Source organism: Citrobacter sp. NCU1 (assembly GCF_010231475.1).
Taxonomy (GTDB): Bacteria; Pseudomonadota; Gammaproteobacteria; order Enterobacterales; family Enterobacteriaceae; genus Citrobacter_D.
The window spans coordinates 1-57671 of record NZ_NRDO01000041.1; the positions used below are offsets into that span (position 1 = coordinate 1).

At 55.1% G+C, this 57671-nt stretch carries 53 protein-coding genes (1 of these 53 running past the window's edge); 18 read left to right on the plus strand and 35 right to left on the minus strand.

The features are described 5' to 3' along the window. Window positions 1-133: 133 nt before the first annotated feature. From alaS to pncC, 4 genes are all read right to left on the minus strand, one after another. Window positions 134-2761 carry an alanine--tRNA ligase gene (gene alaS, locus CJP72_RS13545; protein WP_162381888.1) on the minus strand — a complete coding sequence of 876 codons (2628 nt, stop codon included), beginning with the start codon at window positions 2759-2761 and terminating at the stop codon, window positions 134-136. 255 nt (window positions 2762-3016) lie between these two features. Further along, window positions 3017-3517 (minus strand): recombination regulator RecX, encoded by a 501-nt coding sequence (recX, locus tag CJP72_RS13550; RefSeq protein WP_162381889.1) that lies wholly within the window; start codon window positions 3515-3517, stop codon window positions 3017-3019. A 105-nt stretch (window positions 3518-3622) separates the two neighbouring features. Next, entirely contained in the window at window positions 3623-4684 is a 1062-nt protein-coding gene (gene recA / locus CJP72_RS13555; RefSeq protein ID WP_162381890.1) for a recombinase RecA, read from the minus strand. Between the two features lie 80 nt (window positions 4685-4764). Beyond that, window positions 4765-5262 carry a nicotinamide-nucleotide amidase gene (pncC, locus tag CJP72_RS13560; protein ID WP_162381891.1) on the minus strand — a complete coding sequence of 166 codons (498 nt, stop codon included), beginning with the start codon at window positions 5260-5262 and terminating at the stop codon, window positions 4765-4767. Window positions 5263-5457: 195 nt separating this feature from the next. Here pncC and CJP72_RS25545 point away from each other — a divergent pair, with 195 nt between their 5' ends. Continuing rightward, the gene (locus tag CJP72_RS25545; RefSeq protein WP_238340072.1) at window positions 5458-5706 is read left to right on the plus strand and encodes a hypothetical protein; all 249 of its coding nucleotides are present in this window, start codon (window positions 5458-5460) and stop codon (window positions 5704-5706) included. A 45-nt stretch (window positions 5707-5751) separates the two neighbouring features. Here CJP72_RS25545 and mltB read toward each other — a convergent pair whose 3' ends face one another. After that, complete coding sequence (gene mltB / locus CJP72_RS13565) at window positions 5752-6831, minus strand: lytic murein transglycosylase B (protein ID WP_193568721.1); 1080 nt, start codon at window positions 6829-6831, stop codon at window positions 5752-5754. A 290-nt stretch (window positions 6832-7121) separates the two neighbouring features. Between mltB and gutQ the strand changes: the two genes are divergently transcribed. After that, window positions 7122-8087: an arabinose-5-phosphate isomerase GutQ gene (gene gutQ, locus CJP72_RS13570; protein WP_162381893.1), complete on the plus strand. Its 966-nt coding sequence runs from the start codon at window positions 7122-7124 to the stop codon at window positions 8085-8087. Here the strand turns inward: gutQ and norR are convergent. Next, complete coding sequence (norR, locus tag CJP72_RS13575; protein ID WP_193568722.1) at window positions 8084-9601, minus strand: nitric oxide reductase transcriptional regulator NorR; 1518 nt, start codon at window positions 9599-9601, stop codon at window positions 8084-8086. The genes gutQ and norR overlap by 4 nt on opposite strands. 188 nt (window positions 9602-9789) lie before the next feature. Between norR and norV the strand changes: the two genes are divergently transcribed. Continuing rightward, window positions 9790-11229 (plus strand): anaerobic nitric oxide reductase flavorubredoxin, encoded by a 1440-nt coding sequence (norV, locus tag CJP72_RS13580; protein WP_162381895.1) that lies wholly within the window; start codon window positions 9790-9792, stop codon window positions 11227-11229. Beyond that, window positions 11226-12359, plus strand: coding sequence for an NADH:flavorubredoxin reductase NorW (gene norW / locus CJP72_RS13585; RefSeq protein ID WP_162381896.1), 1134 nt, complete (start codon window positions 11226-11228; stop codon window positions 12357-12359). The genes norV and norW overlap by 4 nt, the downstream gene beginning before the upstream one ends. A 74-nt stretch (window positions 12360-12433) precedes the next feature. On the opposite strand, the gene hypF is transcribed toward norW, so the two are convergent. The 3 genes from hypF to CJP72_RS13600 form a co-directional block, all read right to left on the minus strand. Then, window positions 12434-14695, minus strand: a complete 2262-nt coding sequence (hypF, locus tag CJP72_RS13590; protein ID WP_162381897.1) for a carbamoyltransferase HypF — start codon at window positions 14693-14695, stop codon at window positions 12434-12436. A gap of 142 nt (window positions 14696-14837) precedes the next feature. Next, a complete protein-coding gene (hydN, locus tag CJP72_RS13595; RefSeq protein WP_162381898.1) occupies window positions 14838-15383 on the minus strand; it encodes an electron transport protein HydN in 546 nt (181 codons plus the stop codon). A 145-nt stretch (window positions 15384-15528) separates the two neighbouring features. After that, complete coding sequence (locus tag CJP72_RS13600) at window positions 15529-16566, minus strand: LacI family DNA-binding transcriptional regulator (RefSeq protein ID WP_342212312.1); 1038 nt, start codon at window positions 16564-16566, stop codon at window positions 15529-15531. Window positions 16567-16804: 238 nt separating this feature from the next. On the opposite strand from CJP72_RS13600, the gene ascF reads away from it, so the two are divergent. The 3 genes from ascF to CJP72_RS13615 all read left to right on the plus strand — a co-directional run bounded on the left by ascF (window position 16805) and on the right by CJP72_RS13615 (window position 20277). Continuing rightward, entirely contained in the window at window positions 16805-18259 is a 1455-nt protein-coding gene (ascF, locus tag CJP72_RS13605) for a PTS cellobiose/arbutin/salicin transporter subunit IIBC (protein WP_162381900.1), read from the plus strand. 22 nt (window positions 18260-18281) lie between these two features. Then, window positions 18282-19706 (plus strand): 6-phospho-beta-glucosidase, encoded by a 1425-nt coding sequence (locus CJP72_RS13610; protein ID WP_162381901.1) that lies wholly within the window; start codon window positions 18282-18284, stop codon window positions 19704-19706. Between the two features lie 130 nt (window positions 19707-19836). Beyond that, on the plus strand, window positions 19837-20277 hold the full coding sequence (locus CJP72_RS13615; protein ID WP_162381902.1) for a hypothetical protein: 441 nt from the start codon (window positions 19837-19839) through the stop codon (window positions 20275-20277). A 148-nt stretch (window positions 20278-20425) separates the two neighbouring features. Here the strand turns inward: CJP72_RS13615 and hycI are convergent, their stop codons facing one another. The 9 genes from hycI to hycA all read right to left on the minus strand — a co-directional run bounded on the left by hycI (window position 20426) and on the right by hycA (window position 28305). Further along, entirely contained in the window at window positions 20426-20893 is a 468-nt protein-coding gene (gene hycI / locus CJP72_RS13620) for a hydrogenase maturation peptidase HycI (RefSeq protein WP_162381903.1), read from the minus strand. Next, window positions 20886-21296, minus strand: coding sequence for a formate hydrogenlyase maturation HycH family protein (locus CJP72_RS13625; RefSeq protein ID WP_162381904.1), 411 nt, complete (start codon window positions 21294-21296; stop codon window positions 20886-20888). The genes hycI and CJP72_RS13625 overlap by 8 nt, the downstream gene beginning before the upstream one ends. Further along, entirely contained in the window at window positions 21293-22060 is a 768-nt protein-coding gene (gene hycG / locus CJP72_RS13630; RefSeq protein WP_162381905.1) for a formate hydrogenlyase subunit HycG, read from the minus strand. The genes CJP72_RS13625 and hycG overlap by 4 nt, the downstream gene beginning before the upstream one ends. Beyond that, window positions 22060-22602: a formate hydrogenlyase subunit HycF gene (hycF, locus tag CJP72_RS13635; RefSeq protein ID WP_162381906.1), complete on the minus strand. Its 543-nt coding sequence runs from the start codon at window positions 22600-22602 to the stop codon at window positions 22060-22062. The genes hycG and hycF overlap by 1 nt, the downstream gene beginning before the upstream one ends. Window positions 22603-22611: 9 nt before the next feature. Then, the gene (gene hycE / locus CJP72_RS13640) at window positions 22612-24321 is read right to left on the minus strand and encodes a formate hydrogenlyase subunit HycE (protein WP_162381907.1); all 1710 of its coding nucleotides are present in this window, start codon (window positions 24319-24321) and stop codon (window positions 22612-22614) included. A gap of 17 nt (window positions 24322-24338) precedes the next feature. After that, window positions 24339-25262: a respiratory chain complex I subunit 1 family protein gene (locus CJP72_RS13645; protein WP_162381908.1), complete on the minus strand. Its 924-nt coding sequence runs from the start codon at window positions 25260-25262 to the stop codon at window positions 24339-24341. A gap of 2 nt (window positions 25263-25264) precedes the next feature. After that, window positions 25265-27091: a formate hydrogenlyase subunit 3 gene (hycC, locus tag CJP72_RS13650; protein WP_162381909.1), complete on the minus strand. Its 1827-nt coding sequence runs from the start codon at window positions 27089-27091 to the stop codon at window positions 25265-25267. Then, window positions 27088-27699 carry a formate hydrogenlyase subunit HycB gene (gene hycB / locus CJP72_RS13655; protein WP_162381910.1) on the minus strand — a complete coding sequence of 204 codons (612 nt, stop codon included), beginning with the start codon at window positions 27697-27699 and terminating at the stop codon, window positions 27088-27090. Before hycB ends, hycC begins: the two co-directional genes overlap by 4 nt. Window positions 27700-27843: 144 nt before the next feature. Next, a complete protein-coding gene (gene hycA, locus CJP72_RS13660) occupies window positions 27844-28305 on the minus strand; it encodes a formate hydrogenlyase regulator HycA (RefSeq protein ID WP_162381911.1) in 462 nt (153 codons plus the stop codon). Window positions 28306-28505: 200 nt separating this feature from the next. Between hycA and hypA the strand changes: the two genes are divergently transcribed. The 7 genes from hypA (at window position 28506) to CJP72_RS13695 (ending at window position 34837) form a co-directional block, all read left to right on the plus strand. Beyond that, the gene (gene hypA, locus CJP72_RS13665) at window positions 28506-28856 is read left to right on the plus strand and encodes a hydrogenase maturation nickel metallochaperone HypA (protein ID WP_162381912.1); all 351 of its coding nucleotides are present in this window, start codon (window positions 28506-28508) and stop codon (window positions 28854-28856) included. A gap of 3 nt (window positions 28857-28859) precedes the next feature. Then, window positions 28860-29732, plus strand: coding sequence for a hydrogenase nickel incorporation protein HypB (gene hypB / locus CJP72_RS13670; protein WP_162381913.1), 873 nt, complete (start codon window positions 28860-28862; stop codon window positions 29730-29732). Further along, window positions 29723-29995, plus strand: coding sequence for a hydrogenase 3 maturation protein HypC (gene hypC / locus CJP72_RS13675; RefSeq protein ID WP_162381914.1), 273 nt, complete (start codon window positions 29723-29725; stop codon window positions 29993-29995). Before hypB ends, hypC begins: the two co-directional genes overlap by 10 nt. Beyond that, window positions 29995-31116: a hydrogenase formation protein HypD gene (gene hypD / locus CJP72_RS13680; protein ID WP_162381915.1), complete on the plus strand. Its 1122-nt coding sequence runs from the start codon at window positions 29995-29997 to the stop codon at window positions 31114-31116. Before hypC ends, hypD begins: the two co-directional genes overlap by 1 nt. Next, the gene (gene hypE, locus CJP72_RS13685) at window positions 31113-32123 is read left to right on the plus strand and encodes a hydrogenase maturation carbamoyl dehydratase HypE (protein WP_162381916.1); all 1011 of its coding nucleotides are present in this window, start codon (window positions 31113-31115) and stop codon (window positions 32121-32123) included. Before hypD ends, hypE begins: the two co-directional genes overlap by 4 nt. 159 nt (window positions 32124-32282) lie before the next feature. Beyond that, window positions 32283-34364: a formate hydrogenlyase transcriptional activator FlhA gene (gene flhA, locus CJP72_RS13690; RefSeq protein WP_162381917.1), complete on the plus strand. Its 2082-nt coding sequence runs from the start codon at window positions 32283-32285 to the stop codon at window positions 34362-34364. Between the two features lie 44 nt (window positions 34365-34408). After that, window positions 34409-34837, plus strand: coding sequence for a TOBE domain-containing protein (locus tag CJP72_RS13695; protein ID WP_162381918.1), 429 nt, complete (start codon window positions 34409-34411; stop codon window positions 34835-34837). A 91-nt stretch (window positions 34838-34928) separates the two neighbouring features. On the opposite strand, the gene CJP72_RS13700 is transcribed toward CJP72_RS13695, so the two are convergent. After that, window positions 34929-35273, minus strand: a complete 345-nt coding sequence (locus tag CJP72_RS13700) for a nitrous oxide-stimulated promoter family protein (RefSeq protein WP_162381919.1) — start codon at window positions 35271-35273, stop codon at window positions 34929-34931. A gap of 189 nt (window positions 35274-35462) precedes the next feature. Here CJP72_RS13700 and sitA point away from each other — a divergent pair, with 189 nt between their 5' ends. Genes sitA through sitD form a run of 4 tightly spaced genes read left to right on the plus strand, consistent with a single transcriptional unit; the run spans window position 35463 to window position 38882 of the window. Further along, window positions 35463-36380 (plus strand): iron/manganese ABC transporter substrate-binding protein SitA, encoded by a 918-nt coding sequence (gene sitA / locus CJP72_RS13705; RefSeq protein WP_162381920.1) that lies wholly within the window; start codon window positions 35463-35465, stop codon window positions 36378-36380. Then, window positions 36377-37192, plus strand: coding sequence for an iron/manganese ABC transporter ATP-binding protein SitB (gene sitB, locus CJP72_RS13710; RefSeq protein WP_162381921.1), 816 nt, complete (start codon window positions 36377-36379; stop codon window positions 37190-37192). The genes sitA and sitB overlap by 4 nt, the downstream gene beginning before the upstream one ends. 2 nt (window positions 37193-37194) lie before the next feature. Continuing rightward, window positions 37195-38055, plus strand: a complete 861-nt coding sequence (sitC, locus tag CJP72_RS13715; protein WP_162381922.1) for an iron/manganese ABC transporter permease subunit SitC — start codon at window positions 37195-37197, stop codon at window positions 38053-38055. Next, window positions 38046-38882: an iron/manganese ABC transporter permease subunit SitD gene (gene sitD / locus CJP72_RS13720; protein ID WP_162381923.1), complete on the plus strand. Its 837-nt coding sequence runs from the start codon at window positions 38046-38048 to the stop codon at window positions 38880-38882. Before sitC ends, sitD begins: the two co-directional genes overlap by 10 nt. A gap of 245 nt (window positions 38883-39127) precedes the next feature. Here sitD and CJP72_RS13725 read toward each other — a convergent pair whose 3' ends face one another. The 16 genes from CJP72_RS13725 to CJP72_RS13800 all read right to left on the minus strand — a co-directional run. Beyond that, entirely contained in the window at window positions 39128-39574 is a 447-nt protein-coding gene (locus CJP72_RS13725) for a hypothetical protein (protein ID WP_162381924.1), read from the minus strand. Between the two features lie 319 nt (window positions 39575-39893). Further along, window positions 39894-40343, minus strand: a complete 450-nt coding sequence (locus CJP72_RS13730; protein WP_162381925.1) for a YfhO family protein — start codon at window positions 40341-40343, stop codon at window positions 39894-39896. 93 nt (window positions 40344-40436) lie between these two features. Further along, a complete protein-coding gene (locus tag CJP72_RS13735; RefSeq protein WP_162381926.1) occupies window positions 40437-42365 on the minus strand; it encodes a type VI secretion system Vgr family protein in 1929 nt (642 codons plus the stop codon). A gap of 128 nt (window positions 42366-42493) precedes the next feature. Beyond that, the gene (locus tag CJP72_RS13740; RefSeq protein ID WP_238340073.1) at window positions 42494-42964 is read right to left on the minus strand and encodes a hypothetical protein; all 471 of its coding nucleotides are present in this window, start codon (window positions 42962-42964) and stop codon (window positions 42494-42496) included. Window positions 42965-43011: 47 nt separating this feature from the next. Continuing rightward, on the minus strand, window positions 43012-43767 hold the full coding sequence (locus CJP72_RS13745) for an ankyrin repeat domain-containing protein (protein WP_162381992.1): 756 nt from the start codon (window positions 43765-43767) through the stop codon (window positions 43012-43014). A gap of 2 nt (window positions 43768-43769) precedes the next feature. Next, window positions 43770-45236, minus strand: a complete 1467-nt coding sequence (locus CJP72_RS13750) for a phospholipase (protein ID WP_162381927.1) — start codon at window positions 45234-45236, stop codon at window positions 43770-43772. Between the two features lie 37 nt (window positions 45237-45273). Continuing rightward, window positions 45274-46683 carry a serine/threonine protein kinase gene (locus CJP72_RS13755; protein WP_162381928.1) on the minus strand — a complete coding sequence of 470 codons (1410 nt, stop codon included), beginning with the start codon at window positions 46681-46683 and terminating at the stop codon, window positions 45274-45276. Window positions 46684-46709: 26 nt separating this feature from the next. Then, entirely contained in the window at window positions 46710-49325 is a 2616-nt protein-coding gene (gene tssH, locus CJP72_RS13760; protein WP_162381929.1) for a type VI secretion system ATPase TssH, read from the minus strand. 35 nt (window positions 49326-49360) lie between these two features. Next, on the minus strand, window positions 49361-50404 hold the full coding sequence (gene tssG / locus CJP72_RS13765) for a type VI secretion system baseplate subunit TssG (RefSeq protein WP_162381930.1): 1044 nt from the start codon (window positions 50402-50404) through the stop codon (window positions 49361-49363). Further along, the gene (gene tssF, locus CJP72_RS13770; RefSeq protein ID WP_162381931.1) at window positions 50401-52272 is read right to left on the minus strand and encodes a type VI secretion system baseplate subunit TssF; all 1872 of its coding nucleotides are present in this window, start codon (window positions 52270-52272) and stop codon (window positions 50401-50403) included. The genes tssG and tssF overlap by 4 nt, the downstream gene beginning before the upstream one ends. 2 nt (window positions 52273-52274) lie before the next feature. Then, entirely contained in the window at window positions 52275-52838 is a 564-nt protein-coding gene (gene tssE / locus CJP72_RS13775) for a type VI secretion system baseplate subunit TssE (protein WP_162381932.1), read from the minus strand. Beyond that, entirely contained in the window at window positions 52831-53643 is an 813-nt protein-coding gene (locus CJP72_RS13780) for a type VI secretion system accessory protein TagJ (protein ID WP_162381933.1), read from the minus strand. Before CJP72_RS13780 ends, tssE begins: the two co-directional genes overlap by 8 nt. A gap of 9 nt (window positions 53644-53652) precedes the next feature. Continuing rightward, the gene (locus CJP72_RS13785) at window positions 53653-54627 is read right to left on the minus strand and encodes a hypothetical protein (RefSeq protein WP_162381934.1); all 975 of its coding nucleotides are present in this window, start codon (window positions 54625-54627) and stop codon (window positions 53653-53655) included. A 16-nt stretch (window positions 54628-54643) separates the two neighbouring features. Further along, window positions 54644-55441, minus strand: a complete 798-nt coding sequence (locus tag CJP72_RS13790; RefSeq protein WP_162381935.1) for a PP2C family protein-serine/threonine phosphatase — start codon at window positions 55439-55441, stop codon at window positions 54644-54646. Next, window positions 55438-57192 carry a type VI secretion system-associated FHA domain protein TagH gene (gene tagH, locus CJP72_RS13795; RefSeq protein ID WP_162381936.1) on the minus strand — a complete coding sequence of 585 codons (1755 nt, stop codon included), beginning with the start codon at window positions 57190-57192 and terminating at the stop codon, window positions 55438-55440. Before tagH ends, CJP72_RS13790 begins: the two co-directional genes overlap by 4 nt. Window positions 57193-57340: 148 nt before the next feature. Beyond that, window positions 57341-57671, minus strand: the 3' portion of a protein-coding gene (locus CJP72_RS13800; RefSeq protein WP_162381937.1) for a hypothetical protein. The gene runs 92 nt beyond the window's last position; 331 of the gene's 423 nt are visible here — the last part of the coding sequence; its start codon lies beyond the right edge, outside the window; it ends in the stop codon at window positions 57341-57343.

A 57671-nucleotide genomic window follows, 5' to 3' on the forward strand; every position in this document is an offset into this window, starting at 1 on the left:
GTCACGGCATCACATTCTGTTAAACCTAAGTTTAGCCGATATACACAACTTCAACCTGACTTTATCGTTGTCGATAGCGTTGATGCGAGCGCCATAAACCGAGGTCTATGGCGCTCGCTAACGCTTATTGTTATTACAGTTTTGCGCTGACCCAGCCTTTCACACTGGCTAACGCTGCAGGCAGAGCTGCAGCATCCGTACCACCGGCTTGCGCCATGTCCGGACGACCGCCACCTTTACCGCCCACCTGCTGAGCGACCATACCTACCAATTCTCCGGCTTTCACACGGTCGGTCACATCCTTAGACACGCCCGCAATCAGAGAAACCTTACCTTCAACTACCGTTGCCAGAACGATAACCGTCGACCCCAGTTGATTTTTCAGATCATCAACCATGGTACGCAGCATTTTCGGTTCAACACCCTCAAGCTCGCTGACCAGCAGCTTGACGCCGTTGATATCAACCGCGTTGCTGGAAAGATTCGCACTCTCCTGCGCCGCAGCCTGTTCCTTCAACTGCTGTAACTCTTTTTCAAGCTGACGCGTACGTTCCAGCACAGAACGAACCTTATCACCCAGATTCTGACTATCGCCTTTCAGCAACTGTGCGATATCGTTTAAGCGATCGCTTTCCGCATGCAGAGTCGCGATGGCGCCTTCACCGGTGACCGCTTCAATACGGCGAACACCTGCCGCCGTCCCGGACTCGGAAACAATACGGAACAGACCGATATCCCCTGTACGGCTTGCGTGCGTACCGCCGCACAACTCGGTAGAGAAATCGCCCATGCTCAGTACGCGAACACGATCGTCATACTTCTCGCCAAACAGCGCCATTGCCCCTTTCGCTTTCGCCGCGTCCAGATCCATGACATCCGTTTCGACCGGCAGGTTGCGACGAATCTGCGCGTTTACCAGGTCTTCTACGGCACGGATTTCTGACGGTTTCATGGCTTCATTATGGGAGAAATCGAAACGCAGAATTTTATCGTTAACCAGAGAACCTTTCTGCGCCACATGCGTGCCCAGGATCTGACGCAAGGCCGCATGCATCAGGTGCGTTGCGGAGTGATTCAGACGAATACGCGCGCGACGAACATCATCCACATCGGCCTGCACGCCGTCGCCCACTTTCAGAGAACCCGCAGAGAGCTTACCGAGATGACCAATCGCCTGGCCATATTTCTGCGTGTCGCTCACCGCAAATGCAAAGCCTGCGCCTTTCAGTTCGCCTTTATCGCCAACCTGACCACCGGATTCAGCGTAGAACGGAGTCTGATCCAGAACGACAACCGCTTCCTGCCCTGCGTTAATCACATCTACCGCTTTACCATCAACGAACAGCGCGGTGACTTTAGCGCTCAGTTCCAGATGGTCGTAGCCTTTAAACTCTGATGCGCCATCAACGCGAATCATCGCATTGTAGTCTGCGCCAAAACCGCTGGCTTCACGCGCACGACGACGCTGTTCTTCCATGGCGGCTTCAAAACCTGCTTCATCCACTTTGATATTGCGCTCACGGCAAACGTCCGCCGTCAGGTCAACCGGGAAGCCGTAGGTGTCATACAGACGGAATGCGGTTTCGCCGTCCAGCGTGTCGCCGGTCAGCTTCGCCAGTTCGTCGTCCAGCAGCGCCAGACCACGCTCCAGTGTGCGGGCAAACTGCTCTTCTTCGGTTTTCAGTACTTGTTCAACCTGAGCCTGTTGACGCTTCAGCTCTTCGCCTGCAGATCCCATCACCTCTACCAGCGGGCCAACCAGCTTGTAGAAGAAGGTCTCTTTCGCACCCAGCATGTTGCCGTGACGGACCGCACGACGAATGATTCGACGCAGCACATAGCCACGGTTTTCGTTCGACGGAACAACGCCATCTGCAATCAGGAATGCGCAGGAACGGATATGGTCAGCGATAACGCGCAGCGACTTGTTGTTGAGATCTGTCGCGCCGGTAACCTTCGCAACCGCCTTAATCAGCGTGCTAAACAGGTCAATTTCATAGTTGGAGTTAACGTGTTGCAGCACCGCCGCAATACGTTCCAGCCCCATACCGGTATCAACAGAAGGCTTCGGCAGGGGTTCCATAGTGCCGTCAGCCTGACGGTTGAACTGCATGAAGACGATGTTCCAGATCTCAATGTAGCGATCGCCATCTTCTTCTGCGCTTCCCGGAGGACCGCCCCAGATATGGTCGCCGTGGTCATAGAAAATTTCGGTGCACGGGCCGCACGGACCGGTGTCGCCCATCTGCCAGAAGTTGTCAGACGCATAGGCCGCACCTTTGTTATCACCAATGCGGATGATACGTTCGCGCGGAATGCCGACTTCTTTTTCCCAGATTTCAAAGGCTTCATCGTCGGTTTCGTAGACAGTTACCCACAGACGATCTTTTGGCAGGGCAAACCAGTTTTCACCGGTCAGAAGCTCCCACGCATATTGAATCGCGTCGTGTTTGAAGTAGTCGCCGAAGCTGAAGTTGCCCAGCATTTCGAAGAAAGTATGGTGACGTGCAGTGTAACCGACGTTTTCCAGATCGTTGTGTTTACCGCCCGCGCGCACACAGCGCTGCGAGGTGGTTGCGCGGGAATAATTACGCTTATCGAGCCCAAGGAAAACATCCTTGAACTGGTTCATCCCGGCGTTGGTAAACAACAAAGTTGGGTCATTGTTTGGAACCAGGGAGCTGCTGGCAACTACCTGATGTCCTTTACTATGGAAAAAGTCGAGAAACGCCTGACGGATCTCAGCGGTGCTCTTGCTCATAATTATCCTGAAATCAATCTACACTTCATCCTTCAAACCGCCTCTGTGTTGGCTGCGCTTGTTCACCCCAGTCACTTACTCCAGTAAGCCCCTGAGGATTCACTCACTTGCCGCCTTGATGCGACTTGAATGATTTTGTGTATTTAAGGAATATTCGTCGCAGACGGCGGTCATCCTGAAACAACCATCGCCTGAACGGAAAAAAGTGGGAATAAGATAAGTTTTCTTTACGGGGAAGTAAAATCCCGTATGTGCTCAATCATCAAAATTTCGCCATATATCCTGAATATCTTCCATCAGGTAGCCACGATAGAGCAAGAAACGCTGAATCTTCACCTTTTCTGAAAAGTCTGTCGGCAGGGGATCGCCGTATTTCCGAAAGGCCTGGTCGCGCGCACGCTCGCACCAGTCAATCTCGCATTCACGCATAGCCTTTTCCGTTGCTTCCCGTGCGATTCCCTTCTGATTCAGTTCCTGGCGTATCCGTGCCGGCCCATAACCTTTGCGGCTACGACTGGCGATAAAGCGTGTGACAAACCGATTGTCATCAAGATAATGGTGCTCATAACACCAGGCGATAACCCGTTCATAGTCCTCTGCAGTCGCGTCGATTTCTTCCGGCCCATTTTTGCCCATCACCGGCGCAGAGAGCTTACGGCGCAACTCTTGTTCACTGTGGTCACGTACCGCCAGAATACGAACTGCACGATCCAACAGACGGGAATAAGCGGGTCGGCGCGGTGTAGATTCGCTCATAACAACCTTCGAAAAATAAAATGCAAAAAGGGCCGCATAAATGCAGCCCTCTGATTATAAGCCGGATAAAAACGTCAGAGCGTCACTATCAGGCACGGTTAACGATTAAAAATCTTCGTTGGTTTCCGCAACGTCTGCACCATCATCAACGGAGAAATCTGGCGTTGAATCCTGGTTGTTCAGCAGCATTTCGCGTACTTTCTTCTCGATTTCTTTCGCCGTCGCCGGATTCTCTTTCAGCCAGTTTGTTGCATTCGCTTTGCCCTGACCGATCTTCTCGCCGTTATAGCTGTACCAGGCACCGGCTTTCTCGATCAGCTTCTCTTTCACGCCCAGGTCAACCAGTTCGCCATAGAAGTTGATGCCTTCACCGTAGAGGATCTGGAACTCAGCTTGTTTAAACGGTGCCGCGATTTTGTTCTTCACGACTTTAACGCGGGTCTCGCTACCGACTACGTTGTCGCCCTCTTTCACCGCGCCAATACGACGGATGTCCAGACGAACAGAAGCGTAGAATTTCAGCGCGTTACCACCGGTGGTGGTTTCCGGGTTACCGAACATCACGCCAATTTTCATACGGATCTGGTTGATGAAGATCAGCAGTGTGTTGGACTGTTTCAGGTTACCCGCCAGCTTACGCATCGCCTGGCTCATCATACGTGCCGCGAGGCCCATGTGAGAGTCGCCAATTTCGCCTTCGATTTCCGCTTTCGGCGTCAGCGCCGCAACGGAGTCGACCACGATAACGTCAACAGCACCCGAACGCGCCAGCGCGTCACAGATTTCCAGTGCCTGCTCACCGGTATCCGGCTGAGAACACAGCAGATTGTCAATATCGACACCCAACTTACGGGCATAGATCGGGTCCAGCGCGTGTTCTGCATCGATAAACGCACAAGTTTTACCTTCGCGCTGCGCTGCGGCGATAACCTGCAGCGTCAGGGTTGTCTTACCGGAAGATTCCGGTCCGTAGATTTCGACGATACGCCCCATCGGCAGACCGCCCGCACCCAGCGCGATATCCAGTGAAAGCGAACCGGTGGAGATCGTTTCCACATCCATGGAACGGTCTTCACCCAGGCGCATGATGGAGCCTTTACCGAATTGCTTTTCGATCTGGCCCAGTGCTGCCGCCAACGCTTTCTGTTTGTTTTCGTCGATAGCCATTATTACTCCTGTCATGCCGGATGAAACCGGATAATGAATTCTGTTCTGTTGACGCAATTATACTGTATGGTCATACAGTATCAAGTGTTTTGTAGAAATTGTTGCCAGAGGGTTTGCAGCGCGTAAGCCGTCGCCTGACGACGCACAGCCTCGCGGTCGCCGCTGAAACATTCCCGACGCGTAATCCCTTCGCCGCTGGCGCTGGCAAAGGCAAACCAGACCGTACCAACGGGTTTTTCTTCGCTGCCGCCTTCTGGCCCGGCAATTCCGCTTATCGAGACCGCGAAGTGCGCTCTGGCGGCTTTTAGCGCGCCAATCGCCATTTCCACCACCACGGGTTCACTGACCGCGCCATGCTGGGTCAGCGTCTCTTCGCGAACGCCAATCATCTGCGCTTTTGCTTCATTGCTGTAGGTGACAAATCCGCGTTCAAACCAGGCGGAACTCCCGGCAATATCGGTAATGGCTTTCGCCACCCAACCGCCCGTACAGGATTCCGCTGTCGTTACGGTGGCGCCGCGTGCTTTTAACGCCTGCCCCACCCGTTCACTTAACTGCATCAGTTCACTGTCAGTCATTCCGACCTCTGTCAGTTAAAAAATATGCCGGACAAGATACCACTTCCCTCAATGAGATGGGGATGAGGTGACGATTTTACGAGCCGTATTCCGAAAAAATGCCAGCCGCCCACTTATGCAGGGCGAGAGAGGTAACGCCGCGCTTAAAAACGATATAGTGTGGTTCAATGTTGCACGGATGAAGAGAGCTCGCGAATGGCATTAGACAAAACGGAAGTCCCTACCCACCAGAAATTAAAGCAACACCATCAAATGCGGCTATGGCTAATCATTGGCGGCGTATGTTCTTTAGGAATGGGCGTGCTGAACATTATATCGTCCGGATATCTTGAACCTTATGATGGCGGCCAAATTATCTTAGGCTTGGGGTGTCTTGGATATAGTCTGGCAATATCAAAGAAAATATCCCAGTTGCGTGTAGAGAGTCGGTCAGAAAAACAGTGATAAAACCAGCATAGGGAAGTTCGCGCTTCCCTATGCAAAAACAGATTACTGCACGCGTGCCAGCGCGACGGCCTGACCAAGTTGCCAGACCGCCATGGCATAATGGGTGCTGTGGTTATAGCGGGTAATGGCGTAGAAGTTCGGTAAACCGTACCAGTACTGGTAGCCAGTACCGATATCAAGACGCAACAAGCTGGCCTTTTGATGATGCCCCAGCGACTGCTGCGGCGTTAACCCGGCAGCGGCAAGTTGGGAGATGCTGTACTGGGTTTTAAAACCATTCGCAAGGCCTGGCGCCTGGCCGTTGGCCATTACCGCCACCGTATCGCCTTTCTCCCAACCGTGTCCTTTAAAGTAGTTTGCAACGCTACCGATGGCATCGACCGGATCCCACAGGTTGGTATGACCGTCGCCGTTGAAGTCGACCGCATACTCTTTGTAGGAGGAGGGCATAAACTGTCCGTAACCCATCGCGCCCGCAAAAGAACCTTTCAGATCCAGCGGATCATCTTGTTCGTTACGCGCCATCAGTAAGAAGGTTTCCAGCTCGCTGGAGAAGTACTCCGCCCGGCGTGGATAGTTGAACGACAGCGTTGCCAGCGCATCCAGAATGCGCGTTTTGCCCATCACACGCCCCCAGCGCGTTTCAACCCCGATAATCCCAACGATGATCTCCGGCGGTACGCCATAAACCTGCCATGCGCGATTCAACGCATCTTCGTACTGATTCCAGAACACCACACCATTTTGCACATTATCCGGGGTGATGAACTGCTTGCGATAGCGCAGCCATGCGCCGTTAGGTCCGGTAGGCGCTTGAGCCGTCGGGGCTTGTCTATCCATCAGACGCAGCACGTAATCCAGACGTTTGGCCTGTGACAGGATCTCCTGCAACTGTTGGCGGTCGAAGCCGTGTTTGCTCACCATTTTGTCGATGAATTGCTGCGCATTGGGGTTATTGGCGAAATCGCCGCCCATCTGCATCACGTTGTGCTGGGGCTCAAGCAGGAAACCGCCGGACGGCGTCCCCGTTGTCGTTTGAGTCTCTGAAGGTTTCGGTTTGCTGCTACAGGCAGCCAACAACACACAAAGGGGAAGTAATGCTACATAACGACGCTTGAACATGAGACATCCATTAAACAAATTCAGCCAGAGTGAAGTATGGTAAAGCATCCTCCATCGCACAAGAAAGCGGTAGTCGCTATCGCTCCCTATTTTTAGCAGCAAAAATCGCGATTTCTTTTATCATGCCAGTGAGGAATCCCCCTTCAACATGATCTTTTCCCATGATTCGCACCCCCTGAATGCACTATCATCGCGCACTGCTATTGCATGAATAAGCGGGAACAGCGGCCGTTTTCGTTGTCCCTGACCATCGGTAAAAGGGATTGAAGTGATCATAACCGGAGAAACCAATGAGTGATGCACTACTGAACGCGGGTCGTCAGACATTAATGCTGGAGCTACAGGAAGCAAGCCGTCTGCCGGAGCGTCTGGGCGATGATTTTGTCCGCGCCGCCAATACCATTATCCACTGCGAAGGCAAGGTGATTGTCTCCGGTATCGGCAAGTCCGGTCATATTGGCAAAAAAATTGCCGCAACCCTCGCCAGCACCGGCACTCCAGCCTTTTTCGTTCACCCGGCAGAAGCGCTGCATGGCGATTTGGGGATGATTGAAAGCCGTGACGTGATGCTGTTTATCTCCTATTCCGGCGGCGCGAAAGAGCTGGATCTCATCATTCCCCGCCTCGAAGACAAATCGGTCGCCCTGCTGGCGATGACCGGGAAACCCACCTCCCCGCTGGGTCTGGCGGCGAAAGCCGTGCTGGATATCTCCGTCGAACGTGAAGCCTGCCCAATGCACCTGGCGCCGACCTCCAGCACGGTGAATACCCTGATGATGGGCGATGCGCTGGCGATGGCCGTGATGCAGGCGCGCGGTTTTAACGAGGACGATTTTGCCCGCTCCCACCCGGCTGGCGCGCTGGGTGCTCGTTTGTTGAATAACGTGCATCATCTGATGCGTCGTGACGATGCGGTGCCTCAGGTTCAGCTTGCCACAAGCGTAATGGACGCGATGCTGGAATTGAGCCGTACCGGGCTGGGTCTGGTGGCGGTCTGTGACGAAGAAGCCTATGTGAAGGGCGTATTTACCGACGGCGACCTGCGTCGCTGGTTAGTCGGCGGCGGCGCGCTCACCACGCCGGTCAGTGACGCAATGACCCACAATGGCGTCACGCTACAGGCACAAAGCCGCGCCATTGACGCCAAAGAGATCCTGATGAAGCGCAAAATTACCGCCGCCCCGGTGGTGGATGAAAACGGTAAACTCACCGGCGCCATTAACCTGCAGGATTTTTATCAGGCAGGCATTCTCTAATCTTTGAGTCCCAGACGCTTCGCCAGTCGATGCAGATTGGCGACGTCTGTTTCAAGTGCCCGCGCGCTGGCCGCCCAGTTATGATTATTTTGCGCCAGCGCCCGGCGGATCATCTCCCGCTGAAAACGCTCCGTCGCGTCACGCAGATTGTGATTGAGCGGCAATTCTGCCGTCGGTTCCAGCGGCGGTACAACCGACGCGTCCTGTAACGCAAAATGTGTGGCTTCCAGTACCACTTCATCCCCTGCTTTCGTTGCCCTCGCCAGTACCACGGCACGATGGATCGCATGTTCCAGTTCGCGCACGTTTCCTGGCCAGCCATAATTCAGCAGATGGCTGCGCGCGGCAGGACTCAGCACCACGCGTGAAAGCCCCAATCGCAGCCGACACTGCTCGCAAAAATAGCCCGCCAGCAACACCACATCCTCACCGCGCTCGCGCAGAGGCGGTACTGAAAGCGGGAAGACGCTCAAACGATGGAACAAATCGGCTCTGAAACGCCCGGCCAGAACTTCTTCGCGCAAATCACGGTTGGTCGCCGCCAGTACGCGCACATCCACGCGCAGGCTACGATCATCGCCGACGCGCTGAATATCGCCGTACTGCAATACTCGCAACAGTTTGGCCTGCAATGCCAGCGACAGCTCACCAATTTCATCAAGAAACAGCGTACCGTTATCGGCCATTTCGAACTTACCGCTGCGGTTGCTGATAGCCCCGGTAAACGCCCCTTTCACATGACCAAACAGTTCGCTCTCCGCCACGCTTTCCGGTAATGCCGCGCAATTGAGATAGACCAGTGGATTGTTCGCCCGCGTTGAGCCTTCATGAATGGCTTTCGCCACCAGCTCTTTGCCGGTCCCCGTTTCGCCGCTAATCAGCACGTTGAGATCGGAGGCCGCCACAATCTCGATCTCTTTTTTTAGCTGCATCATGCTGGGCGAAAGGCCAATCATCTGCGTCGCTTTCACCTGTTCAAACGCGGAGGATGACCCCGGCAGCATATTCTGGCTTTCCAGTTGTTCAATCAGCAACGCGTTACTCAGCGCGCCTGCCGCCAGCGCGGCAATCAGACGCAGTTCTTCATCACTGAAAATATCAAACTGGTCTGGCGCCATGCCGTCGAGCGTCAGCGCGCCAATCAGATTTTGCCCGGCAAACAGCGGCAGGCCAATGCAGGCATGCACCTTCAGGCTCTCTTGTCCGGGAATCAATCCGTCATACGGGTCGGGCAAATCACTGTCGGCGGGGAAGCGCACCACATCCCCGGCGCGAGCGATAGCTTCCAGACGCGGATGCCCTTCCAGCGTAAAACGTCTGCCGAGAACATCGCGCGCCAGACCATCAATCGCCAGCGGGATAAACTGGCGCGCCTCGTAGCGCAGCAATGCAGAGGCATCACATTCCAGTACCTGGCGCAGTGTGGTTACCAGGCGTTGAAAGCGGTCCTGATGACCGATACCGCGTTGTAATTCAATGGCGATGTTCGCCAGCACATCAACGGAAAAACGCATGACCACCTCATTGTCATTTTGACAATACATAGTGTCATATTGACCGTTTAAGGAATAGTCATTTTGACTACCAACTTAGGAGTATAATTTAAAAAAACATTGAAAATCATAGCATTAAAAAGTTGGCACGCGACCTGCTATCAGAAAGACAACTTATTTGGGAACACACTGAATTTATTGAGGTTGCTATGTCTATTCTGGTTAAAAATAACATCCATTGGGTTGGTCAACGTGACTGGGAAGTGAGAGATTTCCACGGAACTGAATATAAAACGCTGCGCGGCAGCAGCTACAACAGCTATCTCATCCGTGAAGAAAAAAATGTGCTGATTGATACTGTTGACCATAAATTCAGCCGTGAATTTGTCCAAAATCTGCGTAGCGAAATTGACCTCGCAGACATTGATTACATCATCATCAATCACGCAGAAGAGGACCATGCCGGCGCGCTGACCGAGTTGATGATGCAAATTCCGGATACGCCAATCTACTGCACCGCGAATGCCATTGATTCTATTACCGGCCACCACCACCATCCGGAGTGGAATTTCAACGTGGTGAAAACCGGTGATTCACTGGATATCGGCAACGGCAAACAGCTGATCTTCGTTGAAACCCCGATGCTGCACTGGCCGGACAGCATGATGACCTACATGACCGGCGATGCGGTTCTGTTCAGTAACGACGCCTTTGGTCAGCACTACTGCGATGAACGTCTGTTTAATGACGAAGTGGATCAGACCGAGCTGTTCGAACAGTGCCAGCGTTACTACGCCAACATCCTGACGCCGTTCAGCCGTCTGGTGACGCCCAAAATCACTGAAATCCTCGGTTTTAATCTGCCGGTGGAGATGATTGCCACCTCCCACGGCGTAGTCTGGCGCGACAACCCAACGCAGATTGTTGAGCTTTATTTGAAGTGGGCTGCGGATTACCAGGAAGACAGAATCACGCTCTTCTACGACACCATGTCCAACAACACCCGCATGATGGCGGATGCCATCGCTCAGGGCATTAACGACGTTGACCCGAACGTGGCGGTGAAAATCTTTAACGTCGCCCGCAGCGATAAAAACGAAATTCTGACCAACGTCTTTCGCTCAAAAGGGGTGCTGGTCGGCACCTCTACGATGAACAACGTGATGATGCCGAAAATCGCCGGTCTGGTCGAAGAGATGACCGGTCTGCGTTTTCGCAACAAACGCGCCAGCGCCTTTGGCTCCCACGGCTGGAGCGGCGGTGCGGTTGACCGCCTCTCTACTCGCTTGCAGGATGCCGGTTTCGAAATGTCGCTGAGCCTGAAAGCCAAATGGCGCCCGGACATGGATGCGCTGGAACTGTGTCGCCAGCATGGCCGCGAAATTGCGCGTCAGTGGGCGCTCGCTCCTCTGCCAAAAACCAGCACCACGGCGACCGACGCGTGCGCCTGTGCAGCAGCAGCGACTGCCGACCTCGGCCCCTGCATGCAATGCAGCGTTTGTCAGTGGATTTACGATCCCGCCAAAGGTGAACCCCTGCAGGATGTCGTTCCGGGTACAGCGTGGCGTGACGTGCCGGACAGCTTCCTGTGTCCGGAATGTTCATTGGGTAAAGAGGTCTTCGATGTGCTGGCAACGGAGGCAAAATGAAGCGGGGAATTGTCATTATTGGGTCGGGTTTTGCCGCCCGCCAGTTAGTCAAAAACATCCGTAAACAAGATGCTGTTATCCCGTTAACCCTGATTGCGGCTGACAGCATGGATGAGTATAACAAGCCCGACCTCAGTCACGTTATCAGCCAGGCACAGCGCGCTGACGACCTCACCCGCCAGTCGGCGGGGGAGTTTGCCGAACAGTTTACTTTGCGCCTGTTCCCGCACACCTGGGTCACCGACATTGATGCCGACGCCCACATGGTGAAAAGTCAGGACACGCAGTGGTCGTACGACAAGCTGGTGCTGGCGACCGGCGCTTCGGCCTTTGTCCCTCCCGTTACCGGGCGTGAGTTAATGCTCACTCTGAACAGTCAGCAGGAGTACCGTGCTTGTGAAACGCAACTGCGCGACGCACACCGGGTGCTGATTGTCGGCGGTGGATTGATCGGCTGTGAGCTGGCGATGGATTTCTGTCGGGCAGGCAAAGCCGTGACGTTGATTGATAATGCCGCCAGCATTCTCGCCTCGCTGATGCCGCCAGAAGTGAGCAGTCGCTTACAGCATCGCCTTACCGAGATGGGCGTGCATTTGTTGCTGAAATCACAGCTTCAGGGGGTGGAGAAAACGGCCTCCGGCCTCCGTGCCACACTGGATCGTCAACGCAGTGTCGAGGTCGATGCGGTGATCGCCGCCACCGGTTTACGTCCGGAAACGGCGCTGGGGCGTCGTGCCGGGCTCACTCTCAATCGCGGCGTTTGCGTGAACAGCTATCTGCAAACCAGCCATCCGGATATTTATGCCCTCGGTGACTGTGCGGAAATCAACGGTCAGGTACTGCCCTTCCTGCAGCCGATTCAGCTCAGCGCGATGTATCTGGCGAAAAATCTGCTCGGCGGCAATGTTTCGCTGAAGCTGCCCGCGATGTTAGTCAAAATCAAAACGCCGGAATTACCGTTACATCTGGCCGGGGAAACCCAGCGTCAGGATCTGAACTGGCACATCGTCGCAGAAGCTGACGGGATGGTTGCTAAAGGCATAAACCACGAAGGCCAGTTATGCGCCTTCGTGGTCAGTGAAGATCGGATGAAGGAGGCTTTCGCCCTGTTGAAAACGCTGCCAGCGTAAGTGACGCGGTGCAGGATGGCGGCGACGCCTTATCCGGCCTACGGCATGTGGCGCTTTGTAGGCCGGATAAGACGCTACGCGTCGCCATCCGGCATATCACGATTGTTCAGCCAGCGCGCCGCCGCAATCACGCCCTGTCCCAATGACAACCCGCCATCGCCTGCCGGTAACTGCTGCGGGAACAGCAGCGTAAAATCAGCAAGGTAAAAAGCCAGACGCGACGACAGCAAGCGGTTATGCATCACTCCACCGCTGAAGACCAGTGTTGTGATCCCGCGCGATGCGGCCTGTTCACGCATCATGGCGGCAAACCCTCGCGCCAGCGCGTCGTGAAACGCCCATGCCCGTTCGGCGGGTGTTGCCTGCCAGTTCAGCCACTGGTGCCAGAAGGTCGCCAGATCCAGTTGATTTCCGATCAATGGCATCGTCACCGGATGTTCAACCGCCTGACACTGTGAAGCCAATGCTTCCAGCGTACAGGCTGCTTCCCCTTCATAGCTCAGTGACTCTGGCGCACAGCCTAACGCTGCGGTAACAGCATCAAACAGACGTCCACATGACGAGGCCAGTGGCGCGTTGATCCCGCGCTCAATAGCCCGCGCCAGCACGTTCCAGTTTTGTCGCTGCACGCTGGCGGTTTCCGGATAACGCTGCCAGTCGGGAACAAAGCGTAAACACTGCGCTAACAGGTTACGCCAGGGCTGCTTCGCCGCCAGATCGCCACCGGCAAGCGCCACAGCGGGCAGTCCCCCCAGGTGGTCACATTCGCGGTAATTTACCCGTAAACACTCCCCGCCCCACAGCGCGCCGTTTTCGCCCATCCCGATACCATCCAGCGTCAGAGCGATCACATCACCGCCGTTCAGTGGCCAGCCGTGCTCCGCCATGCACGCCGCCGCGTGGGCATGATGGTGCAACACAATGTCAGTGGGCAGATTCATCTCACTCGCCCACTGGCTGGAGACATAGCCCGGATGCGCATCGCAGACAATGCGTTGCGGCGTAAAATCATAAATACTTTGGATCAGACGCAACGCATCACGCCACTGGGTCTGAATCCCCTCATCGCTGAGATCGCCCAGATGCTGACTCAGCACCGCCTGTTCCCCACGCACCAGACAGAAGGTGTTTTTGAGATCGGCCCCCAGGCAGAGCATCGGCGGCACGTCATGAAATCCGGGCGGCAACGCCAGCGCGTCCGGCACATAGCCACGCGAACGACGCAGCATTTCACCGCTGTCACGCACCACGGAATCATCCATCCGCTGCACGATGTCGCGATTATGCAACAGGAAACCGTCGGCAATTTCCTGCAAATCGTCCAGTGCCTGCGCGTTGGTAATGGCGGGCGGTTTACCGCTCAGATTGCCGGAGGTCATCACCAACGGGCCGTTCATCTCCTGCAAAAGCAAATGCTGTAACGGATTGGCGGGCAGCATCACGCCGACCTCCGCAAGCCCCGGCGCAATGCCGTCGCATAGCGAATCAACGTCGTGTTTATCCACCAGCACAATCGGGGCGGCAGGCGTGGTTAGCAGACGGCGTGCCGCTTCCGGCAAACCGTTCTCTGTCGGTAGCATTACCGCCAGCGGTTTCGCCGGACGGTGCTTTCGCGCCCGCAGCGTTGCGACGGCATCGCTGTTGCGTGCATCGCAGGCCAGGTGAAAACCCCCAATCCCTTTGATGGCAACAATGCTCCCGGCTTTCAACATCGCCACCGCCGCCTGCAACGCCTCTTCTTTCTCTGCTTCAACGTCAGCAGAGCGCCACGCGAGATGCGGCCCACACGCCGGACACGCGACGGGCTGCGCGTGGAAGCGACGGTCATACGGATCGCGGTATTCCTTATCGCATTGCGGACACAGCGGAAAAGACGCCATCACGGTAAACGGGCGGTCGTACGGCATGGCGCGAATAATGGTGAAGCGCGGGCCGCAGTGGGTGCAGTTGATAAAGGGGTAACGGTAGCGCCGCTCGCCGGGGGTGCGCATTTCGAGCAGACAAGCGGGACAAGTGGCGGCATCAGGAACGATTTGCGTGTTCATCGTTCCCCCCGCGCTTTGGCGAATGGAAAAGTCAGCGGGGAGTTGCGACCAGGCAAAGGGCTCGCTTTCCACGCTGTCGATACGCGCCAGCGGCGGGCAATGCTGATGCAGTTCAGCGATAAACGTCGCAGGCTCTTCCAGCAGGCGAACGACGACGCCGTCACCGTCATTACAGACATCGCCGTGCAGTTGCAGTTGTTGCGCCAGTTGCCAGACAAACGGGCGAAACCCGACGCCCTGCACTTTACCGCGAATACGCAGTTGTACGCCGGAGTGATTGTTTACCGTCATCAAATTGTTCTCACCGTCATCTAATGGCATGCCTGATGGCGCTACGCTTATCAGGCCTACAAATGACGCGAGCTGTAGGCCGGATAAGGCGAAGCCGCCATCCGGCATAAATACAGCTCTATTTTACGCGGATTTTCAGAAATCAGAAAAGCAGCGATGCGGTAGAATCCAGCGCCGCGCGGCGACGTTTTTCTGCACTCAGTTGCTCAAGCTTATTGCGATCCACGCAGATCAATGCGTGAGTCGGACACACTTCCATACAGGCCGGGCCCGCCTCGCGGTGATGGCACAGGTCACATTTATTGGCTTCTGCTTTTTCTGCGCGTACGTTCAGGCCCGCCCCGCTGTTGCGGATCACCGGACGGACAACCACTTCCATCGCACCGTACGGGCACGCCACCACGCAGGTTTTACAACCAATACAGCGCTCCTGCATAACGTGGACAAACCCTTTATCACGGCTGATCGCACCGTTCGGGCAGACATTCGCGCACGGCGCGTCTTCGCACTGACGACACAGCGTCGCCGTGGAGACGTTCACCCCTTTGATAACATGGATGCGCGGTAAAAAGGTTTCAGGGGTCAGCGATGCGCAGTCCTGGTTTTCCTGATGGGATACCACACAGGCCACTTCACAGGTACGGCAACCAATGCATTTAGTCGCGTCAGCAATGATGAAACGGTTCATCAAATTCTCCAGCAATGACAGATGATATGCCGAAGTATTCACAATTCGTGCCAGTTTTTAACCGGCTGTTATTAAAGTGATTTTTATTTATGTCGTGCGGTTTTAAGGTGTCATCGTCACTAGTGACGATGACAATTGACAACCCTTAGCCCGGATGTGACAGCGCTAGCGAGTCGCGGCGGATAAGCGTGCCGGTAAAGGATTTCGGTGGTGTAAAGGCCCCGCCGTCCAGCATAAAAATGAGCCGCCCCACCGTCTCCTGAATCATCTCGGTGACCGGAATTTTGACGCTGGAAAGCGACGGAATGGTGTACGGCGCCATCGCAATATCGTCGAACCCAATCACCGACACTTGTGCAGGTACGCTCATGCCCTGCTCGTGGAGTTGTTTGATGGCGCCAATCGCCATGTCGTCATTACTGGCGACAAGCGCGGTGAACCTGGCATTACGTGAGAGAAGCGTGTTAACACCTTCCGCGCCGCTGGCGGGCGTCCATTTTCCGTTCACAATCAGATCCTGATTTAAGGCAATGCCATGATGCGCCAGCGCATCTTTATACCCGGAAAGACGTTCCACGCCGGTCGGGGAATCCATTGAGCCGGTAATGAACGCGATCTCTTGATGGCCGGAAGCAATTAACTGCGCCACGGCGTTAAAACTGGTCTGTTTTTGATCGCACCAGACGCTGTGGCTGCTGTTTTTCCGCAACTGACGGTTAAGCACCATAATCGGCTGAGAATGGCTGTCGATGATCTCATCTATCTCATCAACGCTGAGAAAACGCGGATAGATCATCACCGCGTCGCAACGTAAATCGAGCAGATACTGGATCGCCTGACGCTCCTCCTCGGCGCTGTGCTTACCGTCGGCAAGGAGCAACTGACGGCCTTTGTCTTCCGCCATACGCGCCGTATGAAACAGTAACTCGCTAAAATAGACGCCGTGATACAGGGTGTTCGTCACCACCAGGCCGAGCGTCTGCGTGCTCTTTGCCGCCAGACTGCGCGCCAGCAAATTAGGGCGATATCCGCTCTCTTCGATAGCCTCAAACACGCGGTCTTTGGTCTCCTGGCTGACGTAGCCGTTACCTGAAAGCACCCGGGAAACCGTCGCCTTCGACACACCGGCACGCTTCGCCACCTCCAGCATCGTCGTCATATTACTCTTCCGTTTGTACGCAATGGCACGCAGTGTACTTCACCCAATCAGGATTGTCCTGGATGGCAAATAGCGCCTCCAGGAGTGGGTGATCTAAGTCACATTTATAAAAACGATCATAAATTGATCTTGCCACAAAACTAAAAACTTATCATGATTTTGTGGAACCGGTTTCCTATTTTGTGTTTCATCACCGCCAGATTCCAGGCAACGAAGCATGGCGATTACAACGTACCTTACTGATAAAACAGGGTAAAATCCGATGTCCAAGAATTATGCGGCACTGGCGGGCTCCATCGTGTCGGCTTTGGGTGGTGTCGACAACATTACTGCGGTCACACACTGCATGACGCGTTTGCGTTTCGTCGTCAAAGAAGACTCACGTGTCGATAGCGCTACCTTAAAAGCGCTCAGCGGCGTACTCGGCGTAGTCCGCAATGACAACCAATGTCAGGTGATCATCGGCAACACCGTTTCACAGGCATATCGTGAAGTCGTGAATCTGCTGCCTGGAGAGATGCAGCCCGCCGAGCCAGTTGGCAAGCCGAAGCTAACGCTCAAGCGCATTGGTGCGGGGATCCTTGATGCGCTGATCGGCACCATGTCACCGCTGATCCCGGCGATTATCGGCGGATCGATGCTGAAACTGTTGGCCATGGTCCTGGAAATGACCGGTGTGCTGGTGAAAGGCTCTTCAACGCTGACCATTCTGACCGTGATTGGTGACGGCGCATTCTTCTTCCTGCCGCTGATGGTTGCGGCATCTGCGGCGATCAAATTCAAAACCAATATGTCGCTGGCTATTGCCATCGCTGGCGTGCTGGTGCATCCGAGCTTTATCGATCTGATGGCGAAAGCGGCGCAGGGTGAGTACGTGGAGTTCGCCCTGGTCCCGGTGACGGCGGTGAAATATACCTACACGGTGATCCCGGCTCTGGTAATGACCTGGTGTCTGTCGTACATCGAACGCTGGGTCGATCGTATTACGCCAGCAGTGACCAAAAACTTCCTCAAACCGATGCTGATCGTCCTGATCGCCGCCCCGCTCGCCATCGTGCTGATTGGCCCGATTGGGATCTGGATCGGTAGCGCCATTTCCGCGCTGGTTTACACCATTCACGGCTACCTCGGCTGGCTTTCCGTCGCCATTATGGGCGCGCTGTGGCCACTGCTGGTGATGACCGGGATGCACCGCGTGTTCACCCCAACCATCATCCAGACCATCGCCGAAACGGGCAAAGAAGGCATGGTCATGCCGTCAGAAATTGGCGCCAACCTGTCGCTGGGTGGTTCATCGCTGGCTGTCGCCTGGAAAACCAAAAACCCGGAACTGCGCCAGACGGCGCTGGCCGCCGCCGCCTCCGCCATTATGGCCGGGATTTCTGAACCGGCGCTCTACGGGGTGGCAATCCGCCTGAAACGCCCGCTGATTGCGAGTCTTATCAGCGGCTTTATCTGCGGCGCGGTCGCCGGGATGGCAGGTCTTGCCAGCCACTCAATGGCCGCACCGGGTCTGTTCACCAGCGTTCAGTTCTTCGACCCCGCCAATCCGATGACCATCGTGTGGGTGTTTGGCGTGATGGCGCTGGCGGTCGTGCTGTCCTTTGTGCTGACGTTACTCCTGGGCTTTGAAGATATTCCGGTCGAAGACGCGGCTGAACAGGCCAGAAAAAACCAGGCCGCACAACCGAATTCTGCGAAAGGTGCCAGCATCTGACTGGCAATCATTGAGGTTTACTATGTCTGTATTTCCGCAAGGATTTTTATGGGGCGGCGCACTGGCCGCCAACCAGAGTGAAGGCGCATACCGTGAAGGCGGTAAAGGGCTGACTACCGTCGATATGATCCCGCACGGCGAGCGCCGTATGCCGGTGAAACTGGGCCAGGAAAAGCGTTTCCAACTGCGGGATGACGAGTTTTATCCGAGCCACGAGGCGATCGATTTCTATCATCGTTATAAAGATGATATCGCGCTAATGGCGGAAATGGGTTTCACGGTGTTTCGTACCTCGATTGCCTGGAGCCGACTGTACCCTAACGGCGACGATCTGACGCCGAACGAGGAAGGCATCGCGTTTTATCGTTCTGTGTTTGCCGAGTGCAAAAAGTACGGTATTGAGCCGCTGGTCACGCTATGCCACTTCGACGTGCCGATGCATCTGGTCACGGAATACGGGTCCTGGCGTAACCGCAAAATGGTCGAGTTCTTTACCCGCTATGCGCGCACCTGCTTTGAAGCCTTTGACGGTCTGGTGAAATACTGGCTCACCTTCAATGAAATCAACATCATGCTGCACAGCCCGTTCTCCGGCGCGGGTCTGGTGTTTGAAGAAGGGGAAAACCAGGATCAGGTGAAATATCAGGCCGCACACCATGAACTGATCGCCAGCGCGCTGGCAACCAAAATCGCCCATGAGGTAAACCCGCAAAACCAGGTGGGCTGCATGCTGGCGGGCGGGAATTTTTATCCGTACTCCTGCAAACCGGAAGATGTCTGGACGGCACTGGAAAAAGACCGCGAAAACCTGTTCTTTATTGATGTGCAGGCACGCGGCGCGTATCCCGCCTATTCCGCTCGCGTGTTCCGCGAAAAAGGGGTGATGATTGAGAAAGCCCCGGAAGATGATGCGATCCTCAAAAATACCGTCGATTTCGTCTCCTTCAGCTATTACGCGTCACGCTGCGCCTCGGCGGAGATGAACACGAAAAACACCAGTGCGGCCAACGTGGTGAAGTCATTGCGTAACCCCCACATCACGGTGAGCGAATGGGGTTGGGGCATTGACCCGCTCGGTCTGCGCATCACCATGAACATGATGTACGACCGCTACCAGAAACCGCTGTTCCTGGTGGAAAACGGCCTCGGCGCAAAAGATGAAGTCGACGCAAATGGCGAGATTAACGACGATTACCGGATCAGCTATCTGCGCGAACATATTCGGGCGATGGCCGACGCAATCGAAGACGGTGTACCGCTGATGGGCTACACCACCTGGGGATGTATCGATCTGGTTTCGGCGTCCACCGGTGAAATGAGTAAACGTTACGGATTCGTGTATGTCGACAGAGATGATGCCGGCAACGGTACGCTGGAACGGACGCGGAAAAAATCGTTCTGGTGGTATAAGAAAGTGATCGCCAGTAACGGGGAAGATCTGGCGTAACGGGCATTGCCGGATGGCGCTGACGCTTATCCGGCAAAGATCCTGTAACCAGCGACAAGAAAAGTGGTCAATAATGTGATGCTGTACACTACCCAAAATCGAACATGGATGTTTTAAGAGGACCTCAGCGATGAATAAGCGGGTTACAGGGATATACCTATTTTCCACCGCACTTTTTGCCGGGAGCCTGTTTTTCCCAGCTTTCAGTACTGGCACCAGTAACGCTGACAGCCTGGCGCTACTTCTTACAGGGTGGATGGGACTTTTTGTCGATCCTATCTCGTCTTTTTCATGGCTGGCGAATCCGCTTTATCTCATCGTCCTTGTGGGATTGCTGAGAAAAAAAAGCAGAGATGTGCTGTTTCTATGCGCCCTTTTATCTTTCTTTTTTGCTCTTTCTTTTCTTAGTGTTAGTGATGTGATTGCTGACGCTGGTGGTCAAGCCAGAGCCGTTACCGGATATCATTTGGGATGCTGGCTGTGGATTGCAGCCTCACTGATAATGATGTTCGGTTTATATTTTGAAATTAAATCAAATAAAAACAGTGAATTAATTAATAACAAAGAGTGATTTAAATGGCATTGCCGGATGGCGCTAGCGCTTATCCGGCCTACAGGATTACGTGGTTTTGTAGGTCGGATAAAGCGAAGCCGCCATCCGGCCTACAGGATTACGTGGTTTTGTAGGCCGGATAAGGCGAAGCCGCCATCCGGCGTTGTCATTCTGCAGCCTCAAGCTCTGCAAATCCACCGTGCCCTTCCCAGCCTTCCAGCCGCTGATACACCGTTTCTACGGCATCTTTGATTGGCTGAGTCATTGGATAGTAGAACCCAACGATATCCGGCTGAATACCTAAGAAAATCACCTCGCCAACATCCTCTTTGAGCTGATCGACCAGGTAGTTGAGCGGCATATTATGGGTGGTCATCATAAACATCTCGGCGATGTCATCAGGATCGATGATGCGGATCTCCCCGGGATTGAGCCCCATATCGGTGGCATCCACAATCAGCAAGCGACTCGGGCGTAATTCGCGAATCGCCACGATATCGTTTTCCGGCGCGCTGCCGCCGTCAATGACGATCCAGTCCCCTTTCGGCGCTGCGGCACACATTTCTGCCAGCAGCGGACCTGCGCCATCGTCACCCATCATGCTGTTGCCGACACACAATAAAACGTCAGTCACGGTGTCTCCTCACCATCAGATAGATGGCGCTTTCCTGATGAATATCATGGAGCATGCTGAGCATCAGCTTGCTCCATGCCTGTTGTGGCGGCGTCTGCACAGCGAGCGCGTTATCAAACGCGCGCGCCAGCATTTGCACATGGCTAAAATCGATAACGATTTCGCCGTACTTCGGCACGCCTTCCATTTTACGGCGGGCTTCGCTGCCCTCTTCCAGCGTGGCTATCCACGCCAGATAGTCATCCCACGGGCAGGTCAATGCCGCTTCCAGGCAATCAATGACCCCCAGGTGGTGGCCAATCGCCAGGCTGTAATAGACGACCTGCTGCGCCTCGGCAGGCGTTGCATCATTCTCATCAATAAATTTACGGCTCAGTTGACTGAACACCACCGTTTCACTCATCGGATACGCGCCTCTTCAACAACATGGTTAAGATTCGTGACGATCTCGGTCAGACGCGGATCGTTTTCTGCTTCCAGCCAGCGCGCCACCTGTTGCTCGCCCTGCCCTAACTGGCGCAGGTAATCATCGGCAATCTGGCGGCCATAGCGATAACCGGCCAGACGACGCGCTTCGCGATCAATCTTCACGCGCAGCGGCTGTACCATCTCCGGATGCAAAATCTCGGCAGGCTGTTCATCCAGTTCACCTGGCGCGCGCGCATGGATTTTCTGCTCCAGCAGACCCAGCGCCATCGCAAAACCGTACAGCGTTGCCGCAGGCGTTGGCGGACAGCCAGGAATATAGACATCCACCGGGACGATTTTGTCAGTGCCGCCCCAGACGCAATAAAGATCGTGGAATATACCACCGCTGTTGCCGCAGGCCCCGTAGGAGATACAAATTTTCGGATCTGGCGCAGATTGCCAGGCACGTAACGCCGGTGAACGCATCGCGCGGGTCACTGCGCCGGTAAATAACAGAATGTCGGCGTGGCGCGGTGACGGTACCACTTTGATGCCAAAACGTTCGGCATCAAACAGTGGAGACAAGGTGGCGAAAATTTCGATTTCGCAGCCGTTACAACCGCCGCAGTCCACACGATAGACATACGCCGAGCGCTTGATGTTTTTCAGTAACGACGCTTTCATGCTGGCGATGGATTCGTCCACCGTCATCGGTACCGGAATACCATTTGCGTCACGTGGGCCTAATAAATTGCTCATCAGCTGGCCTCTTTCATATGGCGAGTCAGTTCAATACGGTCGGACGGCACCAGGCATTTCTGGCGTTTACAGTCCGGGCAGGTCTCAAAACTTTCACGGTGATTTTCCGCACGGCTGTCGCCGTTGTGCTTAAGCAGCGCAATGGCGTAATCGATCTCTTTCTGAACCGCAAAAGGACGCTCGCACACGCGGCAGTTGCACAGTGCAAAGCGAGACTGCTGCAGAAAGTCTTCTTTCTTCCATACCGCCAGTTCGTACTCCTGCGACAGCTTGATCGCCGCAGTTGGGCAGACTTCTTCACAGCGGGCGCAAAAGATGCAGCGCCCAAGGTTGAACTGCCAGGCCAGCTCGCCCGTCGCCAGATCGGTCTCTACCGTCAACGCGTTCGACGGGCAGGCATTCACGCAAGCCGCGCAGCCGATACACTGCTGCGGGTTGTGCTCCGGCTTGCCACGGAAGTTTTTATCGACCGCGATCGGCTCCAGCGGATACGACGAGGTCGGTGTGCCGGTTTTGATGACTTTTTTGATAAAGGTAAACATGGCGATTCCTTATTTCAGCGGCGAGTTTTTACGCTCAATGCTGTAGCGCTCAAGTTCTTTGTACGGCACGACTTTGCTCTTCTTCTTACGCACATCGACCACGGTCATACGGTCAGTACAGGAGTAGCAAGGATCGAGGCTACCGATAATCAGCGGCGCATCGGAAACGGTGTTGCCACGCAGCATGTAGCGCAGCGTCGGCCAGTTGGCGTAGGTCGCCGCACGGCAGCGCCAGCGGTACAGTTTCTGGTTGTCGCCGGTCATGCTCCAGTGGATATCATCCCCACGCGGCGCTTCCGAAAAGCCCAGCGCAAAGCGATGCGGAATATAAGTAAAGCCTTCCACCATCAGCGGGCCGCCCGGCAGGTTATCCAGACCAAAGTCGATCATATTCAGCGAGGTGTAGACCTCGTTGATACGCACCTTCAGACGGGAGATCACGTCGCAGCCCTGCTCGCTGTGGACTTCCATTGGCAGCAGACCGTAACCGACAAACGGGTGATCGGCGCGGGTGTCGCGGGCGTGGCCGCTGGCGCGGACCATTGGGCCGACGTTACTGAAGTCACGGGCGATTTCCGGCTCCAGACGACCGATACCGACCGTACGCTGTTCCATGTTCGGCGTGCTGAGCAACATATCCACCAGCTCCTGCACGTCGCGACGCATCTGCTGCGCCAGTTGACGGGTCTGGATCATGTCCTCTTTCAGCAGATCGCGACGAATCCCGCCGATCAGGTTCAGACCGTAGGTTTTACGCGCCCCGGTGAGGATCTCCGCCATTTTCATGGAGGTTTCGCGCACGCGGAAGAACTGCATAAAGCCGGAGTCAAAGCCGGTGAAGTGACAGGCCAGACCGAGGTTCAGCAGATGCGAGTGCAGACGCTCTACTTCCAGCAGAATGGCGCGGATCATCTGCGCACGTTCTGGCACCACGATGCCCATCGCGTTTTCAACGGAAGTGGTATAGGCGGTGCTGTGGGCAAAGCCACAGATGCCGCAGACGCGATCCGACAGGAAGGTGACTTCGTTGTAGCCCATACGGGTTTCCGCCAGTTTTTCCATGCCGCGATGGACATAAAACAGACGGTAATCGGCGTCGATAATGTTCTCGCCGTCAACAAACAGACGGAAGTGGCCCGGTTCGTCGGAGGTCACATGCAGCGGGCCAATCGGCACCACATTGTTTTTCTTGTCGCCCAGTTCGTTGATGAACTGATAAGTCTCCGCGTCGGTGGTCGGCGCCGGGCGCTGGCGATAATCCATACTGTCTTTACGCAGCGGATAGAGTTCATCCGGCCAGTCATCCGGCAGCACCAGACGGCGTTCATCCGGCAGCCCAACCGGGATCAACCCGTACATGTCGCGCACTTCGCGCTCGCCCCAGACGGCAGCCGGAACACGTGGGGTAACGGACGGGAATTCCAGCGTATTGGCATCCACTTCAACGCGGACGGTGATCCAGCATTTAACGCCCTGCTCCATCGACAGTACGTAGTAGACGGCATAACGGCCGCACAGCTGACGCTCGTCGTTACCAAACAGCACGGATAACCAGCCGCCCTGTTTGTAATAGAGGAACTCAACCACTTCCGGCAGGTAGTTCACCTTGACGGTGATGGTCAGCTGATCTTTGGTCTGCCAGGCTTCATCCAGCACCACGCCCGGGAAGGCCTGGTGCAGAGCGGCGAGATAGTGTTGACCTAATTTTTCTTCAGACATACTCAAACTCTCTTAAATCACGCCACCAGCAAGGAGACGAACGCTAAAAACGCAAACCCAAAACCGGCCCAGGTCACGCGTGAAGTGGCGCAAAAACGCAGACGCGCCATGCTGTTTTCGAACAGGGCGATAACCAGTACGCCAGCCACCAGCTTGACGACCGCAATCACCAGCGCCAGCAGCAACCCGCCCGCACTGAAGGTTTCCATCTGTCCCCACGGCAAAAACACACCGACGAACATCTGCAACACCACCAACTGTTTGAGGCTGATGCCCCACTTCAGCACCGCAAAACCGCTGCCGCTGTACTCGGTCAACGGACCTTCTTGCAACTCCTGCTCCGCTTCCGCCAGGTCAAACGGCAGTTTGCCCATTTCGATAAAGGTGGCGAAGGCGCAGGCGCACAGCGCCAGAATCAGCGGGATACTGCGGGCAGCAGGCCAGTGGTAAATCGTGTCGGCGATATTGCTGATATGCGTGGAGCCTGCGACCTGCGCCGCGACCCACAGACCCAGCAGCAGAATCGGCTCGACCAGTACGCCGAGCATCGCTTCGCGGCTGGCGCCAATCGCGGTGAACGGACTACCGGTGTCCAGACCGGCGATCGAAAAGAAGAAACGGGCGATCGCGAAGAGATAAATCAGGGTGATCAAATCGCCCAGTTGCGGCAGCGGAGAACCGACGGTCACCACCGGCAGCGCGGTGGCGATGGTCAGCATGACGCCCACCATCACAAATGGCGTCAGGCGAAAAACCCAGCTGGAATCCGCTGGCGCAATACTCTGGCGACCCAGCAATTTGATAATGTCGCGATATTCCTGCAACACGCCCGGCCCGCGACGGTTGTGCAAACGGGCACGCGCCACGCGGGTAATGCCAGACAACAGCGGCGCAGCGGCAAACAATACCAGCGCCTGAATTAACGGATATAAAACACTCATTCTCAGGCTCCTCGTGAAACCACAATCACCACCAGTACCGCCAGCTCAATCAGCGCCAGGCGACGGAACAATACCGGCGCGGCCGCGTTCTGCCAGCCCGGAACCCGTGAGACCGGATTGAGCCATTTACGCAGTTTGAGGATTGGCGCAAAGGCCTCTTTCACCGGCATGGCAAAACCGTGTGCGGTGACAACCATTGACTGCTCGTGATCGTAACCACACACCCATGCCTTACCGCGTGAACGCGACGGCAGACGGTTGCCTTTGAAAATCGCCATGATGATGAACGGCAACAGCGGACACGCGATCAGCAGCAGCGTAATCATTGGCTGGGAAACCGTGGTATTCGCGGTTTCCAGCGGCAGCGGAACGGCCGCAGAAATCATCGGCAGCAGCCACGGCGCGGCAACGCCGCCCAGCACGCAGCAAATCGCCAACGCCACCACGCTCACCGCCATCAGGAATGGCGCGCAACAGGCGTTTTCCGCCTCTTTGGTACGCGGCGCGCCGAGGAAAGTGACGCCGTAGACTTTCGCCATACACATCACCGCCAGCGCACCGGTAATTGCCAGCCCAACCGCCAGCAACGGCCCTAACAAACGACCGATAAACGTGCCGCTGTTACCCAGTTTGAAGAAGGATTGATAGATAACCCATTCACCGGCAAAACCGTTCAGCGGCGGCAGTGCGGCCATCGCCATCAGCCCGACCAACATCGCCAGCGAGATCATCGGCATACGCTTGCCAATGCCGCCCAGCTTTTCGATATCGCGATGACCGGTACGAAACCAGATGCTGCCCGCGCCGAGGAACAGTGTGCTCTTGAACAGACTGTGGTTCACCAGATGGTAGAGGCCGCCCGTCAGACCCAGCGCAATCAGCGCCGGTTGTTGCAGCGCAATGCCGGTCACGCCGGCCCCAAGACCGAGCAGAATAATGCCGATGTTTTCGAGGGTGTGATAGGCCAGCAGACGCTGAATGTTATGTTCCATCAACGCATACAGACCGCCGACAAACGCGGTGATCATGCCCAACACCAGCAGCGCAATGCCCCACCACAACGGCGCATTGCCGCCAATCAGCGACAGAGACAAAATCCCTAACAAACCGACTTTCATCACAACGGTAGAGAACAGCGCGGCAGCCGGTGCGCTGGCGTTGGCATGCGCCTGTGGCACCCAACCGTGCAGCGGGATAATCCCGGCCAGCAGACCAAAACCGGCAACGCCAAGCAGCCAGATGTCGGAGCCAAGCGGCAATGCCTGCGTGCGCAGGTCGAGCAGTCTCAGTTCCAGCGTGCCATAACGCTGCCACACCAACCAGCAGGCAACCGCCAGCAGCAGTGTGCCAATACGGCCAAGCGCAAACCACAACTTGCCTTCTTTACTGCCGCCGGTCAGGAACACGGCGCACAGCGCCATAATCTCCGCCATCACCACCATCGTGCCGAGGTTGCTGGCAACCACGGCGCAGACCGCGGCCGCCATTAATAAATTCACCAACAAACCGTTGGCTTTCACCTGCGGATGACGATGCCAGTCAATGTTGTACAGGCTGACAAACAACCCGCACAGACCCAGCGTAATCAACCAAATTGCATTTAACGGCGTCACTTGCAGCGTGTGTCCGATAAACGGCATCACACCGCTGACCGCTAAGGCATGAGTCAGCGCAAGGGCGCCCGCAGCCGCCGTACACAGGCTGCCGATCGCCCCGCCTACGCCGGCAATCCAGCCACTCAACGCTTTGTGAAAGGAGAACAGAAACGCCAGAACCGCAGTGGCGGCAAACCAGGCCACGCCGCTATTAATCAGTGAAATTACGCTCATTTTGCCTCCCCACTCTGAGCCTGCTGAAACAAGGTGAGATCGCCAAAATCGGTATTGAACGTCAGCTCGCGCTTACGTTTGCTGGCGCGGGCGATATCGGTGTTTTCGACCAGATGCAGAGCTTTGGTAGGGCACATCCGTACACAGGCAGGGCCTTGTTCATCAAAACTGCACAGATCGCATTTCACGGCGATGGCGCGAACACCCGGCACCCAGTCCAGCAGTGTGCTAACACGCGCCGGGGCAGGAGGCGCTGGCGGCGCTTTCGAAGTATTGGCGTTGGCCGGAATATGCAGCGGACGGCTGCCGGAAAACTCTATCGCGCCAAACGGGCAGGCAATCCCACACAGTTTGCAGCTTACGCACAGGCTTTCATTCAGCTGTACAGCGCCATCTACGCGGTTGATGGCGTTGACAGGACATACGGTCGCGCACGGCGCATCTTCACAGTGATGGCAAAGTTGCGGCGCGGATTCTTTTTCATTCAGCATCACTTTCAGGCGCGGCATTGACTGCAGGCCGTGCTGGCGATGCGTCTCTGAACAGGCGGCCTCACAAGTGTGGCAGCCAATACAGAGCGTGGAGTCAGCAATTACAAAACGATTCACCAGGCATTCCTCAGGTGATAGTCATTTTTGACGAAAACATGTCTATCAAGTGTCATTTTCGACACTCTTCGACACGCCCATCCCCAAAACAGTCGTGACGCGGCGTCATACCGCATCGCGAACAAAACGGGCAATGCCTCTGGCTTACGCCGCTGGGCTTTGTCCCTTTACCAGTTGGTGCATATTTACCGGGGTGTTGGTTTCCACTGCGGCATACAGGCTGTCGTAAACGCTGGCGATTTTTTCGAGATAGTGCTCCAGCACCTGCTCGCGATCGCGGTTGCTGACATGCTCGTCAACTTTGCCGTCGATGGTCAGCTGCGCTTGCGCAATGAGTTGTTTTTCTTCGCTATCTTTCGTTTCAACGTAGTACTCAATGGTGTGGCTGTTGAAACCATCCGCCAGCGTGACGTAGATAGTGAAGTGTTCAAAAAGAACGAAACATAGATCTTTGTCCGGCGCGCAGCTCATGGCGTGATGCAGGCGCGCTTTCGACAGGGTGATCCCCTGAACCAGCGAATTGCAGTAGATACGCCACTGGTCCTGTAGGCGACGGTGCCGGTCAGCGATGTAATCGGCTTTTTCGCTTATTTCCCAAATTGTCATGTCAGGTTATCCGTTTACGTGAGATAGCCTGCCTTAAGCACGTTCCATGCCAATTTTAAAATTCTTATTTTTCATAAAGATACGAGAGAATAACGGTGTGACGACATGTCATTTCGTCATCGTCGTCACTGTCAGCGTGCCAAAAACAATAACTGGCATGTTTATTGCTTTTACCGCAGCAATAAATGATGGGAGGCGATATGCACGAAATAACCCTCTGCCAACGGGCACTGGAATTGATCGAACAACAGGCCGCACAACATGGTGCGCAAAAGGTAACTGGGGTCTGGCTCAAAATTGGCGCATTTTCTTGTGTCGAAACCAGTGCTCTCGCCTTTTGTTTTGATCTGGTATGCCGCGGCACCCTGGCGGAAGGTTGTAAACTGCACCTCGAAGAACAAGAAGCCGAATGTTGGTGCGAATCTTGTCAGCAATATGTCACGTTGCTGACACAGCGCGTCCGCCGTTGTCCGCAATGCAACAGCGACACACTGAGGATCGTGGCCGATGACGGCTTACAGATTAGAAGAATAGAAATAGACCAGGAGTGAGCGATGTGTACAACATGCGGTTGCGCTGAAGGCAACCTTTATATCGAGGGTGATGAACATAACCCTCATTCGGCGTTTCGTAGTGCGCCATTTGCCCCGGCGGCTCGCCCGGCGCTCAATATTACCGGCGTGAAGACCTCCAACTTTACCCCCAGCCAGACGGCAGAAGGCGACCTGCATTATGGGCACGGCGAAGCCGGAACCCATGCGCCAGGCATGAGCCAGCGCCGTATGCTGGAAGTTGAAATCGACGTGCTGGACAAAAACAACCGCCTGGCCGAACGTAACCGCGCTCGCTTCGCTGCCCGCCAGCACCTGGTGCTTAACCTTGTCTCAAGCCCAGGCTCCGGCAAAACCACGTTGCTCACCGAAACGCTGATGAAACTGAAAAACAGCGTTCCCTGCGCGGTGATTGAAGGCGACCAGCAGACCGTCAATGACGCAGCCCGTATTCGCGCCACCGGCACGCCGGCCATCCAGGTGAACACCGGCAAAGGTTGTCACCTGGACGCGCAGATGATTGCCGATGCTGCACCGCGTTTGCCTTTGGAAGACAACGGCATTCTGTTTATTGAAAACGTCGGCAACCTGGTTTGCCCGGCCAGCTTTGATCTCGGCGAACGTCATAAAGTGGCCGTGCTTTCTGTTACCGAAGGTGAAGATAAGCCACTGAAATACCCGCACATGTTTGCCGCCGCCTCGCTGATGCTGCTCAACAAAGTCGACCTGCTGCCCTACCTCAACTTCGATGTTGAGAAGTGCATCGCCAGCGCACGTGAAGTGAACCCGGAGATTGAAATCATTCTGATTTCCGCCACCAGCGGAGAAGGGATGGATCAGTGGTTGAACTGGCTGGAGGCACAGCGATGTGCATAGGCGTTCCGGGGCAAATCCGTACCATTGACGGCAACCAGGCGAAAGTCGACGTTTGCGGCATTCAGCGCGACGTCGACCTGACGCTGGTCGGCTGTTGCGATGAACAGGGTCAGCCGCGTATAGGCCAGTGGGTCCTGGTTCACGTCGGTTTTGCCATGAGTGTCATTAATGAAGCCGAAGCGCGCGATACCCTCGATGCGCTACAAAACATGTTTGATGTTGAGCCGGACGTCGGCGCTTTACTGTTTGGTGAGGAAAAATAATGCGTTTTGTTGACGAATACCGCGCACCAGAGCAGGTGATGCAACTGATCGACCATCTGCGTGAGCGTGCGGTCCATCTCCCTTACACTGCCGAACGCCCGCTGCGTATCATGGAAATCTGCGGCGGCCACACACACGCTATCTTCAAATTCGGCCTCGACCAGTTACTGCCCGACAACGTGGAGTTTATTCACGGTCCTGGCTGTCCGGTCTGCGTACTGCCGATGGGCAGAATTGATAGCTGCGTCGAAATCGCCAGCCACCCGGAAGTGATTTTCTGCACCTTTGGCGATGCGATGCGCGTACCGGGCAAGCAGGGTTCTCTCCTGCAGGCCAAAGCGCGCGGCGCGGATGTCCGCATTGTTTACTCCCCGATGGATGCGCTCAAACTGGCGCAGGAAAACCCGACGCGTAAAGTCGTGTTTTTCGGGCTGGGTTTTGAAACCACCATGCCGACCACGGCCATTACGTTGCAACAGGCTAAAGCGCGAGACGTGAAGAACTTTTACTTCTTCTGCCAGCACATCACGCTTATCCCAACGCTGCGCTGCCTGCTGGAACAGCCGGACAGCGGCATCGACGCTTTCCTCGCGCCGGGTCACGTCAGCATGGTGATCGGTACTGACGCCTATAACTTTATCGCCAGCGAGTTTCATCGTCCGCTGGTGGTCGCAGGATTCGAACCGCTGGATCTGCTGCAAGGTGTGGCCATGCTGGTTGAGCAGAAAATTGCGGACCACAGTCTGATCGAAAACCAGTATCGCCGTGTGGTGCCGGATGCCGGTAACTCACTGGCGCAACAGGCGATTGCCGAAGTGTTCTGCGTGAATGGCGACAGTGAATGGCGCGGACTTGGCGTAATTGAGTCATCCGGTGTGCATCTGATGCCAGACTATCAACGGTTTGATGCCGAAGCGCATTTCCAACCGGCGCCGCAGCAGGTATACGACGATCCGCGCGCACGTTGCGGGGAAGTGTTGACGGGCAAATGCAAGCCGAATCAATGCTCGTTGTTTGGCAACACCTGTAACCCCCAAACCGCATTTGGCGCACTGATGGTCTCTTCCGAAGGCGCATGTGCCGCCTGGTATCAGTATCGTCAGCAGGAGTCTGAAGCATGAATAGCGTACAACTCGCCCACGGAAGTGGCGGACAAGCCATGCAGCAACTGATCAACAGTCTGTTCATGGAGGCATTTGCCAACCCGTGGCTGGCGGAACAAGAAGATCAGGCGCGTCTGGATCTGGCGCAATTAATGGCAGAAGGCGATCGTCTGGCTTTCTCTACCGACAGCTACGTCATTGACCCGTTATTTTTCCCCGGCGGCAACATTGGCAAACTGGCCATTTGCGGCACCGCGAACGACGTTGCGGTCAGCGGCGCGATCCCGCGTTATCTCTCTTGCGGTTTTATCCTTGAAGAAGGGTTGCCGATGGAGACGCTAAAAGCCGTGGTGAACAGTATGGCGGCAACGGCTCGCGAAGCGGGTATCGCCATCGTGACTGGCGACACCAAAGTCGTTCAGCGCGGCGCGGCAGACAAGCTGTTCATCAACACGGCGGGGATGGGGGCGATTCCGGCCAATATTCACTGGGGAGCGCAAACCCTTAACCCGGGCGACGTTCTGCTGGTCAGCGGCACGCTGGGCGATCATGGCGCCACCATTCTCAACCTGCGCGAACAACTGGGGCTGGATGGCGAACTGGTGAGCGACTGCGCCGTGCTTACTCCGCTTATCCAGACGTTACGCGATATTGCCGGCGTGAAGGCGCTGCGCGATGCCACCCGTGGCGGCGTCAACGCCGTCACTCATGAATTCGCTGCCGCCAGCGGTTGCGGTATTGAGCTGTCTGAAGCCGCCCTCCCGTTAAAACCAGCGGTACGTGGCGTGTGCGAACTGCTGGGACTGGATGCCCTTAACTTTGCCAACGAAGGTAAGCTGGTGATTGCCGTTGAACGTCAGGCGGCCGAACAGGTTCTGGAAGCGCTCCGTTCACATCCTCTGGGGCGTGATGCCGCGTTGATTGGTGAAGTGGTCGAGCGTAAAGGCGTTCGTCTCGCGGGTTTGTATGGCGTCAAACGTACCCTTGATTTGCCACACTCCGAACCTCTGCCACGTATTTGCTGATGATATTGCCCGGTGGCGCTACGCTTACCGGGCCTACGGGTAATACTTTGTCCGTAGGCCGGATAAGACGTAGCCGCTATCCGGCGGAAGTTTAAAAAGAATACCTATAATTCATGTACCTTTTTGCACCACGAAGCGGTACTTTCCTGGAAAAGCAACATGTCGTATACACCAATGAGTGATCTCGGACAGCAAGGGTTGTTTGATATTACTCGTACATTATTGCAGCAGCCCGATCTGGCTTCGCTTAGTGAAGCGCTTTCCCAACTGGTCAGGCGTTCGGCCTTAGCCGACAGCGCGGCTATTGTGTTATGGCAGGCACAAACACAGCGCGCACGCTATTACGCGACGCGTGAAGAAAACAGTAAACCGATTGAATATGAAGACGAAACGGTACTGGCGCATGGCCCGGTTCGCCGTATTCTGTCGCGTCCCGACGCATTGCACTGTAACTTCCATGAGTTTACTGAAACCTGGCCGCAACTGGTCACCTCCGGGTTATACGGTGAATTTGGCCACTATTGCCTGCTACCGCTGGCGGCAGACGGGCGTATTTTTGGCGGCTGCGAATTTATCCGCAAGGAAGACCGCCCCTGGAGCGAAAAAGAGTACGATCGCCTGCAGACCTTTACGCAGATTGTCTCTGTCGTTGCCGAGCAAATTCAGTGTCGGGTTTCAAACAACGTCGATTACGATTTGCTGTGCCGCGAACGCGATAACTTCCGTATTCTGGTGGCGATCACCAATGCGGTGCTCTCGCGTCTCGACATCGACGAACTGGTCAGCGAAGTGGCGAAAGAGATCCACTACTACTTCAACATTGACGCCATCAGCATTGTCCTGCGCAGTCATCACAAACATAAACTGAATATCTGGTCTACCCATTATCTGGATGAAGCGCATCCTGCTCACCAGCAAAGTGAAGTGGATGAAGCCGGTACCCTCACTGAGCGGGTATTCAGAAGCAAAGAGATGTTGCTGATTAACCTGAACGAAAGGGATGCGCTTGCTCCTTACGAACGGATGTTGTTCGATACCTGGGGTAATCAATTACAGACGCTTTGCCTGCTGCCACTGATGTCTGGCAACACCATGCTCGGCGTACTGAAACTCGCGCAGTGCGAAGAGAAAATCTTCACCACCACCAACCTGAAACTGCTACGTCAAATCGCCGAACGCGTGGCGATTGCCGTCGATAATGCCCTTGCCTATCAGGAAATCCACCGTCTCAAGGAACGCCTGGTGGACGAAAACCTGGCGCTCACTGAACAACTGAATAATGTCGACAGTGATTTTGGCGAGATCATTGGCCGAAGCGAGGCGATGTACAACGTCCTCAAGCAAGTCGAGATGGTAGCGCAAAGCGACAGTACGGTGCTGATTCTGGGCGAAACCGGAACCGGTAAGGAACTGATCGCAAGGGCGATTCACAATCTGAGCGGACGTAACACGCGCCGGATGGTGAAAATGAACTGTGCCGCGATGCCTGCCGGACTCCTGGAAAGCGATCTGTTTGGTCATGAGCGTGGCGCGTTCACCGGGGCCAGCGCCCAGCGTATTGGACGTTTTGAACTGGCGGATAAAAGCTCGCTGTTTCTTGATGAAGTGGGCGACATGCCGCTGGAGTTGCAGCCCAAACTGCTGCGCGTTCTCCAGGAGCAGGAGTTCGAACGCCTGGGCAGCAATAAGCTGATCCAGACCGATGTGCGACTGATCGCCGCCACTAACCGCGATCTGAAAAAGATGGTGGCCGATCGCGAGTTCCGCAACGATCTCTACTACCGCCTGAATGTCTTCCCGATCCAGTTGCCGCCGCTGCGCGAGCGTCCGGAAGATATTCCGCTACTGGTGAAAGCCTTCACCTTTAAAATCGCCCGTCGGATGGGACGTAACATCGACAGCATCCCCGCAGAAACGCTGCGTACCCTGACCAATATGGAGTGGCCGGGTAACGTCCGCGAGCTGGAAAACGTGGTAGAACGCGCCGTGCTGCTGACCCGGGGCAACGTGCTACAACTCTCAATACCGGATATGGGGATATTAACGCCGACCACACCGCCGGTCGCCACCGAAGTCGCACAGGATGGCGAAGATGAATTTCAGTTGATTCTGCGTGTGTTAAGAGAAACGAATGGCGTCGTGGCAGGACCGAAGGGTGCCGCCCAACGTCTGGGGCTTAAGCGCACCACGCTGCTTTCACGGATGAAGCGGTTGGGGATTGATAAGGATGCGTTGGTGTAACAAATGTGTCTATACTGGCTGGTATCTCAATGAAAGGAGGCAGTATGGCGGTATCAGCACGTAACCAATTGACAGGTATAGTTAGCGCAGTTGCAACGGGTGCGGTAAACGACGAAGTTGAACTGACGCTGGCGGGTGGTGCAAAACTGGTGGCGATTGTCACGCATAGCAGCCAGCAGGCGCTGGGCCTGGAACAGGGAAAAGAAGCGATTGCACTGATCAAAGCCCCGTGGGTAACGCTGGCAACGGAAGATTGCGGTCTGAAATTTTCTGCCCGTAACCAGTTTGCGGGTAGCGTCTCACAAGTGACTGAGGGTGCCGTCAACGCAACGGTTCAGATTCAGACCGATGCCGGTTTTGAGATTGTGGCTGTTGTCACCAATGAAAGTCAGCAGGAAATGAAACTGAGCCAGGGACGTCGCGTCATCGCGCTGATCAAGGCTTCAGCCATTCTGATTGCCACCAGGGCATAATAATATTGCCCGATGGCGCTGTGCTTATCGGGCCTACAAGTGGGATTTGTCCGTAGTCCTGATAAGCGCAGCGCCATCAGGCATTTCACACTTACTTTTTACGCTGATATTTTTCCGGCAATTCCGGGACGGGACGTTTGTCGTCAATCAGATGACGCACGGTCAACATCGGGTGACGCCAGAGCATTCTCGGCCCCGCCCAGCGCATAATCTGCTTCATCTCTTCACGTTTTGCTGGCTGGTAACAGTGCACCGGACACTGTTTACAGGCCGGTTTTTCCTCGCCAAACACACACTTATCCAACCGTTTTTGCGCATAGGCGAACAGCGCGGCGTAATGCCCCGGTTCATTCAGGGCCTGTGGACACTGGCTCTCGTATAACGCGATCATTTTTTTGATCGTCAGTTTTTCACGCGCGATTCGCTTGCCGGACATAGTGCCTCCACCACATTAACGTGCATTTATTCTACAACTTATTCTCTCTGCGGACTATCACCCGAAGGTGACACATGCTTAGCCAGCTACGCAAATAAGAATTATTTTCATTTAACCATGCCGTGTGCTATATAACATAGCAAAGGCTATATTCGAAGAATAATTAACCACTTTTATATGAGGGATACTATGCCAAACCTGCCTCGTTTGACGTCATTTTTCCTTGCTGGCGTCCTGGCATCGCTAACACTGACGCCCGCCTGGGCCGCAGAGAAATTCAAGGTGATAACCACCTTTACGGTCATTGCTGATATGGCAAAAAATGTGGCGGGCGACGCGGCAGACGTCAGCTCGATAACCAAACCGGGGGCTGAGATTCACGAGTATCAGCCCACCCCCGGCGACATCAAACGGGCGCAAGGCGCGCAGCTTATTCTCTCCAATGGCCTGAATCTGGAGCTGTGGTTCGCGCGATTTTATCAGCATCTTTCCGGCGTACCGGAAGTCACGGTCTCTACTGGTGTGAAGCCGATGGGCATTAGTGAAGGTCCGTACAATGGCAAACCCAACCCGCACGCCTGGATGTCAGCAGAAAACGCGCTCATTTATGTCGATAACATTCGCGATGCGCTGGCGAAGTACGATCCTCAAAACGCGGCGATTTATCAAAAAAATGCCGAGAGTTATAAGGTGAAGATTCGCCAGACGCTGGATCCGCTGCGCGACGAACTGGCGACGCTCCCCGCTGATAAACGCTGGCTGGTCACCAGTGAAGGCGCATTCTCCTACCTCGCGCGGGATAACAATCTCCGGGAGCTGTATCTGTGGCCGATCAATGCCGATCAACAGGGCACACCGAAACAGGTACGCAAAGTGATTGATGCTATCAGACAACATCAGATCCCCACCGTCTTCAGTGAAAGTACCGTCTCTGATAAACCCGCCCGTCAGGTCGCCCGTGAGTCTGGCGCGCACTACGGCGGCGTACTGTATGTCGATTCCCTGAGTACTGCCGATGGCCCGGTGCCCACTTATCTGGATTTACTGCGCGTCACCACCGAAACCATCGTCAGCGGCATCAATGACGGTCTGAGGAGTCAGAAATGAGCCACGCTGCCATTACCGCCGACAGTGTCACGGTGACCTATCGCAACGGTCACACTGCGCTGCGGGACGCCACGTTTCAGATCCCCGGCGGCTCAATTGCTGCCCTGGTCGGCGTTAACGGTTCGGGGAAATCTACGCTGTTTAAGGCGCTGATGGGATTTGTCCGTCTGGCAACTGGCAAGATCTCAATCTTGCAACAGCCGGTGAACAAAGCGCTGAAGCAGAATCTGATTGCCTATGTCCCGCAATCAGAAGAGGTGGACTGGTCATTTCCGGTGCTGGTGGAAGATGTCGTCATGATGGGGCGCTACGGCCACATGGGCTGGCTGCGTCGTCCAAAAGCTCGCGACCACGCGTGCGTTGACGCCGCCCTGGCGCGCGTGGACATGCTGGAGTACCGCCATCGCCAGATAGGTGAACTCTCCGGCGGGCAAAAAAAACGGGTTTTTCTTGCCAGAGCGATTGCCCAGGATGGTCAGGTGATCCTGCTGGACGAGCCTTTTACCGGCGTGGATGTGAAAACCGAAGCGCGAATCATCTCACTGTTACGCGAACTGCGCGATGAGGGCCGCACCATGCTGGTGTCCACCCATAACCTGGGGTCGTTGACGGAGTTTTGTGATTACACGGTGATGATCAAAGGGACGGTGCTGGCGAGCGGCCCCACTGAAACCACCTTCACGGCAGAGAATCTCGAACTGGCGTTCAGCGGCGTCTTGCGCCATGTGGCGTTGAGTGGCAGCGAGGAGCACATCATTACCGATGATGAGCGCCCGTTTATCTCGCACCGAACCGCCAGCGAGGGGGATTAATCATGAACTGGCTTGTGGAACCGTTTGGTTACCAGTACATGCTCAATGCGATGTGGGTGTCAGCAATGGTCGGCGGGCTGTGCGCTTTCCTCTCCTGCTATTTAATGCTTAAAGGCTGGTCGCTGATTGGCGATGCATTATCGCACTCGATCGTCCCCGGTGTGGCGGGGGCGTATATGCTGGGATTGCCCTTTTCGCTCGGCGCGTTTCTCTCCGGGGGGCTTGCCGCAGGCTGTATGCTGTTTCTCAACCAGCGGTCACGCCTGAAAGAAGACGCCATTATTGGTCTGATCTTCTCGTCGTTCTTTGGCATTGGGCTGTTTATGGTTTCGCTCAATCCGATGTCCGTCAATATTCAGACCATTATTCTTGGCAACGTCCTGGCCATCGCGCCAGAAGATATTCTGCAACTGGCCATTATCGGCGCCGTTTCTCTGACGATCCTTTTGTTGAAATGGAAAGATCTGATGGTGACTTTTTTCGATGAAAATCATGCCCGTTCCATTGGGCTCAATCCGGGTCGCTTAAAGTTATTGTTCTTCACGCTGCTCTCCGTTTCCACCGTCGCGGCGCTACAAACGGTTGGCGCATTTTTGGTTATCTGCCTTGTAGTAACGCCCGGCGCAACCGCCTGGCTGTTGACTGACCGCTTCCCGCGCCTGCTGGTCATCGCCGTGGCGATTGGCAGCCTGACCAGCTTTTTTGGCGCCTGGCTCAGCTACTGGCTGGATGGGGCAACGGGCGGCATTATCGTCGTCCTGCAAACCGTGCTGTTCCTGATCGCGTTTGTCTTCGCACCGAAGCATGGCCTGCTGGCAAACCGTCGCCGCGCGCGAATGAACAAGGAGTCCTCATGTTCTTAACCACGCTGCTGGAACCCTTCCAGTTCGACTTTATGCTCAATGCGCTGGCCGTTTCCGCCATTGTCGCCGTGCCCTGCGCGCTGCTCTCGGTATTCCTGGTGTTGAAAGGCTGGGCGCTGATGGGCGATGCGATGAGTCATGCGGTTTTTCCGGGGATTGTTCTGGCCTGGATAGCCGGTATTCCGCTGGCTATCGGCGCGTTCATCGCCGGATTGCTCTGCGCCGTTGCGACGGGGTATCTCGACGACAACAGCCGTATTAAGCGCGACACCATCATGGGGATTGTTTTTTCTGGCATGTTTGGCGCGGGGCTGGTGCTGTATGTCTCTATCCAGTCGGACGTTCATCTGGATCACATTCTGTTTGGCGATATGCTGGGCGTTTCGCTGGCCGATATTGCGCAAACCGCGCTGATTGCATTGGGGATAGCGCTGGTTATCGGTCTGAAATGGAAGGACTTATTGCTGCATGCTTTTGATCCGAATCAGGCCAGAGCCAGCGGCCTGAATACCACGTTGCTGCATTACGGACTGCTGTGCATGATCGCTCTGACCATTGTCGCCACGCTAAAATCGGTAGGCATTATTTTGTCGATATCTCTGCTGATTGCCCCAGGCGCGATCGCCATTTTACTCACCCGCCGGTTTGCCAGCGCGCTGATGCTGGCCGTGGTACTCTCTGTCGCTACCTCATTTCTGGGCGTCTATCTGTCATTTTTTATCGACAGCGCCCCCGCCCCCACCATTGTCGTATTGTTCACGGTGATCTTTATCGTGGCCTTCGTTTATACAACGATACGAGACCGGCGCTCTGAAATTTATGGCTGAAGCATAGCTTTATCCAGGGTAATATCAGGTTATTTATACATAAAAGGTCAATATTACCCTGACTTAGCTTTTTCAATTATTCAGCGTCACCAGGATAATTTCAAGGCTGTGTTTATTTGCCTCGAAGTGGTCATCATGATGATTGCGGTATCTACTGCCCCACTCTGGATAGCGCCCGTTTTTTCCCGCGCTGATAAACTACGGGAAAGCATAATTATTCCTGGTGTTCATTAAACCTCTTCGACTCAGACCGTACTGCCAATCCAAATACCATAGAACATAAGGATACAGCCAAACGATGCCAGACATTTTGCCAGTACACGTAATTTTGGTCCATACTTGTTAAACAATGATGATAACTTTGAATAGTTCGCAGCAGTATTATAGCGTTTATGAAAATGTATAATAATATCAAAGATGGCACTTAGCATAACGACGAGAAATTTTGATAGTAATATTGTTATGAATGAAGCAGGTATAATTACAGATAACGCACGCGCTGTTTCCTTAGTCATTAAAGGGATAGACTTTGAAATGCCAACCAGAATAAATACCAACGCAAATGCGCCAATCAGCACTGAGATAAATTTTATTCCAAAACCACGCCACTCTTTTTTTGTAAACAGATCCTTCCCATCCCAGATATAAATCAGTGTGATTATTATAAATAGAATAAAACCTATCCATTTCATTACGTAACTATCTCCTTGCAACCTCTAATCGCCAATTAAAACAGTAACACACCCGGTAATAATTGTCCCATCCCCGCTACCTGCCTCGACAGCAGTGATAATTCAGCCCATACAGTGATAGACCGTCCCCGAAAATTCATTATTTATTCAACAGACTTTATTGCATAAGGAAGAAAATACTGTGATGCAACATCTCTTTATCTGGAGATGTGTAGAGACATTTGCAAAATTTTTATCGAATCTCTTACTCCTGCTTTTTGTTCTGTTGAGGATAACCGTATTTTTATCTAAATCCATGTCATCACCTCACTCCTCACTCTTATTTAAGCCACAGACCTGAAAATATAAGGAAAGTCCCAACAGAAACTGAACCCTTTACGACGATAAGTAAGCCAGGAGCGACTTTCCCAGAAATGGAAGATAATTTCTCATAGTTTGCAGAATTGTGAGTTCTATGACCTTCCATGATCCCAGAAAAAAGTGTGCAAAGTAGCACCACAACGACTTTCAAACCCCACATACACAGGAGTGACATTGAGAAAATAACAGAATACTGTTTGGCGGTTACGATTGAAAACATTGAAAAAGATTGCGACAGCCATTTAAAGATAACGCTAATCACGACCGTCGCAATCAGTACGGCAACAAGCAGTAACCCCGTTGTGAACCACTGTTTTTTTGAGAAGCTGTCTTTCCCGTCCCAGATAAAGACCAACGTCAGAATTAAAAAAATCATAAAGAAAAACCAATGCATGACACTATTTTCCATTAATACGCTTTGATATCCGATAAGGTGCCTGTAAAGGCACCGGGTAAAACGATTACTGCTTTCTAAAAAATAGCGTCAACCCTGTAGGCACGCTTACTTACTGGCATTAAACACAAAAAAACTGTCCACTTCATGCTGAAGCTCTGCCTGATGGGCTGCCCCTGGCGGATCGATAGCATTACTTCCGCCATTCGGGTTTAAATGCAGTTCGCCAGAAAGCGTATTAATTTGTGCCTGCTGTTTCGCGGTGAAATTGAAGTTATTACCGATAATATTAACGCTGCCATCTTTCGATAATTCAATCGCACTTTCGCCACACTCCAGTCGTAAAGTACTGCCCGCAGAAAGCGTATAGTTATTCACGGCTTTATCGCTGCGACTTTTTCCTGCCAGACAAATGATGTCCCCTTTGATCCCCGCCTGCTGGTTTTTTGCCACCCGCAGGGTTTCATTTTCCCCCACATATTGGGTGCGGTTTTTTTCTGTCGAATGGGATTCATCATTTTTAACGTTAATATCCAGATTACGTTCGGCCTGGATCCACACCTGTTCCTCACCCGCCTTATCTTCAAAGCGCAGCGCGTTGGCGTTGTCCACCGACCCGTCCTTACTACGGCTCATGAACCCCATCTGCGTTGCCGCCGCCGGCAGTGCCCACGGCGGCATGCTCGCTTCGTTGTACACGCGTCCTGTAATAATCGGGCGGTCCGGATCGCCGTTGATAAAGTCCACCACCACTTCGTCACCCACGCGCGGAATCTGCACCCCGCCGTAGCCCTGGCCTGCCCAGGCGCTGGAGACTCGCACCCAGCAGGAACTGGTGTCATCGCCTTTCGCCAGACGGTCCCAGTGGAATTTCACCTTCACCCGACCGTATTTGTCCGTCCAGATACTCTCCCCCTGCGGCCCCACTACCTTCGCAGTCTGCGGGCCGTAGGTGCGCGGCCACGCCGTGGTCTGCGCCGGTCGATACGCCACCGATGACGGGATAACCGTGAAGTCGGTGCGGTGAATGGTTTCCCCCTCTCCGCTCGCGTAACGGTTCTCCTCAAAATGGTAACTCGCCGCCGTGGTCAGATACTCGCCGTTGTCACTGAAGAACGGCGCGTTGCTCAGGGTAAACGTGTGCCCCGGCGCGATACCGGCGGCCGTCGCCGTGGCCTGAATTTGCTGGTGCTCCACCTGCCAGCGCTCCTGGCGGATGCGGGCATAGAACTCGGCGTGACCATGATCCACAAAGCGCCCCGGCCAGTCGTACACGTCAATGCTGCCAGGCTGGGGTGAAGCCGGGTTCTGCTGTGCCTGAAACAGCCACGCATTCGGTTTGCGGAAGTCGTAGTCGTCCAAACTGTAAATCCCCGGCGTCACGCTGTCCTCCAGCGCCCACTGGCTGATGCCTTCTTCATCCGTGCTGCCACCCGATGGCGTCTGGTGGTACGGAATGACCTCATAGCCACTGAACGGCAGATGCTGCGTCGCGGCATCGGTCAGCACCAGGGTGTGTTTGTCCACCTCGTGGCGGAAGTGAAAGGCGATCCCCTCCAGCTCCATCAGGCGGCTGATAAAGTCGAGACTCGACTCCTGATACTGCACGCAGTAGTCCCACACCCGATAGCTGCCGGTCAGTTTATCTTCGACATTGACCTGGTGTTCCCCGAGCAGCGTCTTCACTATCTGCGGCGCCGTCTGGCCCTGGAAGATACGCAGGTTGCGGTCGCGCTTCATCGGCCACAGATCCGGCTCTACCGTCAGCTGGTAGACCGCGTAACGGGTTCCCGTCAGTTCCACGGCGCTGACCGCCACCCGCGTCACCTTACCGTTGATGTAGCGCGGCGAGAGCAGGCTCTGCGTTGGGAGCGTCACCGTCACTGGCTGTCCAAGCAGTTTACTGCGGTCAATGCGCGCGTCCGTGCCAAGCAGTGTCAGCGTCAGGGCAAACGACTCAGACATCGCCTCGCGGCCAGACAGTTTCCAGAACAACAGCCCCTCAACCGGGAGCTGGACGGTAATTCGGTTAAGCATAATCATTATTCCGTAATGGTTTGTGCTGAGAGTGAGTGGTAACGCATGATGTCTGATGACGTGATTCAAGGCATTCGCCTGTCATCGCCCCTCAGCCTTAATAATATCTTCGCTATAAAATCCAAAATTCATTTGCTTGATTTAATCACATAAATAAGGGAAGCAATTTTCACCACTTCAGATACCACGAACAAATAAATATTTAAAAATAGATTCCCCGGCTCTGACAAACCCGCCATTAATGGAAACACCGAAATAGAACATTGAAATGAAGTAAAACGAAGCACTTCTTGAATAAAAGCAAACCGGATTGCATAACGGTTTCGTGTGAAAAAAAGCCAGGCAGAAATGAACAGAGATACGAATAAGATCACGTTAAGAACAAAAAATAGTGTAACAATGGTGCTGTAGATACCGCTTCCTGTAACAGTCCCATTCCCACTGATGTGATTAAAAGACGAAATATCTGTAATAAATGGGATCCCACCTTGCCACAATACATGAGTGCAATATATCAAAATAGCTAGCACATCCATGCTTCCCCAAAAATAGAACACCTTAGTTTTTAGCTTCATATTATTTCTGGTATCCATTGCCATGACTTACTCTTATCCTTATCGGCGATAATTGATATTCACTCAGAATGTTATTTCACTGACGCAGGTGGCCATTTCCCACCATGCTTGATCAGCGTCTCTTTGATTTTGGTCAGCATTTGATATTGTTCGCTGCCTTCTTTTGCGCTATCCAAATGGCGTTGCAGCAGGCTTGTCAGTGTCCAGCCACCGTGACCCCGAATTTCAGCATCGGCTCCGCGATCGAGCAATAACAACACATGATCGTATTTGCCAAAATTTAACGCCTCAATGAGCAGCGTATTGCCTAACGAGTCAGTGATATTGATATTGGCGCCCTTATCAAGCATCGCTGCCAGCGTCTGGGTATTTTTGGCCTTGATCGTTTCAAAGATGATGGGTTCTTTATACGTTTTATCTTTCGCATCCGGCGATAAACCGCCGTTAAGCAACGCCTTAATCCAGTCATCGCTGTCGGCTTTTAAAACGTATTCCGCCGGGCTGCTTTTTCCCGCCGGGCGCGGCTGGAGCGGATCGGCACCGGCCTTCACCAGCACGGTAATCATCTTTAATTGCGTGGGGGTTTTCTTATCGTCGACAGCATTCATGATGGCCCAGAACAGGGGGGTCATATCCGCTTTTCCGGGTTTGTTTAAATCCGTTTCTGACGCCAGTTTAACAACATCATCGACTTCACCGTGTTCAATTGCATTGGCTAATGTGAGTTGTTGGCCGCTAAAATAATCCTGCGGATTTAATTCCATATCTTGTTTGCACCCCTGAATCATGAACGTAAAACACAGCACGAAGCAGCCGAATAAAAACATCTTCACAGGCGACTCCTGATGATTGAAATGTCTTCGTCTTTTTGCAGCTCAATACCGTTAATGGCCTGATCGATCCCATGACGGTCCAGCGCGCTTCCGGTCCCGCCCGGCAGATCGTGTGCAATCCCGGCAGCGTCAGGACTGAGGGCAGAGATTTCTTCTTTGAGAATTAATGCTGGTACATGTCCCTTCACCGTTTTTAAATCTTCCCAAAGATTCACTTCCTGAATTTTGGTCAGCAGTTCGCCCTTTACACGATAGGCCTGAATAGTGTCCGTGCTTCCCAGCACACTCCCGCCATATTGTTCAACGGTGTCACTGTTAAGTCCCGCAGCGTTGAATGTCCACCCCGCTTTACCACTGGCCATTGACGTTGCTGACGCAAGCCCGCCGCCAAGCGAGTGACCTGCGATATCGATGTTTTGGCCCGAGCTCGCCAATATATTTCCTATGCCTACCGCATTTCGATAATAGGCAGACTCCATACCCAGGCCCTGCGCGCCATTGTTTGCCCAATCAGCGCCGTTTTTCACCGGTGCCAATTCCCCGTTGCTCAGTAGCGAAGAGACGTTGTCTTTTAATGACGCAAGTCCGGGTTCTCGAGATCCCCTGAAGACCAGCGTAGGGTTCATGTCAGTGCCAAAAACATCAGGATCGGGCTGATAGACACGCGCCAGAAAATCTGGCGACGTTTCATTGTCGTAAAGCATTTTGCTTTTCAGGCCAAACTTATTCAGTAACGCGGCATCATTACTAATATCCTTCCACCCTTCCGGCACGTTCGGCGTCGCTTCCAGCGGATTAACGGTCTTGTAAACATTCCCCGCGAGTTTGGCTTTTTCCACGGCGATATTATTGGCCGCCAGTCGTTTGGCCGCGATTTGCGCATCCGGGTACAGGCTTTTACTGCCCTGACTAATCAGATTTTTACGCGCCTGCCACCGTTGTGCCTTCGTCATTTCCTGTAACTGTGCGGCATAGGTTTTACCCTCTTTGCCCGGCGTCGGCTGATCCGGCACCTGTGCCGTTTTGGCTTTCACCACCTGCGTTGGCATCACCGTGGGGGTTGGGCGGGAACCATAGGTTCTCACCATCGTTTCGTATCGGTCGACGATCGTGCTCACCGGATACCAACCCAGTCCGGAGAGCGAGGCTGGCTGGAGCCTGCCTTTTTCATTGATATAGAAAACGTCCGTCACCGACGACCAGTGACGATGACTTTCATCAATGGCCACCACCCTGCCCATATCGAGATCCTGCACAATCAGTTTTCGCGTATCTCGTCCGGACTGATACGGATTCGCCCCGGTAATCGCGTGAAGTAAATCGTAGCGCGTAAACAGCGAGCGTAACGAATGGTCCGGCACCGACATCACCCACTGTCCGGCGACGGACGGGCGGATGATTTTTGCAAATAACGCGGGCGATACATTCTCGTTAAAAAGGTAGATAAATTTGATGTTATACATGCGCTCCGTCCTGTAACCAGTCCCTGCCTCGCTTCGTTTACGGGTTCACCAGCCAGGTGCCAGGTTTTGCGATGTCGAGGATTTGCGCCCGCGTCTTACCGCTTCCCTGCAATTCAATCGTGAATTTTCCTGCCGGGAGTTTGAGAGAAGCGTAGCCGTTGGTTGCCGGGCGCAGCGCTTTACGCTCGCCGTTTACCCGCAGATTTTCCCCTTCCAGCATACGGATATAGATCAACGCGACAGGGCTGGTTTCCGCAATCGCAGGCGTCCCGGACTGTGCGGTGTCGGTTTGCTGAACCGCAACCGGTTCGCTGGCGGCGGTCGCTGGCGGCGTTTGCGCCGGACGGACTTCCGCAGTCTGGTTTTCCGTCTCGTGGCCACCGCTGAACAGCATCGCGCCCGTTATCATCCCCACAAGCACGCCTGCAGCGCCAATGGCCGGGATCCGGTAACGTCGCCAGTCAAACGCGGTGGTCGGTACGCTTTCCGCTTCAACCGGCACCAGCATGGTGCCCGGTTTTTTCGCGCTCAGCACATCGTCGATCCCCGCAACCGGCATTTCGATAAGCGCCGCAAATTCGTCGATAGACTGCGGTCTGTCTTCCATGCGTAGCGCCAGCGCGCGGTCAATGGCCTGCAACAGTGGCAGCGAGTATCCCTGTGGCTGTAATTCCACCAGCGGCTTACAGGTATCCTGAATCGAACGCACTACGCTGACCGGCGGCGGCGAGCCAACGATCAGCGTGCGTAAGACAGCGCCAAGCGCGTAAATATCGGTCCACGGTCCCTGCTCGCTTTCGTTATCGTCAGTGTACTGTTCGATCGGCGCAAAGCCGGGGCGCAGCATGGTTTCCGTCTCGTCGGAGAGATTGCCAATGGTGCGGCGCGCCGAGCCAAAATCGAGCAGAACCGGCAGGCCGTTCTCCTGGATCTGAATGTTATCCAGCGAGATGTCACGGTGAAGATAGCCCTCATCGTGGATCGTCTTAATCGCCCCAAACAGCATCGGCAGCATGCGGCGGATCCAGGCTTCGTTAATTTGATCCGGCTTCTCTTCGCGCAAGCGCGAGAGCGTGGTGCCGCTGTAGAACAGCGTGCCCATATATGCCGTATCGTTCTGTACCCAGAAACGCAGCACATGCAGCAAGTTGGGATGATTGAAGCGCGCCAGCAAACGGGCTTCCTGAATAAAACTGTTCAGGCCCGCAGAAAACGCTTTACTGAATCGCTCGCTGCGCAGCACCAGGGTCATGTCATCGCCCCGCAACGCCAGCGAGGCAGGCATAAACTCTTTAATCGCAATAGTGCGTTCGAGCTGATGGTCCCAGGCGCGATAAACGATGCCGAATCCCCCACCGCCAATCACTTCTTTAATTTCAAACTCATTAAAGCGATACCCGACAGGGAGCGCATTTGGGACAGTCCGATTGTTATCATTATCCGTCATCTTTAACAGTTCTCTTGATGATTGCATTACGCGGCAAACTGACAGTGAAACTCGCCCTGCTCGCAGGTGACATGCAGACGTCGGTACTGCGCGTCGCGGCGGCTGGCGGTAAGTAAAATCTGGCTCATCTGGGGCAGTAAGGTGTTGGTCAGAATCGCGTCCACCATGCGTCCGCCAGACTCCACCTCGGTACAGCGCTGGACAATCTGTTGCACAACGCTGTCGTCAAACGTCGAGAGGATAGTGTGATTCTCTTCGAGACGACGCTGGATGCGTCGAAGTTGCAGGCGAACGATCTGCCCCAGCATCTCGTCGCTGAGCGGGTAATACGGCACCACCAGCAGACGTCCCAACAGCGCAGGCGGAAACACCTGCAACAGCGGCTGGCGCAGCGCGCTACTGAGCGCGTCCGGTTCTGGCATCAGTTCTGGATCGGCACACATGGCGCTTATCAGATCGGTGCCAACGTTGGAGGTGAGAATAATAATGGTGTTACGAAAATCGATGTGTCGTCCTTCGCCGTCTTCCATCCAGCCTTTGTCGAAGACCTGGAAGAAAATCTCGTGCACGTCCGGATGCGCTTTTTCAATTTCATCCAGCAGCACCACGCTATAAGGGCGTCGGCGTACGGCTTCGGTTAACACGCCGCCTTCGCCATAGCCCACATACCCCGGAGGCGCGCCTTTTAAGGTCGAAACAGTGTGCGCCTCCTGGAATTCGCTCATGTTGATGGTGATGACGTTCTGTTCGCCGCCGTACAGCGATTCCGCCAGCGCCAGCGCAGTTTCCGTTTTCCCGACGCCGGACGGGCCGCAGAGCATAAACACGCCGACCGGTTTGTTCGGATCGTCAAGTTTCGCCCGTGAGGTTCTGACGCGACGGGCAATCAGGTCAAGACCGTGGCGTTGCCCAATCACCCGCTGATTCAGCGTATCGGCCAGGTTCAGCACCGCATCGATTTCATCTTTCACCATCCGGCCAAGCGGGATGCCGGTCCAGTCAGCAACTACCGCCGCCACCACGTTTTCATCCACGGCGGCAAACAGCAGCGGCGCATCGCCCTGCAGCGTTTTCAGCGCCTGTTGCTGCTGGGCAAGCTGGCGGAGCAGTTCGGAACTCTCGTCATCTCCGGCGGCAAATAACGCGGCGCGCAGGCGAACGATCTCGCTGACCAGGCTACGTTCTTCATGCCAGCGGCGGGTCAGGACATCGCGCTGCGCTTCGTACTCATCGTATGCCGCGTTTAACGCGGCGACACGTTCAGGCTCGCCCGCACCGACGCGCGCCTCGCGCTCTGCAATCTCCCTTTCCACCTCCAGCGCAGCGAGATGTCGCAGGCAATCTTCAAGCTGAGGCGGCGGCGCGCTCTGACTGACCGCCACGCGGGCGCAGGCGGTATCGAGCAGTGCGACCGCTTTATCCGGCAACTGGCGCGCCGGAATGTAGCGGTGCGAAAGCTTCACCGCCGCGCTGACCGCTTCGTCGAGAAGTAACACCTGATGATGCGTCTCCAGCGGCGACACGGTACTGCGCAGCATCAGAACGGCTTTCGCCTCGTCCGGCTCGTGTACCTGCACCGTCTGGAAACGGCGGGTCAGCGCCGGATCTTTCTCAATGTACTTTTTGTATTCCGCCCAGGTAGTGGCGCCGATGGTACGCAGTTGCCCACGCGCCAGCGCGGGTTTCAGCAGGTTAGCGGCGTCGCCGGTTCCCTGCTGGCCACCGGCGCCAATCAGCGTGTGGATCTCATCGATAAACAAGATGATCGGCGCAGCACTAGACTGTACTTCATTGATCAACGCCTGGAGACGGGCCTCAAATTCACCTTTCATCCCGGCGCCCGCCTGCAACATGCCGATGTCCAGTAGCCACAGCTGAATGTTCTGCAACGGCGCTGGCACGTCGCCTTCAGCGATACGCCGCGCCAGACCTTCGACCACCGCCGTTTTGCCGACCCCGGCTTCCCCGGTCAGCAGCGGATTGTTCTGCCGGCGACGCATCAAAATATCGACCATCTGGCGGATCTCTTCATCGCGCCCGACCACCGGGTCGATTTTGCCTTCCCTGGCCCGCGCCGTCAGATCCTGCCCATACTGGGCCAGGGTCCCCTGCGCGGCAGGCAGCGTACCGGCAGGCGCATCCACTGCGGCAGCGGCCTGCTGCGACTCTTTACTCTGTGCGCAGATGGCGTCGAACTGGGCGATCAACACCTCAACGTTGAGACGGCTAAACTGGGTGGAAATGCTCTTCAGCACGTTCGCCAGATTCCAGGTTTTCAGTATGCCGATCAGCAGATGTCCGCCACGAATACGGCTGACGCCGAATTTCAACGAACCAAAGACCCAGGCGCGTTCAACGGCGCTGTCAATATGCTCGGAGAGATCAGAGACTGAACTGGCCCCGCGCGGCAACGCATCAAGCGCGGCGACAATATCCCGCGTTAACTGTTGTTCATCGAGTGAAAAGTGACGAATCACCTGTTGCAGGTCGCCATCCTGCTGTTGCATCAGTTGATGCAGCCAGTGCACCAGCTCAACGTAAGGGTTGCCGCGCAGCTTGCAGAACGCGGTGGCGCTTTCCAGAGAGGTAAATAACTGCGTGTCCAGTTTGCCGAAAAGAACGGCACGGCTGATTTCTGACATGTTCGGTTCCGTTGATAACAATGTTGGAGAAAAAACTACCGTTCTGAGGGATAGACCAGATCGCCGCGCGCGATGGGCTCAGGCTGAATACCCAGCCAGATGTTGTAACCCAACTGCCCATCGCGACCGAGCGTTGCGCCCTTCACTGCCCCGGCGCGCAGTATCACGCGCGTTTCCCATTCATATTCCAGGCCGGAGTACTGGCGAACCCAGTCGCGCAACGCCGTCACCTGGGCGCTACCGGGCAAGAATTGGTTGTACTCTTGGGCGCTGAGTGGCCCTATCTCGAGACGAAACTTGTGCTGCACGTCGCGCACCGCTTTACCGAGAAAGGCAGATTCCCCCATGCGCGGCAGGCGACGTCCTTCACCCAGTTGCGCCTGTTCACGCCGGGTAAGCGGCATCCACTGCGCCACATTGCTGACCAGTTTCACCGGCACCCTGAAATAGTGGCGCAGGATTTTCTCCAGCCCTTGTGGATCGCGTCCGTGGCGGGTCAGGTGTCCGGCGTGGGTAAAGCGGGCGTGCGGACTGAGGCTGCCTTTTTCCATCTGGCCTGGCTGCCCCATACCGATCAGCGAAGCCAGATAGCCCTCAAAGCGTCTGTTGTCAGCGCGGTCGAGCGAGACAGCAGGCTGCGCATCCGCCCAGGCGCGATAAAACAGTAGCGTCAGACGGTGGTGAAACAGGTCAGCGAAAGCGCTGAGGCTATCGTCCTGATGATGATGAATTCGCTCGCGGGCATATTCCGTCATATGAACCGGCAGCGGGCCGTTGGGACCAAACAGACCGAAGCTCAGGATCGAGACGTCGTGCAGTCCGTTTTCTTCACGCTGGCGCACGTGCGCGACCGTCGAGGGCGCAAAGCCCATTGACGGCTGCTGGCCAATGCGTAACGGCTCAAACTTGGGTAGCGGCGCGCGCCCCAGCGGGTAACGTTCTCCGCCCTGGGCATCAATTCGCCGTAACAGTTGAAACAGATCATAGCGCCACGGCGTTTCCCTGACGTCGCGCCAGAACGCCTCCGGTAGCGGTGTCAGGCGATGCACGCGCAGCGGTGCGGAAACAACGTCATTCATATCAGCGCCCTTTTCCCCATTCGCGGCGCCCAGTAGCCAATCTCACCGCGTTGCTGGCTTTTCAGGGTGAACTCCGTGAAGCTGTTGATGGAGACCAGGCGAGCAAACAGGCGCTCCAGCACACTGCCGAAAAGCCACGGACTGGCCCCGGAAAAGGCGCGCTCGTCCACCGTCAGCGTGATGCCAATTCCGCGGGCGAAAACCACCGGGCCGGGTTCCGGTACGCGACGGTGTACCGGCACCAGCACGCAGTGGCGAACACCGTCCACCTGGCGCGCAACCGGCGTCTCCGCCAGGCTTGCATAGAGCCCCAACAACTGACGCAGCGCCGCCGCGCCCTCTTCGTTTTCGCTGTCCATCAGGCTGAGGTAGTTCATCTGTAGCTGGCTGATGAGCCGCCAGGTGCTAAACCCTTCCGCCAGTGCCGGGCGCGGTGGCGTCGGGCCGTTTCGCAGTTTCAGGGATTTGACCGGCATGGAGTCAGCCATGATGAACTGCCCCAGTTCCTGTTGCAGCATCAGGGGTAAATCGCGGCTGGTGCACAGGACGTCAGCGGAGATATAGCGCAGGGCGTCCTGCCACGGCGCGTGCCGCTCGTCCACCAGCGAGACAAACACTTCAGAGCCGACATAACCGGTACGCGTGCCGTAGCGCAGGGCATGTTCAGAGAGGACGCGCTGTTCGCGGCGCAGGGAAAAATAGGCGCCGTAGTTGCCCGCGTCCTGACTCCAGGTGCTCCAGAACGGGCGAAACGTCTGATCGTCACGCTGACCGTCGGCGCTACCGTAGAGAGCCTTTACCGCGTAGATTTCATAATCCAGCGGGCGAATGTTATCCACCACCAGATGGTATTCGTGCTGGCCCTCGCTGAGCTTCTGGCGCGCCGCGACCTTCGGGAACAGGTTGATGACCGGAGTGCAATGCATGGCCAGATGGCTGGCATCCACCACCCGCTCCAGTTGCTCATCGGTTTTTCCCAGCAGAATGAAAATATCGAAGGCTTTTTCGCTTTCACAGCGTTGAATGAGCTTACCGATCCCACTCAGGCTAATGAACCGGAAACGCGCCGGAAACGCGAAGTATTCCTGCAACAGACGGTATCCGTCAAAGTTGCGCAGATCGTCCGGGAGCAGCGCCTGTTCCGGCTCAAAACCCTCCTGACGCAGCCCCTCTTCCGGGAGTAGCTGGCGTAATGGCTGCTCGCTCAGGGTCTGGCAAACAATGCCGACGTGATGCTCCATTACCAACTCCAGCAGCTTCAGCGCCTCGATGTCCGGGCCGCTGAGGAAAAACGCCAGTCGGTCAAAATCGAGGTGTCCGAGGTGTTGTGGGCCATCGCAGGCGATGCGAATACGCAGTGCGCTGCACGCGCCGCGCTGGCTCAGGCCAAGCTGCGCCAGCGGCAGATCGGCGGGAATACCGCCCAGCGTCACTTTTTCAATTTTCAGCGGCAGCAGAGTGACCTCATGCGCAGTGGTATAACTGCACGTGATGCCGTTTTTTTTCAGCGCCAGGCTGTCCATCATGGTGCCGCGAGGAACACGGAAACCGTTGCTCAGATCGCCACGACTGCTGTCGGGCTGTAACTCGGCAATCGCCATTGACGGTGTGGGAGCCAGGTAATTAGGCGCAATCATCTCCAGCATCCGCTGGGAAAAGCGTGGAAACTCCGCATCCATTTTCAGCTGTACGCGAGAAGTCAGAAATGCGAAGCCTTCCATCAGCCGCTCGATGTAAGGGTCCGCCACCTCAATGCCGCGCATGCCCAGCCGCCCGGCGACCTTCGGATAGCGTTCGGCAAATTCCGCTCCCATTTCGCGCAGGTAGGCCAGTTCGCGGTTGTAATATTCGAGCAGTTTACTTTCCATGATTACCCCGCGTCTTTGAGTTCAAAATGACCGTTTTCCAGATCGACATCGGTGCGAAACAGAAACTCCAGCGGATACGGCACACACCACAGTCGCCCTTTTATCTCGATCGATAAAACGTTATGCAGATCCAGCGAGGAGGTGTCAGAGACGCAGCGCACCTGTAGTCCCTGGGGCAAAATACGCGGCTCGAAATGAAGGATGGCTTCGGTGAGCTTGCGCTGGATATCGTGCCATTCGATATCCGACATCCGCTTTCCCGCCAGTGGGGCGACACCAAAGTTCACGACAGAACGACTCACCTGCGACAACGCGCTCAGGTTGTGTGACGCGTCGTGATTGATGGTGTTAAACAGCCACTGCAAATCCCGCAGCACATGGCGACGCAGCGCAGCATGGGTAATCAGGTTACTGTTGGCCGACTCGCGTTTTTGTTCCGGCGCGTTATCCGTCAGACGATCCAGCAGCGAGGGCTGCATTTTGTCGCGCGCGCCGACGTTTTCCTGCCCGCTACGGGCGCGCCAGCCGCTGCGCAGCAGATCGCCTTCACCTGCAGGATTACTCATTGGTCGCGTCCGCGGCAAACGTGACGAGGCTCAGTGAGAGCAGCGGATTTTCGCTCTGCTCGCTCAGCCAGGCTTTCTGCCCCTGTCCCTCATAAAGCGTGCCGTCGTCATCAAGCGGCAGCCATTCGGTGGTACGTGCCAGTTTGACGGAATCTGCCGCGTCACTGGCAAAGGGATATCGCGCGGGAATCTGGCAGACCTGTTCGCTGCCGTCGGTCAGGCAGACCAGTGCGTGACGCCAGACCAGATCCGTGACACTGGCAGGCGCCTGAAACTGGATCTTCGCAATGGCGCTAAACGGTAGCCAGAAATAGCGGCCGTTGACGATCGTTTCGCACACCGGGCCCAGTCGGGCATCGCCGTCCATCAGCCAGTCGAAATTCTGCGTCTGTTCATTGTCGAACGCGAGCTGACCCGCACTCGCCTGCGCCTGTTCCAGCGCCGTCAGACGTAGCGAGCGCGCGTGCTCGCCGCTGGCCGTGAGCGCGGCGGCGAGCGTGGTCAGCCACGGCCACTGCGTTTCAGGCATCAATGGGCGAGTCGCGCCTGCAAACACCTGTGCGCGCTGCTGTTCGCCCTGAATAGACTGTTCAAGCAGCGTCACGGTGGGTTGCGCCTGAGGCTTCAACGCCTGCCAGCTCTTAAGCTGGGTCAGTGCCCGCCCCCAGTTTCCGTTTAACGTTAAAAACTGCACGAAGGCGGCGCGCAGGTCGGCGTCCGCAGGCCGGGCTTTGATTTGTGATTCAAGGCGAAGTAATGCGTCGTTAAGCGACTCGCCCGCCAGATGTCGATTAAGCGTATTCATAGCTGTTCCTTAATTCGCCGCGCGCCAGGTGCCAATAGCAGGATCGCGCAGTTGAGGGCGCAGGGTGTCAATCAGGACAATATTGAGAGAAGTACCGGGGGCAAGCCACGGACTCCAGGTCTGCTTAACCGCCTTAATACGCGCCTGTAGCTTCGCATCGTCGCTGGCCATCTCGCGGGAAATTTCTACGGCGACCGTGCCGTCTATCTTCCAGCCACCCAGCGCCGGGTCATAAGGCAGGAGCATCCAGCTCTGGTGGCTGTTTTGAGTGCTAAACACCATGCGTTCTTTATTGACGGAGGTGATCAGCGCCTTTTCCGGATTCACCTTCTCGCTCAGCCCCATCACCGGGAAACCGTGGATCCAGGTGACGGGCATCTCTTTTTTAGCCCCGTTACGGGCCTGAGAGATGACCGTATGGCCGCTCAGCCAACTGCCGTTTTCGCAGCGCGTGGTGTCGGAGTCCGGAATAAACAACGCGGGCGCGGAAGTGCCGCCCTGCCAGTAAGTACGCAGATGGCAGCCATCCTGCAACGTAAATTCCTGCCACGGTGTGCGGTCTGCGGCAACCGAGTGCAATTCCGGGTTGAGCTCAGGCGGTTGTAATTCGACGCGGGCGGTGGCCGTCTTTTCTTGTTTGACCACCAACGTCCAGTCCTGCGCCTTGCTTGCCGTGCCCCGCGCCAGCGTTGCGCCCGAGGGATCGTTCAGCTTCCACGTCAGCTTATCCAGCTTGCCGCACTGGTTTTTCAGCAACGCGCCAAGACGCGGGACAAAATTTTCGAGGACAGCGACCTCTTTATTGCCGTTCGCCACAATGCGCAACGCCACCTCAGACTTACACCAGCTCTGCGGCGTTTTGTCTTTAATGTCGTCGATCCAGATATCCAGCTTTTGTGCAGGTGACTGTACGATGCGGTAGTTTTCAGCCTGCGCGGTGGTAGCCACCGCCAGAAGCGCCAAACCCGATAGCCAAATTTTCATATCAATCCTTGTATGTCTAATCAGTTCCGCAGGGAAGAAATTGCGTTGCGTCAGAGAGCGTATGCAGCAAGGTGGTGTCCTGAGGACTTCCCATCCACACCGCAATCGCGGTGTAGTTATCCTGTGCATTGCCCTCCTGTTCGCCGTTCTTTTGAATAATTTGCTGCATTAATGTCAGCCACTCCTGCGGCGTATTAACCATGTGTAGCGACTGCTGCATTTGTTCTTCGCTGACGCCATGCCAGAAGCCATCGGTGCAAAGTAGAAAGGCATCGCCGTCTTCAACCGGCACCACGTCGCTGTAGCTGGCTTCCGGCCCGCCGTTCTCAATGCCTAACGCCAGATACAGCAGATTACTGTTCAGGTTGTCCGTCTGATGACCGGCGTCTTTCATCTGCTGAATCAGGCTGTGATCGGTCGTCACCTGCCACAGCCAGCCACGACGAAACAGGTACAGGCGGCTGTCCCCGGCGTGCGCCCAGTAGGCCAGACGGTAATCTCTGTCGATAAACAGACTGACCAGCGTCGTGCCCATCCGGCGATAATCCTGCACGGCCTGCTGTTCACTGAGAATGGTGCGGTTCGCCGTTTGGACGTAGTCACGGATATGCTGGGCGTTAAGGTGCCTGTCGCCATCAAAGCGGGAGATAATGCTGTTACAGGCAAGCTCAGCGGCCATTTCGCCGCCGGGCAGTCCGGCGATACCGTCACAGACGACAAAGCAGGCTGAACGTTCCCCAATGGTTTCTCCCGTCTGATCCTGGTTGCTGGCGCGCGTTCCCTGGCGGGAGAGAGAAGCCGTTGCGATCTTCATTTTTCTTCCGATCCACTCTGTGAGTCTTTGTACTGATTCACCTCCATGTCATATGCATGGAGGAAGGCTTCACCAAACAGGGTGTGGAAGTCATCTTCAATTTCACCCGCCGTCTCGCCATAACTGCGGACAAAATAGTCCCACAGCGCCGCTTTGCGACTGCCCGGTAGCGCCAGGCGGGAGCTCACGCCGTTCTGTTTTGCCTGCTCTTCAAGCTGTTCCGGATTAAAGGATTGCAGCATGGCGGCAATAATGGCGCGAATACCGGAGATCATCCCCAGTTGATGCGCCTGCAAATCGATGAGCGCGTCACGCACCGATTTTGTCGGCGGCATAAAGCCTGGCATCGGGGTGCCGAACATCTGGATCAGCACCGTTTTACCGGAAGGCAGCAGTTTGAAAGGATTGTTCGCGTCATCGAGCACCATCGTCATATCCGCTTTCACGCCGCGCTTAAGGATGGAACGCGAGGAGAGCAGCGCCACCGTCCCCTGCGAGAACATGCCCAGGATTTGACCCAGCTGGCGCATATTTTCACTGTCGAACTGCGGCACCGGCTGCATTTCGCTCAGTCCCATACCTTCAAGCAACGCGTCCAGTAACTCGCCCTGTAGCACTTCGCCCTTCTCTGTACTGTGGGCGGTGACCGAAGGTGACGCGGCGTTTTTTACCGGATCAATACGCAGACGTCCTTTTGGCGGTTGAGCGTTGCTGCGCGCGACGGCCTGTGGCGTCGGCAGAGTAAACCCGGCGTATTCCTGAGGTTCCGGCGCCTCATCTTTAACTCGCGGTTGCTCCGGCTCATTTGGCGCAAACAACGGTGACTCCGCAAGCGCGTCTTCTCCCTGCTCTGGAACGGGCTGCTCAGTGAGGATGTCGTCAGGGTGTGTTAACGGCGCGCCGCCCATGAGCCCGAGCGGATCGTCACTGCGCGCGGCAGGCGCACTGGCAGAGTCGCCAAAAAGCGCCAGTGGATCGAGTTCATCCAACGCCTCTTCTTTTGGCAATGTCGGTGTGTTGTCTTCTGGCGCCACCAGCGTGGTTGGCGTGACATCGTTAAAGATGTTTTCCGTTTTAAACAGCGCTTCATCGCTAAACAGCGCGTCGGTACTGACGTTTTTGCGCTCAAGCTGTGGGTCGCTGCCGCTGAACAGCGCCAGCGGATCTTCCGCATTGCGCTCCGGCTCGCCAGGCTGTGAGAATGGATCGTGAGATGCGGCAGGCTGCGGTTTCGTACGACCGCTGGAGATGCTGTCGGAGATGGAAAACTCCTGCATCAGGCTGTCCCAGATTTCCGTAGGCACTGCGGTGGGTGCGGCTTCAGCACGTTGCGACGCACTGACGGGCTTCGATTCTGTTGTGGCTGCAGGCGTCACTGTCGGGCGGGAAGGCTGTTGCATACTGGCCGCCATGCGACTGACTGGCTGAGTATCCTGGATAAGATCGGTCACTTCGATACGATAGTCATCAATACCGAGAATATCGCCGTCCTGTAGCTCAACCTGACGCCCCCGCTCCAGCGGAATATCGTTCAGCACCACGCGGGTGACGCTACCGCGATTGGTCATGCGGCATTCGCCCTGTGCATCGACATGGACGATGGCCTGCAGACGCGAAATAGTGCGGTCATTGTCCGGCAGTACCAGATTGTTATCTGTACCGCGACCAATGGTGCCCCCCGGGGCATAAAAATCACAGCGGCTCTGCGGCGGCTGATGACCGGCTTTTGTCGAAATAATCGTGAATCGCATGGCGTATTCCTGCTGGTATGATTAGCGCTCAAACGTTGCCGCTCTCAGGGTGAGAACGGCGACGTTTGGGGACGAGAAATGCAAACCATAAAGGGAAAAAGGTCTACAATTCTGAAATAGAATTAAATGAAACACTAAATGACATGAGTTATTTAATAAGCATTAAGAACATAGCACCAAGAATAATCCACAATGCAAAAATAACCGCCTGTAATTTATAGCGCCGATGCAGTTTCAATATCCACCCGATCCGTTCTTCGGGTAAAGATTGTATAAACTGATACGCTTCATCCTGAACATAACGGTCTTTTGTGAACTTCATCTTCACTCCGTTATACAGGCGTACAAACCATATTATTTTTTGGTAGTTCGCCAGAGAGCCAAAAAATGATGCATAATTTGTCATCAGATTGAGATCGTAGCCTCTTTGCCGATATTCTGAAAGAAGTAATTTATAATCATTTTCGCGCTTTCTAAAA

Bases quoted from the DNA above. Each gene is read 5' to 3' on its own strand.
- hypD (WP_162381915.1), top strand. From the start codon at position 29,995: ATGCGTTTTGTTGACGAATACCGCGCACCAGAGCAGGTGATGCAACTG.
- CJP72_RS13780 (WP_162381933.1), bottom strand. From the start codon at position 53,643: ATGAATACGCTTAATCGACATCTGGCGGGCGAGTCGCTTAACGACGCA.
- sitC (WP_162381922.1), top strand. From the start codon at position 37,195: ATGAACTGGCTTGTGGAACCGTTTGGTTACCAGTACATGCTCAATGCG.
- CJP72_RS13790 (WP_162381935.1), bottom strand. From the start codon at position 55,441: ATGAAGATCGCAACGGCTTCTCTCTCCCGCCAGGGAACGCGCGCCAGC.
- hydN (WP_162381898.1), bottom strand. From the start codon at position 15,383: ATGAACCGTTTCATCATTGCTGACGCGACTAAATGCATTGGTTGCCGT.
- pncC (WP_162381891.1), bottom strand. From the start codon at position 5,262: ATGACTGACAGTGAACTGATGCAGTTAAGTGAACGGGTGGGGCAGGCG.
- tssE (WP_162381932.1), bottom strand. From the start codon at position 52,838: ATGAGTAATCCTGCAGGTGAAGGCGATCTGCTGCGCAGCGGCTGGCGC.
- hycG (WP_162381905.1), bottom strand. From the start codon at position 22,060: ATGAGCAATTTATTAGGCCCACGTGACGCAAATGGTATTCCGGTACCG.
- mltB (WP_193568721.1), bottom strand. From the start codon at position 6,831: ATGTTCAAGCGTCGTTATGTAGCATTACTTCCCCTTTGTGTGTTGTTG.
- flhA (WP_162381917.1), top strand. From the start codon at position 32,283: ATGTCGTATACACCAATGAGTGATCTCGGACAGCAAGGGTTGTTTGAT.
- alaS (WP_162381888.1), bottom strand. From the start codon at position 2,761: ATGAGCAAGAGCACCGCTGAGATCCGTCAGGCGTTTCTCGACTTTTTC.
- CJP72_RS13755 (WP_162381928.1), bottom strand. From the start codon at position 46,683: ATGACGGATAATGATAACAATCGGACTGTCCCAAATGCGCTCCCTGTC.
- CJP72_RS13725 (WP_162381924.1), bottom strand. From the start codon at position 39,574: ATGAAATGGATAGGTTTTATTCTATTTATAATAATCACACTGATTTAT.
- recX (WP_162381889.1), bottom strand. From the start codon at position 3,517: ATGAGCGAATCTACACCGCGCCGACCCGCTTATTCCCGTCTGTTGGAT.
- CJP72_RS13785 (WP_162381934.1), bottom strand. From the start codon at position 54,627: ATGAAAATTTGGCTATCGGGTTTGGCGCTTCTGGCGGTGGCTACCACC.
- sitA (WP_162381920.1), top strand. From the start codon at position 35,463: ATGCCAAACCTGCCTCGTTTGACGTCATTTTTCCTTGCTGGCGTCCTG.
- CJP72_RS13730 (WP_162381925.1), bottom strand. From the start codon at position 40,343: ATGGAAAATAGTGTCATGCATTGGTTTTTCTTTATGATTTTTTTAATT.
- hycA (WP_162381911.1), bottom strand. From the start codon at position 28,305: ATGACAATTTGGGAAATAAGCGAAAAAGCCGATTACATCGCTGACCGG.
- CJP72_RS13615 (WP_162381902.1), top strand. From the start codon at position 19,837: ATGAATAAGCGGGTTACAGGGATATACCTATTTTCCACCGCACTTTTT.
- tssG (WP_162381930.1), bottom strand. From the start codon at position 50,404: ATGAATGACGTTGTTTCCGCACCGCTGCGCGTGCATCGCCTGACACCG.
- hypA (WP_162381912.1), top strand. From the start codon at position 28,506: ATGCACGAAATAACCCTCTGCCAACGGGCACTGGAATTGATCGAACAA.
- hypF (WP_162381897.1), bottom strand. From the start codon at position 14,695: ATGACGGTAAACAATCACTCCGGCGTACAACTGCGTATTCGCGGTAAA.
- hypB (WP_162381913.1), top strand. From the start codon at position 28,860: ATGTGTACAACATGCGGTTGCGCTGAAGGCAACCTTTATATCGAGGGT.
- CJP72_RS13645 (WP_162381908.1), bottom strand. From the start codon at position 25,262: ATGAGTGTTTTATATCCGTTAATTCAGGCGCTGGTATTGTTTGCCGCT.
- hycF (WP_162381906.1), bottom strand. From the start codon at position 22,602: ATGTTTACCTTTATCAAAAAAGTCATCAAAACCGGCACACCGACCTCG.
- gutQ (WP_162381893.1), top strand. From the start codon at position 7,122: ATGAGTGATGCACTACTGAACGCGGGTCGTCAGACATTAATGCTGGAG.
- hypC (WP_162381914.1), top strand. From the start codon at position 29,723: ATGTGCATAGGCGTTCCGGGGCAAATCCGTACCATTGACGGCAACCAG.
- hycC (WP_162381909.1), bottom strand. From the start codon at position 27,091: ATGAGCGTAATTTCACTGATTAATAGCGGCGTGGCCTGGTTTGCCGCC.
- CJP72_RS13735 (WP_162381926.1), bottom strand. From the start codon at position 42,365: ATGCTTAACCGAATTACCGTCCAGCTCCCGGTTGAGGGGCTGTTGTTC.
- tssF (WP_162381931.1), bottom strand. From the start codon at position 52,272: ATGGAAAGTAAACTGCTCGAATATTACAACCGCGAACTGGCCTACCTG.
- norR (WP_193568722.1), bottom strand. From the start codon at position 9,601: ATGCGTTTTTCCGTTGATGTGCTGGCGAACATCGCCATTGAATTACAA.
- sitB (WP_162381921.1), top strand. From the start codon at position 36,377: ATGAGCCACGCTGCCATTACCGCCGACAGTGTCACGGTGACCTATCGC.
- CJP72_RS13700 (WP_162381919.1), bottom strand. From the start codon at position 35,273: ATGTCCGGCAAGCGAATCGCGCGTGAAAAACTGACGATCAAAAAAATG.
- CJP72_RS13610 (WP_162381901.1), top strand. From the start codon at position 18,282: ATGTCTGTATTTCCGCAAGGATTTTTATGGGGCGGCGCACTGGCCGCC.
- norV (WP_162381895.1), top strand. From the start codon at position 9,790: ATGTCTATTCTGGTTAAAAATAACATCCATTGGGTTGGTCAACGTGAC.
- tssH (WP_162381929.1), bottom strand. From the start codon at position 49,325: ATGTCAGAAATCAGCCGTGCCGTTCTTTTCGGCAAACTGGACACGCAG.
- CJP72_RS13625 (WP_162381904.1), bottom strand. From the start codon at position 21,296: ATGAGTGAAACGGTGGTGTTCAGTCAACTGAGCCGTAAATTTATTGAT.
- CJP72_RS25545 (WP_238340072.1), top strand. From the start codon at position 5,458: ATGGCATTAGACAAAACGGAAGTCCCTACCCACCAGAAATTAAAGCAA.
- CJP72_RS13750 (WP_162381927.1), bottom strand. From the start codon at position 45,236: ATGTATAACATCAAATTTATCTACCTTTTTAACGAGAATGTATCGCCC.
- sitD (WP_162381923.1), top strand. From the start codon at position 38,046: ATGTTCTTAACCACGCTGCTGGAACCCTTCCAGTTCGACTTTATGCTC.
- ascF (WP_162381900.1), top strand. From the start codon at position 16,805: ATGTCCAAGAATTATGCGGCACTGGCGGGCTCCATCGTGTCGGCTTTG.
- norW (WP_162381896.1), top strand. From the start codon at position 11,226: ATGAAGCGGGGAATTGTCATTATTGGGTCGGGTTTTGCCGCCCGCCAG.
- recA (WP_162381890.1), bottom strand. From the start codon at position 4,684: ATGGCTATCGACGAAAACAAACAGAAAGCGTTGGCGGCAGCACTGGGC.
- hycE (WP_162381907.1), bottom strand. From the start codon at position 24,321: ATGTCTGAAGAAAAATTAGGTCAACACTATCTCGCCGCTCTGCACCAG.
- CJP72_RS13745 (WP_162381992.1), bottom strand. From the start codon at position 43,767: ATGTTTTTATTCGGCTGCTTCGTGCTGTGTTTTACGTTCATGATTCAG.
- hypE (WP_162381916.1), top strand. From the start codon at position 31,113: ATGAATAGCGTACAACTCGCCCACGGAAGTGGCGGACAAGCCATGCAG.
- CJP72_RS13695 (WP_162381918.1), top strand. From the start codon at position 34,409: ATGGCGGTATCAGCACGTAACCAATTGACAGGTATAGTTAGCGCAGTT.
- CJP72_RS13740 (WP_238340073.1), bottom strand. From the start codon at position 42,964: ATGGCAATGGATACCAGAAATAATATGAAGCTAAAAACTAAGGTGTTC.
- tagH (WP_162381936.1), bottom strand. From the start codon at position 57,192: ATGCGATTCACGATTATTTCGACAAAAGCCGGTCATCAGCCGCCGCAG.